Annotated in this window: 51 protein-coding genes and 8 pseudogenes (1 of these 59 only partly in view); 25 read left to right on the top strand and 34 right to left on the bottom strand. The window is 67.9% G+C overall.

The window, feature by feature from the left end; translation table 11 throughout:
- Positions 1 to 679, bottom strand: the 5' portion of a protein-coding gene (locus KUM49_RS40230; protein ID WP_217241865.1) for a glycosyl hydrolase 53 family protein. 368 nt of this gene lie to the left of the window's left edge; only the first 679 of its 1047 coding nucleotides appear in the window; its start codon is at positions 677 to 679; its stop codon lies beyond the left edge, outside the window.
- A gap of 888 nt (positions 680 to 1567) precedes the next feature.
- Positions 1568 to 2026, bottom strand: coding sequence for a carboxymuconolactone decarboxylase family protein (locus KUM49_RS40225; protein WP_217241864.1), 459 nt, complete (start codon positions 2024 to 2026; stop codon positions 1568 to 1570).
- Between the two features lie 97 nt (positions 2027 to 2123).
- On the opposite strand from KUM49_RS40225, the gene KUM49_RS40220 reads away from it, so the two are divergent.
- The 3 genes from KUM49_RS40220 (at position 2124) to KUM49_RS40210 (ending at position 4290) form a co-directional block, all read left to right on the top strand.
- The gene (locus KUM49_RS40220; RefSeq protein WP_217241863.1) at positions 2124 to 3113 is read left to right on the top strand and encodes a pirin family protein; all 990 of its coding nucleotides are present in this window, start codon (positions 2124 to 2126) and stop codon (positions 3111 to 3113) included.
- A gap of 23 nt (positions 3114 to 3136) precedes the next feature.
- Complete coding sequence (locus tag KUM49_RS40215; protein ID WP_217241862.1) at positions 3137 to 3475, top strand: GNAT family N-acetyltransferase; 339 nt, start codon at positions 3137 to 3139, stop codon at positions 3473 to 3475.
- A 191-nt stretch (positions 3476 to 3666) separates the two neighbouring features.
- Positions 3667 to 4290: a DinB family protein gene (locus tag KUM49_RS40210; RefSeq protein WP_217241861.1), complete on the top strand. Its 624-nt coding sequence runs from the start codon at positions 3667 to 3669 to the stop codon at positions 4288 to 4290.
- 85 nt (positions 4291 to 4375) lie between these two features.
- Here the strand turns inward: KUM49_RS40210 and KUM49_RS40205 are convergent, their stop codons facing one another.
- The 4 genes from KUM49_RS40205 to KUM49_RS49355 all read right to left on the bottom strand — a co-directional run bounded on the left by KUM49_RS40205 (position 4376) and on the right by KUM49_RS49355 (position 7106).
- Positions 4376 to 5272 (bottom strand): LLM class flavin-dependent oxidoreductase, encoded by an 897-nt coding sequence (locus tag KUM49_RS40205; RefSeq protein WP_217241860.1) that lies wholly within the window; start codon positions 5270 to 5272, stop codon positions 4376 to 4378.
- 137 nt (positions 5273 to 5409) lie between these two features.
- Positions 5410 to 6381 carry a pirin family protein gene (locus KUM49_RS40200; protein WP_217241859.1) on the bottom strand — a complete coding sequence of 324 codons (972 nt, stop codon included), beginning with the start codon at positions 6379 to 6381 and terminating at the stop codon, positions 5410 to 5412.
- 29 nt (positions 6382 to 6410) lie between these two features.
- Positions 6411 to 6788, bottom strand: a complete 378-nt coding sequence (locus KUM49_RS40195) for a DoxX family protein (RefSeq protein ID WP_217241858.1) — start codon at positions 6786 to 6788, stop codon at positions 6411 to 6413.
- 237 nt (positions 6789 to 7025) lie between these two features.
- Positions 7026 to 7106: a hypothetical protein gene (locus KUM49_RS49355; protein ID WP_254402532.1), complete on the bottom strand. Its 81-nt coding sequence runs from the start codon at positions 7104 to 7106 to the stop codon at positions 7026 to 7028.
- 497 nt (positions 7107 to 7603) lie between these two features.
- On the opposite strand from KUM49_RS49355, the gene KUM49_RS40180 reads away from it, so the two are divergent.
- Positions 7604 to 8071: a MarR family winged helix-turn-helix transcriptional regulator gene (locus KUM49_RS40180; protein WP_217241857.1), complete on the top strand. Its 468-nt coding sequence runs from the start codon at positions 7604 to 7606 to the stop codon at positions 8069 to 8071.
- 76 nt (positions 8072 to 8147) lie between these two features.
- Here KUM49_RS40180 and KUM49_RS40175 read toward each other — a convergent pair whose 3' ends face one another.
- Positions 8148 to 8291, bottom strand: a complete 144-nt coding sequence (locus KUM49_RS40175) for a hypothetical protein (RefSeq protein WP_217241856.1) — start codon at positions 8289 to 8291, stop codon at positions 8148 to 8150.
- 677 nt (positions 8292 to 8968) lie between these two features.
- On the opposite strand from KUM49_RS40175, the gene KUM49_RS40170 reads away from it, so the two are divergent.
- Together KUM49_RS40170 and KUM49_RS49350 are read left to right on the top strand one after the other, a co-directional pair.
- Positions 8969 to 11320 (top strand): alpha-L-fucosidase, encoded by a 2352-nt coding sequence (locus tag KUM49_RS40170; protein WP_217241855.1) that lies wholly within the window; start codon positions 8969 to 8971, stop codon positions 11318 to 11320.
- Between the two features lie 107 nt (positions 11321 to 11427).
- A pseudogene (locus tag KUM49_RS49350) lies at positions 11428 to 11616 on the top strand (RNA-guided endonuclease TnpB family protein); the annotation flags it as partial.
- Here KUM49_RS49350 and KUM49_RS40165 read toward each other — a convergent pair.
- Positions 11614 to 12612 carry an AraC family transcriptional regulator gene (locus tag KUM49_RS40165; RefSeq protein ID WP_217241854.1) on the bottom strand — a complete coding sequence of 333 codons (999 nt, stop codon included), beginning with the start codon at positions 12610 to 12612 and terminating at the stop codon, positions 11614 to 11616. The pseudogene KUM49_RS49350 and the gene KUM49_RS40165 sit on opposite strands and share 3 nt — an antisense overlap.
- An 829-nt stretch (positions 12613 to 13441) precedes the next feature.
- Here KUM49_RS40165 and KUM49_RS40160 point away from each other — a divergent pair.
- The 4 genes and pseudogenes from KUM49_RS40160 to KUM49_RS50945 all read left to right on the top strand — a co-directional run.
- Positions 13442 to 13825, top strand: a complete 384-nt coding sequence (locus KUM49_RS40160) for an MmcQ/YjbR family DNA-binding protein (RefSeq protein ID WP_217241900.1) — start codon at positions 13442 to 13444, stop codon at positions 13823 to 13825.
- An 8-nt stretch (positions 13826 to 13833) separates the two neighbouring features.
- Complete coding sequence (locus KUM49_RS40155) at positions 13834 to 14196, top strand: MmcQ/YjbR family DNA-binding protein (RefSeq protein WP_217241853.1); 363 nt, start codon at positions 13834 to 13836, stop codon at positions 14194 to 14196.
- A gap of 38 nt (positions 14197 to 14234) precedes the next feature.
- Positions 14235 to 14660, top strand: a complete 426-nt coding sequence (locus KUM49_RS40150) for a PPOX class F420-dependent oxidoreductase (RefSeq protein WP_254402507.1) — start codon at positions 14235 to 14237, stop codon at positions 14658 to 14660.
- A 72-nt stretch (positions 14661 to 14732) separates the two neighbouring features.
- Positions 14733 to 15269, top strand: a pseudogene (locus KUM49_RS50945) (zinc-binding dehydrogenase); the annotation flags it as partial.
- On the opposite strand, the gene KUM49_RS49340 reads toward KUM49_RS50945, so the two are convergent.
- Positions 15269 to 15562: a hypothetical protein gene (locus tag KUM49_RS49340; RefSeq protein WP_254402505.1), complete on the bottom strand. Its 294-nt coding sequence runs from the start codon at positions 15560 to 15562 to the stop codon at positions 15269 to 15271. The pseudogene KUM49_RS50945 and the gene KUM49_RS49340 overlap by 1 nt on opposite strands.
- Positions 15563 to 15946: 384 nt before the next feature.
- Entirely contained in the window at positions 15947 to 17086 is a 1140-nt protein-coding gene (locus KUM49_RS40140; RefSeq protein WP_217241851.1) for a glutathione-independent formaldehyde dehydrogenase, read from the bottom strand.
- 141 nt (positions 17087 to 17227) lie between these two features.
- On the opposite strand from KUM49_RS40140, the gene KUM49_RS40135 reads away from it, so the two are divergent.
- The 3 genes from KUM49_RS40135 (at position 17228) to glpK (ending at position 19882) form a co-directional block, all read left to right on the top strand.
- Positions 17228 to 17419, top strand: a complete 192-nt coding sequence (locus KUM49_RS40135; protein ID WP_217241850.1) for a hypothetical protein — start codon at positions 17228 to 17230, stop codon at positions 17417 to 17419.
- Positions 17420 to 17519: 100 nt separating this feature from the next.
- A complete protein-coding gene (locus tag KUM49_RS40130; protein ID WP_217241849.1) occupies positions 17520 to 18356 on the top strand; it encodes an MIP/aquaporin family protein in 837 nt (278 codons plus the stop codon).
- Positions 18357 to 18367: 11 nt separating this feature from the next.
- A complete protein-coding gene (gene glpK / locus KUM49_RS40125) occupies positions 18368 to 19882 on the top strand; it encodes a glycerol kinase GlpK (RefSeq protein WP_217241848.1) in 1515 nt (504 codons plus the stop codon).
- 633 nt (positions 19883 to 20515) lie between these two features.
- On the opposite strand, the gene KUM49_RS40120 is transcribed toward glpK, so the two are convergent.
- Positions 20516 to 21391: an NAD(P)-dependent oxidoreductase gene (locus KUM49_RS40120; RefSeq protein ID WP_217241847.1), complete on the bottom strand. Its 876-nt coding sequence runs from the start codon at positions 21389 to 21391 to the stop codon at positions 20516 to 20518.
- Positions 21392 to 21545: 154 nt separating this feature from the next.
- On the opposite strand from KUM49_RS40120, the gene KUM49_RS40115 reads away from it, so the two are divergent.
- The 3 genes and pseudogenes from KUM49_RS40115 to KUM49_RS40105 all read left to right on the top strand — a co-directional run bounded on the left by KUM49_RS40115 (position 21546) and on the right by KUM49_RS40105 (position 23781).
- The gene (locus KUM49_RS40115) at positions 21546 to 22130 is read left to right on the top strand and encodes a TetR/AcrR family transcriptional regulator (protein WP_217241846.1); all 585 of its coding nucleotides are present in this window, start codon (positions 21546 to 21548) and stop codon (positions 22128 to 22130) included.
- Positions 22131 to 22139: 9 nt separating this feature from the next.
- Positions 22140 to 22937: pseudogene (locus tag KUM49_RS50465) on the top strand (helix-turn-helix transcriptional regulator).
- A gap of 466 nt (positions 22938 to 23403) precedes the next feature.
- A complete protein-coding gene (locus tag KUM49_RS40105) occupies positions 23404 to 23781 on the top strand; it encodes a DUF6188 family protein (protein WP_254402504.1) in 378 nt (125 codons plus the stop codon).
- Positions 23782 to 24050: 269 nt separating this feature from the next.
- Here KUM49_RS40105 and KUM49_RS40100 read toward each other — a convergent pair whose 3' ends face one another.
- The 6 genes and pseudogenes from KUM49_RS40100 to KUM49_RS40075 all read right to left on the bottom strand — a co-directional run.
- The gene (locus tag KUM49_RS40100; protein ID WP_217241844.1) at positions 24051 to 25055 is read right to left on the bottom strand and encodes a substrate-binding domain-containing protein; all 1005 of its coding nucleotides are present in this window, start codon (positions 25053 to 25055) and stop codon (positions 24051 to 24053) included.
- A gap of 390 nt (positions 25056 to 25445) precedes the next feature.
- Positions 25446 to 26315 carry a sugar phosphate isomerase/epimerase family protein gene (locus KUM49_RS40095; protein ID WP_217241843.1) on the bottom strand — a complete coding sequence of 290 codons (870 nt, stop codon included), beginning with the start codon at positions 26313 to 26315 and terminating at the stop codon, positions 25446 to 25448.
- Complete coding sequence (locus KUM49_RS40090; protein WP_217241842.1) at positions 26312 to 27328, bottom strand: Gfo/Idh/MocA family protein; 1017 nt, start codon at positions 27326 to 27328, stop codon at positions 26312 to 26314. Before KUM49_RS40090 ends, KUM49_RS40095 begins: the two co-directional genes overlap by 4 nt.
- Positions 27329 to 27385: 57 nt before the next feature.
- Positions 27386 to 28816: a sugar porter family MFS transporter gene (locus KUM49_RS40085; protein ID WP_217241841.1), complete on the bottom strand. Its 1431-nt coding sequence runs from the start codon at positions 28814 to 28816 to the stop codon at positions 27386 to 27388.
- A 9-nt stretch (positions 28817 to 28825) separates the two neighbouring features.
- Positions 28826 to 29776 carry a TIM barrel protein gene (locus KUM49_RS40080; protein ID WP_217241840.1) on the bottom strand — a complete coding sequence of 317 codons (951 nt, stop codon included), beginning with the start codon at positions 29774 to 29776 and terminating at the stop codon, positions 28826 to 28828.
- Between the two features lie 79 nt (positions 29777 to 29855).
- Positions 29856 to 30119, bottom strand: a pseudogene (locus tag KUM49_RS40075) (PfkB family carbohydrate kinase); the annotation flags it as partial.
- A 218-nt stretch (positions 30120 to 30337) separates the two neighbouring features.
- Between KUM49_RS40075 and KUM49_RS40070 the strand changes: the two are divergent.
- A complete protein-coding gene (locus KUM49_RS40070; protein WP_217241898.1) occupies positions 30338 to 31339 on the top strand; it encodes a LacI family DNA-binding transcriptional regulator in 1002 nt (333 codons plus the stop codon).
- Positions 31340 to 31735: 396 nt separating this feature from the next.
- On the opposite strand, the gene KUM49_RS40065 is transcribed toward KUM49_RS40070, so the two are convergent.
- On the bottom strand, positions 31736 to 31954 hold the full coding sequence (locus tag KUM49_RS40065) for a hypothetical protein (protein WP_217241839.1): 219 nt from the start codon (positions 31952 to 31954) through the stop codon (positions 31736 to 31738).
- A 198-nt stretch (positions 31955 to 32152) separates the two neighbouring features.
- Here KUM49_RS40065 and katG point away from each other — a divergent pair, with 198 nt between their 5' ends.
- A complete protein-coding gene (gene katG / locus KUM49_RS40060) occupies positions 32153 to 34342 on the top strand; it encodes a catalase/peroxidase HPI (RefSeq protein ID WP_217241897.1) in 2190 nt (729 codons plus the stop codon).
- A 136-nt stretch (positions 34343 to 34478) separates the two neighbouring features.
- Here the strand turns inward: katG and KUM49_RS40055 are convergent, their stop codons facing one another.
- Positions 34479 to 34871, bottom strand: a complete 393-nt coding sequence (locus KUM49_RS40055; protein WP_217241838.1) for a VOC family protein — start codon at positions 34869 to 34871, stop codon at positions 34479 to 34481.
- A gap of 501 nt (positions 34872 to 35372) precedes the next feature.
- Between KUM49_RS40055 and KUM49_RS49335 the strand changes: the two genes are divergently transcribed.
- Both KUM49_RS49335 and KUM49_RS40050 read left to right on the top strand, forming a co-directional pair.
- Positions 35373 to 35897 carry a hypothetical protein gene (locus tag KUM49_RS49335; RefSeq protein ID WP_308406967.1) on the top strand — a complete coding sequence of 175 codons (525 nt, stop codon included), beginning with the start codon at positions 35373 to 35375 and terminating at the stop codon, positions 35895 to 35897.
- A gap of 563 nt (positions 35898 to 36460) precedes the next feature.
- The gene (locus tag KUM49_RS40050; protein ID WP_217241837.1) at positions 36461 to 40420 is read left to right on the top strand and encodes a WD40 repeat domain-containing protein; all 3960 of its coding nucleotides are present in this window, start codon (positions 36461 to 36463) and stop codon (positions 40418 to 40420) included.
- Between the two features lie 109 nt (positions 40421 to 40529).
- On the opposite strand, the gene KUM49_RS40045 is transcribed toward KUM49_RS40050, so the two are convergent.
- Positions 40530 to 41195: a nitroreductase gene (locus tag KUM49_RS40045; protein ID WP_217241836.1), complete on the bottom strand. Its 666-nt coding sequence runs from the start codon at positions 41193 to 41195 to the stop codon at positions 40530 to 40532.
- Positions 41196 to 41339: 144 nt separating this feature from the next.
- Here KUM49_RS40045 and KUM49_RS50940 point away from each other — a divergent pair, with 144 nt between their 5' ends.
- Positions 41340 to 41750, top strand: a complete 411-nt coding sequence (locus tag KUM49_RS50940) for a transposase (RefSeq protein ID WP_374200262.1) — start codon at positions 41340 to 41342, stop codon at positions 41748 to 41750.
- A gap of 664 nt (positions 41751 to 42414) precedes the next feature.
- Here KUM49_RS50940 and KUM49_RS40035 read toward each other — a convergent pair.
- Positions 42415 to 42999, bottom strand: a complete 585-nt coding sequence (locus KUM49_RS40035; protein ID WP_308406966.1) for a DUF2461 family protein — start codon at positions 42997 to 42999, stop codon at positions 42415 to 42417.
- Positions 43000 to 43001: 2 nt separating this feature from the next.
- On the opposite strand from KUM49_RS40035, the pseudogene KUM49_RS49325 reads away from it, so the two are divergent.
- Positions 43002 to 43166 (top strand): annotated as a pseudogene (locus tag KUM49_RS49325) (transcriptional regulator); the annotation flags it as partial.
- 289 nt (positions 43167 to 43455) lie between these two features.
- Here the strand turns inward: KUM49_RS49325 and KUM49_RS50935 are convergent.
- The 7 genes and pseudogenes from KUM49_RS50935 to KUM49_RS40000 form a co-directional block, all read right to left on the bottom strand.
- The gene (locus KUM49_RS50935) at positions 43456 to 43698 is read right to left on the bottom strand and encodes a hypothetical protein (RefSeq protein WP_374200261.1); all 243 of its coding nucleotides are present in this window, start codon (positions 43696 to 43698) and stop codon (positions 43456 to 43458) included.
- A 304-nt stretch (positions 43699 to 44002) separates the two neighbouring features.
- Entirely contained in the window at positions 44003 to 44167 is a 165-nt protein-coding gene (locus KUM49_RS49315; protein ID WP_254402500.1) for a hypothetical protein, read from the bottom strand.
- 97 nt (positions 44168 to 44264) lie between these two features.
- A pseudogene (locus tag KUM49_RS40020) lies at positions 44265 to 45121 on the bottom strand (IS5 family transposase).
- Between the two features lie 102 nt (positions 45122 to 45223).
- On the bottom strand, positions 45224 to 46186 hold the full coding sequence (locus KUM49_RS40015) for a sugar phosphate isomerase/epimerase (RefSeq protein ID WP_217241834.1): 963 nt from the start codon (positions 46184 to 46186) through the stop codon (positions 45224 to 45226).
- 74 nt (positions 46187 to 46260) lie between these two features.
- Positions 46261 to 47280, bottom strand: a complete 1020-nt coding sequence (locus KUM49_RS40010) for a Gfo/Idh/MocA family protein (protein WP_217241833.1) — start codon at positions 47278 to 47280, stop codon at positions 46261 to 46263.
- 94 nt (positions 47281 to 47374) lie between these two features.
- Positions 47375 to 48394, bottom strand: coding sequence for a sugar ABC transporter substrate-binding protein (locus tag KUM49_RS40005; protein ID WP_217241832.1), 1020 nt, complete (start codon positions 48392 to 48394; stop codon positions 47375 to 47377).
- Positions 48395 to 48508: 114 nt separating this feature from the next.
- Complete coding sequence (locus KUM49_RS40000) at positions 48509 to 49291, bottom strand: TIM barrel protein (protein ID WP_217241831.1); 783 nt, start codon at positions 49289 to 49291, stop codon at positions 48509 to 48511.
- 181 nt (positions 49292 to 49472) lie between these two features.
- Here KUM49_RS40000 and KUM49_RS39995 point away from each other — a divergent pair, with 181 nt between their 5' ends.
- Positions 49473 to 50507, top strand: coding sequence for a LacI family DNA-binding transcriptional regulator (locus KUM49_RS39995; RefSeq protein WP_217241830.1), 1035 nt, complete (start codon positions 49473 to 49475; stop codon positions 50505 to 50507).
- Positions 50508 to 50892: 385 nt separating this feature from the next.
- Here the strand turns inward: KUM49_RS39995 and KUM49_RS50930 are convergent.
- From KUM49_RS50930 to KUM49_RS50925, 5 genes and pseudogenes are all read right to left on the bottom strand, one after another.
- Positions 50893 to 51019 (bottom strand): annotated as a pseudogene (locus KUM49_RS50930) (transposase); the annotation flags it as partial.
- A 293-nt stretch (positions 51020 to 51312) separates the two neighbouring features.
- Positions 51313 to 51887, bottom strand: a pseudogene (gene lexA, locus KUM49_RS39990) (transcriptional repressor LexA); the annotation flags it as partial.
- 277 nt (positions 51888 to 52164) lie between these two features.
- A complete protein-coding gene (locus KUM49_RS39985) occupies positions 52165 to 52539 on the bottom strand; it encodes a VOC family protein (protein WP_217241895.1) in 375 nt (124 codons plus the stop codon).
- Between the two features lie 229 nt (positions 52540 to 52768).
- Positions 52769 to 52957, bottom strand: a complete 189-nt coding sequence (locus KUM49_RS39980) for a hypothetical protein (RefSeq protein ID WP_217241829.1) — start codon at positions 52955 to 52957, stop codon at positions 52769 to 52771.
- A complete protein-coding gene (locus KUM49_RS50925; RefSeq protein ID WP_374200264.1) occupies positions 52954 to 53235 on the bottom strand; it encodes a methionine adenosyltransferase in 282 nt (93 codons plus the stop codon). The genes KUM49_RS39980 and KUM49_RS50925 overlap by 4 nt, the downstream gene beginning before the upstream one ends.
- 234 nt (positions 53236 to 53469) lie before the next feature.
- On the opposite strand from KUM49_RS50925, the gene KUM49_RS39970 reads away from it, so the two are divergent.
- Together KUM49_RS39970 and KUM49_RS39965 are read left to right on the top strand one after the other, a co-directional pair.
- Positions 53470 to 54051, top strand: coding sequence for a hypothetical protein (locus tag KUM49_RS39970; RefSeq protein ID WP_217241828.1), 582 nt, complete (start codon positions 53470 to 53472; stop codon positions 54049 to 54051).
- 99 nt (positions 54052 to 54150) lie between these two features.
- Positions 54151 to 55482 (top strand): phosphoribosyltransferase family protein, encoded by a 1332-nt coding sequence (locus KUM49_RS39965; protein WP_217241827.1) that lies wholly within the window; start codon positions 54151 to 54153, stop codon positions 55480 to 55482.
- 100 nt (positions 55483 to 55582) lie between these two features.
- Here the strand turns inward: KUM49_RS39965 and KUM49_RS39960 are convergent, their stop codons facing one another.
- The gene (locus KUM49_RS39960; RefSeq protein ID WP_217241893.1) at positions 55583 to 55858 is read right to left on the bottom strand and encodes a hypothetical protein; all 276 of its coding nucleotides are present in this window, start codon (positions 55856 to 55858) and stop codon (positions 55583 to 55585) included.
- Positions 55859 to 56231 lie beyond the last annotated feature (373 nt).

Genomic DNA, 56231 nt, shown 5'->3' with positions numbered 1-56231 from the left:
GCGGCTGGGCCAGGTGCACCATCACCGGGGTGTTCGGGAAGACGTGCTTGGACATGTTGTACGCGGCGTTCAGCAGGCCCGTCATCTGAGCCGGGCGCGTGACGCTGCCGATCGGCTTGCAGATGCCGGAGTTGGTCTCGTTGCCGATCTTCACCCAGGCCGGCGTCACTCCGTAGTACTTGATGATGTTGCACGAGTGGTACACGTAGTCGTACATGGCGTCGAGCATCTCGCTGTAGTTCATGGCGGCCCAGGCCGCCGGCGGGTTCTGCACGCCGACCGAGTTCCAGGTGTCGCCGAAGTGGAAGCCGATGAGGACCTGCATGCCGGCGTCCTTGGCCCGCTTGGCGAGCTGTGCGGTCTCCTCGATGCTGCAGTGCCCGTTGGCCGGATCGCTGGACGGGTTGACCCAGGTCCGCAGCCCGATCGCGGTGATGCCGTACTCCTTGAGGATGGTGAACAGGTCCTGCCGCACGCCGGCGCTGTTGTTCCAGTAGTAGCCGGTCGCCTCCATCTGCGGCAGCCAGCTGACATCCGCGCCCTTGACGAAGCTCGCCGCTTCCGCCGGAGTGGCCAGCGGGCCCGCGCCCAGGGCGAGCGCACCGGCGCCGGCGGCCGCGCCGAGCAGCACGCTGCGTCGCCGTAAGCTTTGAGGCTCGGTTCGTTCGTTGTCGGTCATTGCGGGTTCCCTTCGTCGGAGGTTGTCCGTCCCGGTCCGTCACAGCTCGGGACGTAAAGCGTCTGCTGTGCGAAATTCCTTTGAGGGACCGGCTCACCCCTTCATCCCCGAGGTCGCGACGCTGCGCACGAAGTACCGCTGGGAGAACAGGAAGACGAGCTGATCGGGACCACGTGGAGCACCGTGGCCGCGGCTTGCACGGTAGGCAAATGGTCCCTGTTCTTGCCGTCCTTCTTCACGGCCGGCTTGCGGGCGTTGACGAGGAGTTCGCCCCGTCGCGTTGATGTCGCTCCGCCCCTGCCGAGTACTCCGCTTCCGCAATTGTCGAGCTCATGACAGCGACACGCTGGCCCCTTTGAAGTGTCTCTGTCAATCCACCTACAGAGCTTTATGAAGTTTCGAGAATTCTCGGCAGCCACTCCGCTCGGCGACCAGGAGCACCTCAGAGTGCGCGGACCTGATCGCCCTCGGCGGCCCTCGACGCCGCCCGAGCGCTCGGGCTGTCCGGCTGTCCGTACCTGACGACCTGAGCGGGCACCACCCGAACCTTGATGTCCCTCATCGCGCCCCAACCCTTCCCACCGACGGCATCCGCCTGGCCACCAAGTTCGTCCTCCGGGCCACGACGGCGCCCCCGTCCCGCGGGTGAGGGTGTGGACGGGGTGCGGCACCTCGCGGCACCAGGCTCCGACGCTCTTCGATGACCGGCGCCGTAGCGCGGTAGGCGAGGGCCGCGTCCCAGGAGGCCGGCAGGGAGGTGGTGCTGGGTAGGTTCAGGGAGGGCTCGGGTTCGCCTGGACCGGTCCGCGTGCGCCGGAGGGACCGGCGGACACGGCGGACACGGCGGACACGGCGGAGACGGTACTGCCCTTCTCGCTCGTGAAAGTCTCACGTACTCCGATTCGCCCGTACCGGATGCTTGCTCATGATCGAGACCCGGTTGAAGGCGCTGATGGTGATCGCCACCCAGATGGCAGCGGAGATCTGGTCATCGGTCAGCACGTGTCGAGCGGCCTCGTAGGCGGATTCCTGTGCCACGGCATCGGTGGGGTCGTTCGTGGCCTCGGCCAGTGCGAGGGCCGCGCGCTCCGTGGGGGAGAACACCTCGGCGTCCCGCCAGGCGGCCAGCACTCCCAGCCGCTGCGCCGACTCACCCGCGCGTACGGCCGCCTTGGTGTGGGTGTCGAGGCAGAAGGCGCAGCCGTTGATCTGCGATACGCGGAGGTTGATCAGCTCCACGACGGTGCGGTCGAGCCCCGCCTCGGCGGCAACGGCGCGTACCGCTTCCGATGTCTGCACCAGGGCGTGGAAGGCCTTGGGGCTCTGTTTGTCGATGAAGATCCGCATGTCTCCCGCTCGTTGTCTGCTGCTGTGGCCCTCACTCTATGATCATGACATTATAGTTGATGCAGCAACTAACTAGACTCCATGGGAGGTGGCTCCGGTGAGCAATGTCGAAGCCGAGCCGGCAGTGCTGAGATGTGGGGTGTCGGGCGACGACGTACGTCCGACCGGTGTGCCACGGGTCGACGTGCTCCCCGCGCGGGACGTGCCTCTGGGCGGTCCGCGCTCGATGACGGTGCGGCGGACGCTGCCGCAGCGGGACCGGCCGCTGATCGGCGCCTGGTGCTTCGCCGACCACTATGGTCCCGACGAGGTCACCGACAGGGGCGGCATGGCGCTGCCCCCGCACCCGCACACCGGCCTTCAGACGGTGACCTGGCTGTTCAGCGGAGAGGTCGAGCACCGCGACACGCTCGGCACGCACGCCTTGGTGCGACCCGGGGAAATCAACCTCATGACGGGCGGGTACGGCATCGCCCACTCGGAGCTCTCCACCCCGCGCACGACCGTCGTCCACGGAGTCCAGCTGTGGGTGGCGCTGCCGGACGAGCAGCGGAACGCCGAACGGGACTTCCAGCACCATGTGCCCAAGCCCGTGAGAATGAAGGGGGCCGAGATCAGGGTCTTCCTCGGCTCGCTCGCCGGTGACGTCTCTCCGGTGCGGACGTTCACACCGCTGCTCGGCGCCGAGATCACCCTCGAACCGGGTATGACGCTCACCCTCTCCGTGGACACCGACTTCGAGCACGGCGTTCTCGTGGACACCGGGGACGTCCGTGTGGCCGACACTCTGCTGCACCGGGCGGAGCTCGGCTATGTCCCGCCAGGTGCCGACGCGTTGACGCTGACGAACGAGTCGGACAGTCCGGCGCGGGTGATTCTGCTCGGCGGCACCCCGTTCGACGAGGAGATCGTCATGTGGTGGAACTTCATCGGCCGCACCCACGAGGACATCGTCAAGGCCCGCGAGGACTGGGAGGCATCCTCCGACCGCTTCGGCACGACAGAAGGATTTCACGGAGGCCGGCTTCCCGCGCCCGCCCTGCCCAACGCCACCATCAGGCCGCGCCGCAACCCTCCGCGCCGCTGACCTCTCTCAGAAAGGCACCCCCCATGACCCAGCCTTCTGCCGCCCCGGTCGTCGAGCGGGTGGACGCACACCATCGGTACGAGATCGTGGTCGACGGCAAGCGCGCCGGCGTGACCGAGTACCGCGATCGCGGTGAGCAGCGCGTGTTCTTCCATACGGAGGTCGGTGACGCCTATGCCGGACAAGGCCTGGCCGCGGAACTGGTGCGGCAGGCGCTCACCGACACCCGCGCCTCCGGGAAGCGGATCGTGCCTGCCTGCCCGTACGTGGCCAAGTTCCTGAAGAGGCATGACGAGTTCGCCGACATCACCGACCCCGTGACCCCTGAGGTCCTGCGGTGGCTGGAGGCGAACCTGGGCTGACTGGTCGTCCACTGGCGCCTACGGATCTCCGCATGGTTCGCGGCCACGCGCACAAACCAGCCAGGCCGCAGGGAGAGACCAAACCTGCCCGTCAGGGCACTGTGATCCGCCCTGGCGGCGAATCTGCCAGCCGTTGCGGACCACATACGGGATCTTGAGACCACGAGCAGCCCATGGCAGGCTCACGACGCATGATCGATGCATTCGCGAAAGACAACCTGCACGGGAGACTGCGGCGGGACCGCAAGGCGCTGCTCTGGAAACTCGACGGCTTGTCCGAATACGACGCCCGCCGACCTCTGACAGCGACCGGCACCAACCTCCTCGGCCTGGTCAAACACGTGGCCACCGTCGAGGCCAGATACTTAGGCGAGGTCTTCGACCGCCCTTCCCCGGAACCGCTGCCCCGGTGGCAGGACCACAACGGCAGCGATCTGTGGGCGACCGAGGACGAGACCCGCGATCAGATCATCGGGTTCTACCGGCGCACGTGGGAACACTCGGACGCGACGATCAACGAGCTTCCCCTCGACGCCCCCGGCCACGTGCCGTGGTGGCCGGAGCCCCATCCCAACACGAACCTGTTCGCCATCATGGTCCATGTCCTCGGCGAGTCCATCCGGCATGCCGGGCACGCCGATATCCTGCGCGAGGGTCTCGACGGCCGAACCGGGGTGCGCGCCGAAAACGAGCAGCAGATCGACGAGGAAGCCCGTGCAGCCTACTGCGCGAAGATCGAGCAGGCCGCCAGGTCGGCCGCACCAATCAAGGCTCAGAGGATCTCCCATCCCGCCACGGCGAGGCAGGAGCCGTAGACCAGACGATCGTCGGCACGGCCCTGCCGACGATAGTCGCGGACCTGGGCGGCGGTTCTCCCATCCGGTGTCAGGGACGTGCCGGTCAGGTTGTGGCCCTTCCGACCAGTTCCCGTACTTGGGGCGCGACTTCTTCGCCGAACTGCTGGATGGCGGTGGGATCGTCGCCAGCCAGGATGTAGCCGGTGATGCCGTGTTCGAGGGTGATCGCGGCGAGTTGTTCGGCCCACTGGGTGACTGGTCCGCTGAGGGCTGGGGAGCTGCCGCCTGCGGAAGGGGCGCCGATGTTGAGTAGTCGGCGCACCGATGCGGGGTCACGCCCTGCGGCCTCGGCGCCCTCGTCGATGTGACGGCCGGCCTGGGCGAGCCCGGTCAGTCCGCCCTCGATGTAGGGCAGGCTGGGCAGCCATCCGTCGGCGATGCGGCCGACCATTCTCAGGATCCGCGGCCGGTAGGCGCCGACCCAGATGCCGACGTTGTGGGCGGGAGCGGGGCCTCGCTTGGCGCCCGCGAGGCCGTAGTGGGTGCCGTCCATCCGCACCGCGCCGCGCGTCCCGGTGTCCCAGATCTCACGGATGATCGTGATGGCTTCTTCGAGGGCGTCGACGGACTCGCCGGGTGTCAGTCGACGGCCGCCGATCGCTTCGATGGCATCCCAGAACCCGCCCGCTCCCAGCGCCAGTTCGACGCGTCCGCCGCTGAGCAGGTCCAGCGTCGCGGCACTGCGGGCGACCACCACGGGCTGGCGCATGGGCAGGTTCATCACGTTGGGTGCCAGCTTGATACGGCTCGTCGCCGCGGCGAGGTACGAGATCAGTGTCCAGGAGTCGAGCAACCGCGGTTGGTAGGGGTGGTCCTGGAACGTGGCGATGTCGAGTCCGGCCCGCTCGGAGAGCCGGGTGAGCGCCACGACCTGTTCGACGTGATCGGCACTCGGCGTGATGAAACTTCCGAAGACCAACTCGTGCCGCTGCTTGGGCATATCTCAGCGCTCCCTCAGGCTGGCCGTGGACTGGTTCCGAAGCTGGAGATGGATACCGGGCGTCCCCGTCGACGTGGAGGACTTGGTAGGCCGTGCGTACTTGGCCTGTGTTGGGTCGGGCTTCCTTGCACGGAGGTTCAGGACGTGTGGGGGAGGCGTTGGGCGGGGATGACGCCGAGGCGCCCCGCCTGGTAGTCCTCGAAGGCCTGCTGCACTTCTTCGCGTGTGTTCATCACGAACGGGCCGTAGTGGAATACGGGTTCGCGGATCGGGAGGCCGCCCAGAACGAAGAGCTCCAGCTTGGAAGAGCGGAACTCCTGGGCGCGGTCGGCCGTCAGGCGCAGCGCGTCACCGGAGCCGAGGATGGCGAGCCGGCCCTCCTGGATGGAGCGGGATTCGACGCCCACCGTGCCGTGCCCCGCCAGCGCGTAGACCAGTGCGCTGTAAGTCGGGTCCCACGGCAGGTCGACCTGGGCGCCGGGCTCGATCGTGAGATGCGCGACGGTGATCGGGGTGTGGGTGACGCCGGGGCCGGTGAACCCGGCGATGTTCCCGGCGATCACGCGGATGAGCGCACCGCCGTCCGGCGTGGTGACCAGCCCGGTGTGCTTGCCCTTGATGTCCTGGTAGCGAGGCGGGCTCATCTTCTTGGCGCGGGGCAGGTTGACCCACAACTGCACGCCGTGGAGGACCCCGCCGCTCTGGACCAGCCGCTCCGGCGGCTGCTCGATGTGCAGGATGCCGGATCCGGCGGTCATCCACTGGGTGTCGCCGTCGCTGATCTCCCCGCCGCCGCCGTTGGAGTCCTGGTGTTCCACGGCGCCGTCGATGAGGTAGGTGACGGTCTCGAAGCCGCGGTGCGGATGCCAGGGGGTGCCCATGGGCTCGCCCGGTGCCGTCTCGGTCTCGCCGATGTGGTCCATGTGGATGAACGGGTCGAGCTCGGTCGGCAGCACTCCGGCGAAGGCGCGGCGGACCTGAAAGCCCTCGCCCTCGACGCCGTACTGGGCGGTCGTCAGGCGGCGGACAGGCCGGAAGGCGGTGCCGGCCGGGTCCAGCTCCGGCAGGCGCGGCAGGACCAGCACGTCGTCCACGGTGATCGCGGGCATGTGGGCTTCCCCTTTTCTCTGTCTTGCTGTCAGAAGGCGTGCGGGCCGAAGCGGCCCCAGGCCACGAAGACGGTCAGGGCCAGAAGGACGATGTTCACGACGACCGACTGGAGCTCCCCGCGCCGGCTGTGTGTGATGCCGGCGCCGAACATGGTCAGTGCCAGGCCGGAGGCGGCCAGTGGAACGAGGCCCGGAGCGATGTCCACCGCAGCGGGGAGAATCAGCCCGAGTGCGGCGAGAACCTCCAAGAGGCCGATTGTCTTGATCATCGCCGGGGAGAAGTCCTCGGCCCAGCCCATGGAGGGGGATGCGGTGAGCTTCTCCTTGGGCTGGGCGAGCTTGGCAGCGCCGGCCCCCAGGAAGACAAGAGCGAGCAGGGCCGCGACAGCCCACAGAGCGACGTTCACAGGTACCTCTTGTGATCGGTGGTGGTCCCGCATGAATTGATTGACGTATCATCTAAACTAAAGGGAAGTAGGTGACGTGTCAATCGGGTGGGTCGAGGTGACTATCCCGACGGGGAAGATCCCTGTAACGACGAGACGGCCCCGTGTGCGACCTGATTGATGTATCAGGTAACGGGTTGCGAACTGATTTCTCACGCCCCTCCAGCTTCAGCAGCGGGAAAGGGGAGCCGGCGGTGATCAGCGCCCTGCCGACGGTCCAGTGGGGGAGGTCGGGTTGGACAGCGGAAGGATCACCGGCCGGTCGCACGCGGCGGCCATCTCACTCACGACCCCGCGAGATCGAGCGCACCGCACCCCACCTCCGTGTCGTCGCGCGCGTACACATGCTGCTCGGGCGTGAGGTCGGTTCGAAAGCGCACCAGCAGCACGTCGATGTCGACGAACCCGAAGCGGTCGTCAGCCTGCTGAGGGAAGCGACCTTCTCACGGCCGTCGGGCTAGCGGTTTTGCCGCCTGCCAAGCCTCTCGGGTGACAGACCGCATGATCGTGGCCGCGGCGCGGGCGGTGGGGGAGTGCGCCGTGCGGGCGGGCGCGGGCGCGCCCGTTGCTGCCGCCGCTGGTGGGCATGCGGGACGGTGCCTCCGAGTTCGCGCTGGCCGTGGCCAAGGCCGCGGGGAGAGCGGCGTCGCCCGCGAGTGAGGCCAGGGAGGGCGGCGGGGTGGACGCCGCGTACGCCTGACCGCGCAAGATGCAGTGGCCGAGGGACAGGGCTTCGTACAACTTGGTGACCCATCAACCCCACTACACTCGCTTGTATGGATGAAGAAGTGCGGTGGTTGACGGCGGAGGAGCAACACGCCTGGCGGAGCTTTGTTCGGTTGCATGAGCGGCTGGTGGGTCGGCTGTCGCGCATGTTGCAGAGTGAGTCGAAGCTCTCGGCGGCGGATTTCGGCGTGCTGGTCAATCTGACGGATGTGCCGGAGGGCCGGCAGCGTTATCAGGATCTGTCCCGCGCGCTCGAGTGGGAGAAGAGCCGGATGTCCCACCACATCGCGCGGATGGCCGGACGAGGGCTGGTGATCCGCGAGGAGTGCCCCGATGACGCGCGGGGAGCGTTCGTGGTGATCACGGACGCCGGGCGGGCGGCGATCGAGAGGGCGGCCCCGCTACATGTGGAAGCGGTACGGGAGCTGTTCCTGGACCATGTCACCCCGGCAGAGCTGCGGACTCTGGCGGACATCTCCGTTCGAGTGGTCGCGAAGCTGGACGAGGACCCCGCCTGATTATCGGCCGACGGCACTACTACCCGGCAAGCGACACCGTTTCCGGTGTCGCCCTTCTGCGCAGCGTGGCGAGGGCTCAGAGGACGAAGTTCTCACCGGCCGTGCGCAGGGTGATCTCGCTGATCGGCACGGCGAGTGCGTTCGCCAGGTTGGGCCCCGCGGTTTCCAGCGGAGGGACTCCCAGCGCAGTACGGGTCGGGATCAGGCCGGTGTATGGCAAAGGCGATGGCCATCTCAAGGGCCCAGGGTGGGGGATCCGAGCCGATCGCCGGTGTCGCGCTGACGCTGAGGGGCGATGGAGTGGGCGGCACTGTCCTGCGGCCTGGCGCCAAGCCGCGCAAGCCCATCCGTTCTTCGGACCGCTGCGGACCGCCCGCGAGTTGGCCGACGACAGCTGTCAGCTCACGCGGTGACCACCAGCTTGCCGATGTGCGGGGGCAGGCAGCTTTGCCTGGCCCCGAGCGAGTTTCTGCTGATCGAGTTGCGCAGGTCGATCCCCGTGACGGGACCGGGATCGCGCCGGCGGTGGTGTATCGAACGCCGCGTCCAAGCGCCTCCAACAGCACGTCGATCACTGGTTTGCCGACGGCGTCCGCGGCTACGTGGCCGCCAGTTCACCGATGACGCCTCGATCTCCCGCCGCACGTCCTCCCTTTCGCGAGCGACGAACTCGTCCGCCCCGAGCGCGCGAAGCCGCCTTTCCGTGGGGTACCGGCGATGGCTCCGACCCGCCGGCCTTTGGGGCCTGCCTGCCGTGCGACTGAGGCCTGGCAGTACAGGTGTCCAGGCCACTCAGCTTGTCATCCTACCTATGCTTCAACTTCCCCCTCTGTCGGCACCGTTGACAGCATGATGAGTCCATTCCATCATCAGACATCCGATGAATTGGAGCCGCTCATGGGTATGTATCCGAGACGTCAGGTCCTGGGCACCGCGGCCGGAGTGGCCGCCGCGGCGACCCTCCTTCCCCTCGCCTCAGGCACCGCCGCACACGCCGCCGAACCACTCGCCGAGGACGCCGGGCCGTGGGCTGCCGTACCCGACCCCGTCCCTGTTCCGCTCGACTCCCTCTACGACAACGATGGCGTCGACACCGCCTCCGCACGGGGCGGCGACTTCGACGGCTCGGGCTACACGTTCCCGGGCGAGGAACTTCCCACGGGCCGTGTGGAAGTCGACGGCGTGCCCTTTGTCTTCCCTGCCTCGGATGCAGGCGCGAAGAACAATGTCGTCGCACTCGGCCAACGCGTAGAACTGCCCAAAGGCCGCTACCTCTCCGCCGTGTTCCTCACCGCGGGCAGCTACGGCAACGCCTCCGGCAAGGCCACGGTCCACTACGCGGACGGCTCGACCACGACCGCCACCCTCGGCGGAGCCGACTGGTACGCAGCGGGTGGATCTCTGTCGGCCCCGTACCGCTACGGACCGGACGGCACCAGGGACGAACACCGCGTGGGAATCGGTACATCCGAGCTGTGGCTCGACCCACAGCGCGACGCCGTAGCCATCACGCTCCCGGTGACCAACCCGGCGCAGGCGAACAAGACGTCGCTCCACGTGTTCGCACTGTCCCTGCAACCTGCCGCTCAGGGACGCGCGCTGGCCCTGCGCGGGGCCCGGTCCACGAACTCGCTGCTGGAGTCGTCCGGCGCACAGAGCATCGAAGCCACCGTCGTCAACGCGGGGACGGTCTCCGTCCTGGCCGCGGACGGCGTGTCGGTGGGCGTCGAGGTTCCGGGAGCCCGCACTGTCGAGGCCGCCCGTGTCCGCCGCCTGGACCCCGGTGAGCAGGCCCGCATCCGCGTGGGCATCCGCAACCGTGCGGGCACCGCCCCCGGCACGGTCCGCGACGGTTCGGTGACCGTCACCGGACGCGGAACCGAGGCCGCCGCGCAAAAGAGCCGGTTGACCCTCGGCGTCGCCGACTACCAGCCCACCGCGTCCTCTCTCTCCGGCCACCAGGCGCCGTACTGGTTCCAGGGCGCCAAGTTCGGCATCTTCATCCACTGGGGCGTCTACTCCGTGCCGGCCTGGTCGCCGGTCGGAAAGCAGTACGCCGAGTGGTACTGGAACCACATGCAGGACCCCGCGAACGCCGTCTACGGGTACCACCGCGAGAAGTACGGCGAGAACTTCGCCTACGACGACTTCATCCCGATGTTCACGGCGGAGAAGTTCGATCCGCGTGCCTGGGTCGAACTGTTCCGGGACGCGGGCGCGCAGTACCACGTGCTGACCTCGAAGCACCACGAGGGCTTCGCGCTGTGGGACACGAAGGTCTCCGACCGCAACTCCGTGAAGATGGGCCCGAAGCGGGACCTCGTCAAGGAACTCTTCGCGGCGTCCCGCCGGTACACCCCCGAACTCCACCGCGGGCTCTACTTCTCCATGCCCGAGTGGTTCAACCCGGACAACCCCTGGATGGGTCACGCCCCGCGCAATCCGTACACCCTGGAGCCGGAGCCCTACACGGGTTACACCGCGGGCAAGGACTTCGTGAAGGACTACCAGGCCCCGCAGATGCTGGAGCTGATCCAGGACCACGACCCGGAGCTCATCTGGTGCGACATCGGCGGCGCCAACGACAGCCTCCATGTCCTGGCCGAGTACTTCAACCACGCCAAGAACCGCGCCCGGCCCATCGAGGTCACCGTCAACGACCGTTCGGGCATCGGCTTCCACGACTTCACCACCCCCGAGTACACGACGTACGACAACACGGTCGTCGCCAAGTGGGAGTCCAGCCGCGGCCTGGACCCGTTCAGCTACGGGTACAACCAGGCGACCCCGGACGACGCCTACATGACGACCGAAGCGGTGGTGCGCAGCCTCGTCGACATCGTCTCCAAGAACGGAAACTTCCTCCTCGACATCGGCCCGCGAGCCGACGGCACCATCCCCGAGATCATGCAGACCCGGCTGCGCGAGACAGGCCGCTGGCTGCGCACCAACGGAGAGGCGATCTACGACACCACGTACTGGTCCCGGATGGCCGAACTGGGCGAGGACCTGCGGTTCACGGTCCGCCCGGACGAGGCCTTCTACATCCACTCCCTGGCCAAGCCGGGCGCCAAGCTCACCGTCGAAGCACCGGTCCCGATCCGGAGCGGCGACAAGGTGACGATGCTCGGCCACGGCCGACCCCTGACATGGACCCGCAGCAACGGGGCGCTGGTGATCGACGTTCCGGAAGCCGCACGCAAGGCGGGGCAGCACGTGTGGGTCTTCAAAGTGCACTGGCGTGCCTGAGACCCCAAGGCCACCCGTATCGCCGAAGTGATGCGAGGGCGTGTGCCTGTGGTCGCTGTCGCGGTGGGACGCGCAGTGTCCTGGCCGGGGAATTGTGAGGGGGCGAGATGGCGCAGGTGGGGGTGGCTGCGGGGGGCGAGTATGCCCGGTACACCAACCGTCTGCGCCTGTCGTCCACCGCCCGCAGCGCCCTGGCGGCGGAGTGGGGCCGGTGCCGCTGGGTGTGGAACGAATGCGTCGCGAAGTCCAGGGCCGTGTACCAGAACACGCGAATGTCCATCGGCGAGGGAGTCTCAGGACTCCGGCGTGGCCTGATTGGCCGCGTAGGCGGCGGGTGTGAGGCCGGTGTGGTGCCGGAAGAAGCGGCCGAAGTTGGCCGTGTCGGTGAAGCCGAGGTGATCGGCGACCGCGCGGGCGGTCCACCGGGAGCGGCCGAGGAGGCGGCGCGCTTCGAGGAGGCGGCGCTGGTCGATGACCTGCCGTGCCCCGGTGCCGGCGGCGGCCTGGGTGGCGCGGCTGAGGGTTCGAAGGGAACAGCCGAGCAGCCGGGCGTAGTCGTCGACGCGGTGCAGCTCGCGGAAGTGCACCTCCAGGGCGTCCAGGAATTGTTGGTGGACCGGCCGTCGTGCCGAGGCGCCGCCTGGGGAAGTGGTTGCGGCGGCGACCGGAGCTTCTGTGACGTCCGGTGAGTTGGCGAGGCGGAGCAGCAGGGCTTCGAGGAGGCTGCACCGCAGGGCGTGGTGGGCCGCGAGCGGGCGGCGCCCCAGCGCGCGGTGTTCGTCGAGGAGCTGGAGCGCGGTCTGCTCGAGCCAGGTGGCGTCGTCGGGATGCGGTGTCAGTATGGCGGGGGCGTCGTGCGAGGTACCGGGAGCCAGCTGGCGGGCGATGTCGGGCCGGAACGCCTCGGGTTCGAACAGGATGAAGGGGCCGCGGGCGGTGCCGGGGTCGTGCCAGCACTGCACGTGTCCGGGGCGTACCCACAGCCACTGGCCGGGAGCGACGGTGAGCGTGACGTGATCGACGTCGTGCTGCAGCGCGCCCTCCGTGACGAGGATCAGGTCGTGGAAGGTGGCACGGCCCGGACGGGGCGGGTTCCACGGCCAGTCGTCGTGGTCGGCGTGGAAGTCCTCGACGGTGGTCACCTCCAGCCCGTACGGGGTGCCGACCGGGGGCTGGAAGCCGTACAGCGGGACGGATTCGGGCTCTGCGCGTGCAGCGGAGCCGGGCCGCGAGACGAAGAGGGCGGAGGAACCCGGCTCCGACCGCGACGGGTGTCGCCTGTCGACCATCATGTGTCCGCAGTTTACCGGTCGAGTTGTCGTCCGCAGGGACAGGATGGTGACCGCGGCCCGCGTGTGTGCGTGCCGTCGGCGTGGTGAGTGCCGGGGCACTCACCCTCGACCCTCTGTGAACGAGAGAAAGGTCCCCGCAAACGTGACACTCGCCGCCGACGAGCTTCCCGGCAGGCTCAAAGATGCCGACATGGTCCTTCGCTCAGACCCGCACCGTGACCCTGAGACGATCAAGATCATCGCTCCGCTGGGGCTCACTCGCAACGTGCCGCCAGAGGGTGTTTCGCGGCAGTCGTCCCGCGAGGAGCAGCTCGCCAGGGCGAAGAGAAGACCTGCGGCATCCGAGGGCACGACGGCTACGCGATCTGCTGTATGTCGCCCGGCCCCTTTCCACGGAGGGCCCCCTGCCCGAGGTCGCGCACCTGAACGGGGGCGGACGGATGTCGTTGTCCACCGCCATCCCAAGCTACGTCCAGCTGCGCAAGTCCCTCGCGCACCGGGGTCTTTGGTGATGGGATTCCCCAACTGCGCGGCCAAGTTCGGTCCCTGCCCTCATCCGGCCGGCCTGAACGACTGCTATGACGCCGTCGTGCGGAGCTCGGCCTGTCGCACCTCGTGGTGGGCGGGGACTCCGATGGCGGGAACCTGCTCCGGACATCATGGCAGCGGTCATGGATCCCACTGGCTTTCCCTGAGGTTCTGCGCGTCCTGCGTGCTTACCGTCGCGGTCGTGTTGCCGACGCTGCTGTCCGTACTGATCATGCCGGAAACGGCACTGGTGCCCCGTACTGCTGGTCGGGGCGTTAAAACGATGAAGGAGCTGATGACCATGGACACAGAGACGCTGCAGAAGACCGCGGCCGACTGCGCCGAGGAACTTCCCGGAGCTGGGCTGGAGCACCCGTTCGGGCCGGAGTGGGAGGTGTACAAGGTGCGCGGCAAGGTCTTCATGCTCATGACGCAGGTGACGGGCGAGCCCATGGTGATACTCAAATCGGCGCCCGACGAGGCGGCCGCCCTGCGTCGCGAGCACGCGGAGATCACCCCTGGCTACCACATGAACAAGAAGCACTGGATCACGCTGGAGAGCGGAGACACGATCGACGAGACGCTGGTGAAGGAACTCGTGACCGACTCCTACCGACTCGTCGTCAGCGGGCTCGCCAAGTCACAGCAGCCCGTCGACCCGCACACCTACGGCCTCCGCACCTGACCTCCGGCATGTCCTTCACCGGCACGAAGCTCCAGGACACCGCGCGCCACGCCGCACTCGCGCTCCCGGGCGTCAGCCACGGGCGCCCGTTCACCGAGCAGTTGGACGTCTACAAGGTGGCGGGCAAGGTCTTCCTGATCGTCACCGACGACCCGGAAGAACTCGTCATCACCCTCAAAGCGGAACCGGAGTACGGGCGCCTGCTGCAAGGCCAGTACCCGTCGTTCACTCCTGGCCGCTACCTCGACAAGCGGCACTGGATCTCCGTAGGAGCCGGCCGGGGCGTCACGGCGGCCCTGGTCGCCGAACTCGTCGACCGCTCCTACCACCTCGTCGTGGAGACGGTTCCGCGCAACCACCGCCCCGGATGACTACGGACCGACCGACCGACCACGGACAAGGACCGCCCATGCACAGCATGTCGACCGAGCAATGGCACGCCTTCGTCACCCGCGGCGCGCCCACCGGACGGTTCGCCACTGTCGGGGCCGACGGCACGCCGAACATCACCCCCGTCTGGTACGTCTTCGACGGCGAGGACTTCCTGTTCACGACGGGTGGCGCGACGGCCAAGGCCCGCAACCTGCGGCGCAACCCCCGCGCATCCCTATGCGTCGCCGACGACGCGCCGCCCTTCGCCTACGTCGAAGCGCGCGGCGAGGTGACGTTCAGCGAGGACCTCGACGAACTCCTCGATGTCGCCACCCGGGCCGGTGCCCGGTACATGGGCGCGGACAAGGCCGAGGAGTTCGGCAAGCGCAACGCCGTTCCCGGCGAACTTGTCGTCCACCTCCACCCCACCAAGGTCATCGCCTACGGCGGCGTCACCGACTGATGCCCGGTCGCCGGCTCCCTGCGCGGGGAGTACCAGACGCGCCCCGAACTGCCGTTCGTCCTCGGCTGGGAGGTGTCCGGAACGGTCCGCACGGACGGTGCCGGATTCCGTGCGGGTGACCGCGTGGCGGCCCTGCCGGTCACCGGTGGCTACGCCCAGACGGTCGCTGTCGAGGCGTCAATGGTCTTTCCTCTCCCGGACAACGTCGACACCCGCAGTGGGGCGGCGCTGCCACTGAACTACCTGACCGCACATTTCGCGCTCATCCGCCGGGGTGCTCTCCGCCCCGACGAGGTCGTCCTCGTCCACGGAGCCGCAGGCGGAGTGGGGAGCGCGGCCTGCCAGATGGCCGCGTCGTACGGCGCGCGCGTCATCGCCGTCGTGTCCACCGACGAGAAGGCAGAACTGGCCAGGACCGTAGGAGCACAGGAGGTGGTGAGAGTCGACGGGTTCCTCGACGCCGTCAGGAGACTCACCGACGGCCAAGGGGTGGATCTTGTGGTCGATCCCGTCGGCGGGGATCGCTTCCCGGACTCGCTTCGTGCGCTGCGGCACGGCGAGGGGCTGCCTCCTTGTACTGGGATTCGCGGGCCGGGGCATCCCCACACTCAAAGTGAATCGGTGATGACCTGCCGACGTTCCTCGGCGCTGAGTTCGACCAGAGGCCGGAACTCCTCCCGCCCGTCTTCCGCGGCCGCTTCGATCAACTCCAGCAGATGCCGCCACCCAGCGGCCGAGGTGTCCTGTCGTTCGGCGTGGAAACCGACACGGGCTCGCGGACGCGGCTTGGCCTGGTCGAAGCACACGCACTCGTCCCGGTAGGACGCGCGTCCTACAGATGCCGGATCCGATGTGTCGCCCCACCGATTCACAAAGAGTCTCGGCTCTCCCTCATGCACCATGTGGTCAAGATACGGATCTTCATCTGGCCGGCCCAGGCCTTAACGGCCAGAGGAACCCGCTTCCCGCGCCGCGTCCAAGGGCGGGCGACCGGGTTCCTCGGCAAAGTCCGCCTCCTGCTGGCGTTCAACGGAGCCGTGCTCGCCGGACGTGCGTCCGTGGCCGACAAGGACCTGCGGCTGCTCACGAAGGCGGTTCGGCGGAGCCGCCGTGCACGCTCTGGCTGCGGCCGACGAGCGTGCCGGGCCCGAGCAGCGCGCAGGCCACGACGCGGGGCACGGGCCAGTGCTCGCCCCGCCGCCGCCCGCAGCACGCTCAGCCGTGCAGCACGCAGGGCAGGGCGATCAGCGGCAGCGACGGCCCACCCATGGATGTGGCGCGTCAGGTCATCGGTTCGGGTGCAGGACGACCTTGGTGTAGCCCTCGACGCGCTTGTCGAACTTCTCGTACGCCTGCGGCGCCTCGTCCAGCGACAGCTCGTGCGAGACGACGAAGCCGGGCCGTGCGCGGCCATCGATGATCATGTCGCGCAGTTGCCGGTTGTAACGCTTCACGTTGCACTGGCCGGTGCCCAGGCGCAGTCCCTTTTCGAAGAGCCTTCCGATGGCCACCAGGAGCATGCCCTTCTTGGACTGATCGTCCGGCCCGCCGGGGTCGGAGGGAACGTACAGGCCCGGAATGCCCAGCGCTCCTGTCGGCCGCACCGTCTCGACCAGCGAGTTCAGGACGGTTGCCGGCTCCTCACGGTCCTCGCCGCGTGCCTGAGCCTGGTAGCCCACCGCGTCGATGCCCTTGTCGGTGCCTTGCCCCTCCGTCTGGTCCTTGATCTGCTCCACCGGATTGGCCTCGGAGAAGTTGACGGGGATCGCGCCGATCTCCTCGGCCTTCTGCAGCCGCTCGGCCACCCGGTCTACGACGAACACCTTCCTGGCACCGCGCAGAAGGGCGGAGTAGGCGGCCATCAGGCCGACCGGACCGCCGCCGTACACCGCGACGCTCTCGCCCGGACGGACGTCAGCCAGCTCGTTCCCGTGGTAGCCCGTCGGGAAGATGTCGGCGAGCAGGACGAAGTCGCTCTCGTTGGCATCGCCCTCGGGGAGCTTCAGACAGTTGAAGTCGGCGTACGGCACCCGTACGTACTCGGCCTGACCTCCGCTGAACGGTCCCATCGCGACGTAGCCGTACGCGCCGCCCGCGAACCCGGGGTTGACAGTCACGCAAAAGCCCGTGAAGCCGGCCGTGCAGTTCTTGCAGAAGCCGCAGGCGACGTTGAAGGGCATGACCACCCGGTCGCCCCGCTTGAGGGACGAGACTCCGTCCCCGGTCTCCTCGATGATCCCGAGGTTCTCGTGGCCGAAGACGATGCCCGGCTCGGCCGCGGTGCGGCCCTCGTACATGTGCAGGTCGGAGCCGCAGATCGCCGTGGACGTCACGCGGACGATCACGTCGTTCGGGTGCTGGAGTCCAGGGTTCTCCACTTGCTCGACGGCAACTTCGAACGGTCCCTTGTAGACGACGGCCTTCATGCTCAAGCACCTCCACGCGGTAGTGCTGCTGTCGTGCCTTCGTATTTTTGTGCCCTATCTCATAGTCCGTCCGTTGTGCCCCATAGGACAAGATGGCTACTGTCGTCACACATTTATCTTTGAAACGAGAGAGCGCGAACAGTGATACGACGCTTCGGCACCCTGCTCGTCTCCGTGTCCGGACTGTCCGGCACCACCTATCCGCCCGGCACCACCGTGTCGATCAGCGGTCAGGGGTCGGCGGTCGACGGTTTCGTCAACGGAGACTGGCTGCCCCTTGCCTGGTGGGAGTTCTCCGAGGGCCGCACCGAGGGTGCCGTCCCCGAAGCCTGAGCGGCGAGTTCCGCCTCCTTGGCCCGGTCGCCAAGCGCCGGTTCACCCGAGCAGACCGCCTGCGGATGCCGCCCGCGGCCGCTCCGCCGACGATCAAAAAATGCCGGAACTCACATCTAGGAAACGTCTGGTCGGTGAACTCACAGCCGAGTTCGTCGGAACCATGATCCTCATTCTGTTCGGCTGCGGTGTCGTCGCGCAGGTCGTCGCCGGTGGCGCACTGACCGACGGTGGCCTGGGCGACCACGACAGCATCGCGTGGGCCTGGGGCCTCGGCGTCGTCCTCGCCGTCTACGTGGCGGCGCGGATCAGCGGCGCCCACATCAACCCCGCAGTCACCCTCGCGCTCGCGGCCTTCAAGGGCTTCCCGTGGAGCAAGGTCCTGCCGTATGCGCTGGCCCAGACGGCGGGCGCGTTCGTCGCCGCCCTGCTGGTGCGCTGGAACTACAGCGAGGTCCTGGCTAGGGCCGACCCCGGGCACACCGACAAGACGGAGATCGTCTTCTCCACCCTGCCGGGCAACGGCGGGCTCCCGATCAGCCAGCTCGGGGCCTTCCGTGACCAGATCATCGGTACGGCCCTGCTGGTGCTGCTGGTCTTCGCTGTCACCGACCTGCTGAACACGCCGCCGGGCGCGAACATGGCCCCGTTCATCATCGGCCTGATCGTCGTCGCCATCGGCATGGCCTGGGGAACCAACGCGGGCTACGCGATCAACCCGGCCCGTGACCTGGGACCGCGGCTGGCGGCGTTCCTCACGGGCTACGGAGGCGCTTGGCGTGATCAGAACGGCGACCTGTACTTCTGGGTGCCGATCGTCGGCCCTCTGGTCGGCGGCCTGGTCGGTGCGCTGCTCTACCGCCTGCTGATCACCCCCTTCCTGCCGATTACCGATGCCGAGCAGGAACCCGGCCGGGTGCCCACGCCCGACAAGTGAGAGGGACGACCATGCCCGAATTCGTCGGGGCGGTGGACCAAGGCACCACCAGCACCCGCTTCATGATCTTCGACCACGACGGCAACGAGGTCGCACGCCACCAGCTCGAGCACGAGCAGATCTTCCCCCGCTCCGGCTGGGTGGAGCACGACCCCGTGGAGATCTGGGAACGCACGAACTCCACGATGCAGAACGCCGTCCGCCAAAGCGACCTGTCCGCCGCCGATCTGGCGGCCATCGGAATCACCAACCAGCGGGAGACCACGGTCATCTGGGATCCCCGCACCGGTCAGCCCTACTACAACGCGATCGTCTGGCAGGACACCCGCACCGACTCGATCGCAGCGGCGCTGGAGCGGGAGCACGGCGATCTCATCCGGCGCAAGACGGGGCTGCCGCCGGCAACCTACTTCTCCGGCGGCAAGATCAAGTGGATCCTGGAGAACGTCGACGGCGTCCGAGAGGCGGCCGAGGACGGCCGGGCCGTCTTCGGGAACACGGACGCCTGGGTGCTGTGGAACCTCACCGGCGGCCCGAACGGCGGCATCCACGCCACGGACGTCACCAACGCCAGCCGCACCATGCTCATGAACCTGGAGACCCTCGACTGGGACGAAGAGCTTCTCGACATCTTCGGCATCCCGCGGGCCATGCTCCCGGCCATCAACCCGTCCTCGCACCCGGAGGCGTTCGGGTCCACCCGCACCACCCGGCCGCTGCGGACCGCCGTACCCATCACCGGCGTCCTCGGGGACCAGCAGGCGGCCACCGTCGGCCAGGTCTGCTTCCGCCCGGGCGAGGCGAAGAACACCTACGGCACCGGCAACTTCCTGGTCCTCAACACGGGCACGGAGATCGTCCGGTCCAGCAAGGGTCTGCTGACCACACTGGCGTACCAGTTCGGGGACGCGCCGGCGGTGTACGCGCTGGAGGGGTCCATGGCGGTCACCGGGTCCGCCGTGCAGTGGCTCCGCGACCAGATGCGGATCATCTCCTCGTCCGCGGAGGTCGAGACACTGGCCCGGCAGGTGGAGGACAGCGGCGGCATCTACTTCGTACCGGCCTTCTCCGGCCTGTTCGCGCCCTACTGGCGCTCCGACGCCCGGGGAGCGATCGTCGGTCTCGCGAGGTTCCACACCAACGGACACCTCGCCAGGGCGACGCTGGAGGCCATCTGCTATCAGAGCCGCGACGTGGCCGAGGCGATGGAGCAGGACTCCGGGGTGGCGCTCGACGTACTGCGGGTCGACGGCGGCGTCACCGCCAACGACCTGTGCATGCAACTCCAGGCCGACATCCTCGGCGTACCCGTCAGCCGCCCTGTCGTCGCCGAGACCACCGCGCTCGGAGCCGCCTACGCTGCGGGGCTCGCCACCGGCTTCTGGGAGAGCACCGACGAGCTCCGTCTGCACTGGCACGAGTCGAAGCGGTGGGAGCCGCAGTGGAACGACGAGCAGCGGGAAAAGGGCTACGCAGGCTGGAAGAAGGCCGTGGAACGCAGCCTCGACTGGGTCGAGGTTGAATAGCCGGGACTCGGGCGCGCATGGGCCAGAAGTCCGCAGCGACCATCCGCAAGATCACTTGGGTGCTCGGATGGAAGCTGCACGGCCTGTGCAGGCACAGCGTGTCACTGCCTCAATCAGAGCGCAGGCCCGGACGCGGACCGTGCGAGTGCCGTGACGGTGAGGCGGCCTGACCAGAGAACTGCCTGAGCTGTCTGGAGCTTGGGCGTCATCGGCCAGGACCAGGCAGACGTGGGTGCCCCCGCCCAGGACGCCCGCGTCGGCTCCGCGAACTGGTCTTCGCGGAGCCCTCTTTCCTGAAGAATCTGGCGGTGCGGGCAGTGCCGCCTTGGGTGCCCCAGCGGCGTGGTGGTGGGCGCGGACAGAGGTGGAGTCGACGATGATGTCCCCATCGATGTCCCCATCGATGCCGCCCGCGGCGTCCGCCTGAGCCTGGACTGCGTCCGGGCAACTCTCTCCACTGGGCCCCGGTGCTGAGCCGGTGGAGAAGCTCGTTGATCACCTGGTGGTGTCCCGCCACCGGCCGCACCGGTTGTTGGCCGACGGCAGCAGCGGCTCCAGCATGGCCCACTCAGCGTTGGTCGAGTCACCCCTGCTGATCATGTCCAGACCTGCGGGTATCGCCTCGGGCCGCTGCTACGCCTTGGCCGTCTTCATCAGCTCCACCAGGCAGGAGAAGCTGTCCGCCGCGTGCCCGGCGTCCATGCCGCGCCGGAACAGAGCGGCCACGGCGGCCGGCAGAGTGGTGTCGACGCCCGCGTCGGCGTTGGTGTGCAGAACGTGTTCGACGCTGGCCATGCCCATGGCGAGGCGGTCCACGTCGCCGGGATGCTCGCCGGCGTCGATGCGCTCGGCGTAGAAGGAGAGGAAGTCCGGCATCCCGGTCATGGTCTCGATGGCGTGCGGGAGGACGTCCATTGCCGTGAGCCCGTTGGCGTCGGCGAGTGCGACGACCTGCCAGTAACTGAGCGTGGAGGTCCAGAACATGACCATGCCGATCTGGTACAGGAGCGCGGCGAGGCCGGGATCCTCGCCCCGGTAGTCCGTGCCGGTCAGGACCTCGAGGGTGGACCGGTGCGCTTCGAAAACCTCGCGCGGCCCGCTGTAGAAGGTGGAGGACCCGGGCTGTCCGATGCCGGTAGGCGAGGCGTTGACGCCACCGGTGAGGTGGACCCCGCCGTGGTCGGACACCCACCGGGCTCCGGCGCGGGTCTTCTCCGGGGTGTCAGAGCTGAGGTTGACGAGGACACGGCCGGTCAGGGCGTGGGACGCCGGTTCCAGCACGGTGTACATCGCGCCGTAGTCGGTGAGGCTCAGGACGACCAGCTCGTTGGCGGCGACGGCGTCTTCGACGCTCTTTGCGAGTACGGCGCCGCGCGCTACGAGGGCATCTGCGCGGGACGCAGTGCGGTTCCAGACGGTGACGTGGTGTCCCTGCCCGAGTAAGGCGTGGACCATTGCCTGCCCCATTGGGCCGAGTCCGATGACGGTCACAGGCTGCTTGGCGCTCATGGGGAAGACCTCCGGGGGATGTGTTCACGACCAGCCGCCGCCCGGGCACGAGCCGGTGCCGCAGCGAGGACGAGACTAAAACGAGCGTTCTATCCAGGGCGGGAGCAATGTAGCACAGCTCTAAAACGAACGTTCTAACCAGTAAGGTGTGCACATGGGACAGGCCAGCACCCGGGACCGGATCGTCATCGCCGCAGCGAGCCTGCTGCAGCGCCAGGGCTATGTCGGCACGGGCATCAAGCAGATCGCCAAGGAGGCGGAGGCCACACTGGGCTCCGTCTACCACTTCTTCCCGGGCGGCAAAGAGGCCGTCGCGGTCGCCGCCATCAAGTACAGCGACCGGGAGTTCGCGGCGGTCCTCCGCGACGCTCTGAACAGCGAGGAGGACCCGGACGCGGCCGTAGAGGCCTGCGCCGGACAGCTCGCCGAAGGGCTGCGCGCATCGGGTTGGACCGACGGCTGCCCGGTCACGGCAGCGGCACTGGAGACCTTGGGAACCGACTCCGAAATCCAGCAGGCATGCGCCGACGCGCTTCGCAACTGGGAGCAGATCGTCACTGACAAGCTCCGGAGCTCCGGCTTCCAGGCCCGCGACGCCCGGGAGCTGGCGACCACCATCATCAGCGCCCTGGAAGGCGCCGAAGTGACGGCCCAGGTCAACCGCAGCGAGGAACCACTACGCGTGACGGGCCGACAACTGGCCCGCCTGGTGGGTTCGTACGGAGTGTCCCGCTCGTAAGGACCACGTGTGACGGTCGCCGCGTCGGGGGGTTCCAGGTGGCCGGGTCGCCGAAGACGAACTCGCCGCCGTGGCGGGGCGGGGCTGAAGGCCGTGGCCCAGCTCGCCGGCGTGAGCGCCGGCTACTACACGCGGCTGGAACAGGGCCAGGCAAGTACAGCCTCCCCATAGGTCCTGGACGCGCTCGCAGGCGTGCTCCAGCTCGATTCGGCCGGGACCGCCCACCTGCACAACCTCGCCCGTCAGCCCGCCACTTCACGCCTGGTCCGCCCCCGCCCGGAAAGGCCGCACCCACGAGTACTGGCACTCCTGGCCTCCCTCGGGGAGACCACACCGGCCGTCGTGCTCGGCCGCCGTGGCGACGTACTGGTCTGGAACCGCACCGGACATGCCCTCGTCGCAGAACACGTCGACTTCGACGCGCCTCACGATCTCGCGCGACGGCCGTCCATCTCTCGGATGTTCTTTCTCGACTCTCTCACCCGCGACCTGCACCGAAACTGGGATGAACTGGCTCGAGCTCATGTCGCCTACCTGCGGCTCACCGCGGGCAGGTATCGCACCGACGCCCGGTTGGCTGAACTGATCGGCGAACTTTCCATGCACAGCGGCGACTTCGCCAGGCTCTGGGCCAAAGGCGACGTCGCCGACTGCACCGTGGGCACCATGCGTCTGCAACACCCAACCGTCGGAGGGGTCGAGGTCGACTACCAGGTGTGGCTCCAGCCAGAGAGCCCCGACCACCGGCTTGAGGTCCATGCCCCCAAAGAGCAATGGGGGTATACGCCCTGGAGGCGGCGTCAATAACGTCCTGTCCCGCAACAACCAGTGAGCTGGTCCCTCGCTCAGCGAGTCGAGGAACACATCGGCCGCCGCCCGGACGCGGAACGCCTTCCCGCTCGGCAGCTGTAGGAAGGTGGCACTGTCGCAGGAGACGGACCTTGCCAATGTCGCCGGTCGGTTGAGCACGGCTGCGGAGGCCCCCAGCCGGGTCCAGCTCTCAGAGGTGGCATGGGACAGGTGTTCTTCGGGGCGCACTCCCGGTGGCAGATCCGTCGCGGTCAGGATGACCCGTGGGGACCTGGCTCAGGCCTCTGGCTTTCGACATCGCTTCGCTCAGGAGGTCCAGGCGGCGCGCCAGGTCACTATGGTGTCCACACGCCCAAGTAGTGGATGCCGGCCCGAGGCGACTCCACCGTGGATGGTCACCGTCGTCGAGTCATATGCTGGCAGCGTGCCGAGGATTTGAGGGGCAGGGAAGGTTCCTACCGCGTTGATCGGTGCTCGGGTGGAGAGCACAGATTTTGATCTGCAGGTCGGGCTGAGTTTCGGTGCCCCGGACCCGGACGAGGGGTACCGACTGGGTGCCGAGTTGATATTGCATGCGCCGTTTCTGCTCCGGGACGCTGCTGGCGAGTGGCACGAGCTGGACCCCGGCACAGGTGTGAGCCTCGCCCCCGTGCTTGCGCTGTTCGGGCAGACAGTGGTTACGGTCGATGTCCGCGACCGCGGTGTGCTGGTCATCGACTTTGAAGACGGCGCGGGGCTATGGGTGGGCCCAGACCCGCAGTTCGTGTCCTGGCGTCTGATCGGGCACGGAATCGAGCCGATCACGGTCGGGCCTGGGGGCGAGGAAAACTGGGAGCGCTGACCACCACGAAGCGCGGGTTACCCACGCGGTCGGCGGAGTCAACGGAGTCCCTTCCGTGAATACCCCGGTTTTAGAACTCCTAGCGGAACGCGCTCGGAACTCGGTGCGCGGCATGTGTCCAGAACCTCGTGAGTGCCGTCAGAGACAATCGATGAATTGACCGTGGCTGCACTCGCGTTGGCGTGCCGGTTCGGGAGTTCGGCTCAGCTGCTTCGGGCCGAGGGCCGGCGGTGTGGTCACCGCCGGCTCGGCGTGCGGGGGCATGCTCATCACCGGGTGCCCTTTGCGGCGAACTCGGCGACTCCGGCGGCGTTGTCCTTGGTGATGAAGGCCGGGCCGGTGAGGACGGGCGCGGTGCCGCCGCCGCTGACGTTGCCGTTGGTCTTGTAGAGCCAGAGGGCGTCGACGGCGAGATAGCCCTGGAGGTACGGCTGCTGGTCGACGGCGAACTCGATCGTGCCGTCCTGGACAGCCTTGACCAGTTGCTTGTTCAGGTCGAAGGTCGCGATCTTGGCTGTGGTGCCGGCGTCGGACAGTGACTGCACGGCGGTGAGTGCGATCGGGGCGCCGAGGGTGACCACCTGGTCGATGGAGGAGTCCTGCTTGAGCTTGGCGGTGATCGTCGACTTCACGGACGGCATGTCGGTGCCGTTGACGTAGAGGATGTCGGTCTTGCCGTTGAAGCCCTTCTTCAGGCCGGCGCAGCGGGCCTCCAGGGCGACCTGGCCCTGCTCCTGGATGACGCACAGGGAGTGCTTGGCGCCGAGCCCGTTGAGGCGTTCGCCGAAGGCCTGGCCCGCAATGTTCTCATCCTGGCCGAAGTACTCGAGCATGCCGAGCTTCTTCCAGTCGGCCACGCCGGAGTTGAAGCCGACGACCGGGATGCCGGCCGCCTTGGCCTTGGCGACCACGTCCTTCATGGCGTCGGGCTTGGCGGCGGTGAGCGCGATGCCGTCGACCTTCTGGTCGATCGCGTTCTGTACGAGATTGGCCTGGTTGCCGGCGCTGGGGTCGCTGGAGTAGACGAGCTTGATGTTGTCCTTCGCGGCGGCTGCCTGGGCACCCTTGCGGATGAGGTCCCAGAAGGTGTCGCCGGGGGCGGCGTGGGTGATCATGGCTACGGTCATACGGGGAGTGGTGGCCTTGCCCGCGGAGGCGGCGACTCCGCCTTCCTCGGCCTTCTTCCCGCCGGAACTGCTGGAGCATCCGGTGGCGAGCAGGGCGCCGGTGAGAACTACTGCGGAAAGGGTGGCGGCTCGGTGATGTCTGTGCATGTCCCTCGCACCTCACTGTGCTGGTCGGGATGGTCTGTGCCGGATGGTGTGGAACGGCTTCGGGTGTGGGTGGGCCGGTCGCTGCGGAATATTTGCTGGTGGGTCCGTCACCGTGACCCAGGGATGTGCCTTCGGTCGATGGGGCCGGCGGGGCGGCGCGCACACCCTGTCTGGTGGCGGACGCGGTTACTTGGCGGTCTTGTGCGGACCGTCCGATACCTGACTAGAGCGCTTCACTAGCGCGCTCTAGTGACGGTGACTCGTACTATGGATCGAGCCATCGATGGTGTCAATATCCTTGTCAGGACGTATCGACATAGTTCGCAGGTTGTTGCGTGGGGCCGTTGACTCGTCGCGCCGATGGCGGCCATGGAGACCCGCAGGTCGCGGTCAGGCGGCCAGTTCCTTGGTGATGCGGTCGAGCATGAACGCGGAGGACTCGCGGGCCCGTTCCTCCCAGGCGAAGACGCAGGCGGTGGCGACGCCGTCGAAATCCAGCTCGCGCAGGGTGCCGAAGAAGGCGTTCCAGTCGACCTCGCCCTGGTCGATGTCGAGGTGCTGGTGGATACGGGCGGCCGTCCCCGGCGGGTTGAGGATGTAGCGCAGGCCTGAGGAGCCCTTGTGGTTGAAGGAGTCGGCGATGTGCACGTGCTTCAGCTTGTCGCCGGCGTAGCGCATCATCGCCGCGATGTCCGCGCCGACTTGTGAGGCGCCCGAGAGGTGGAAGGAATGGGGCGCGCAGTAGAGGTAGTTCACCCACGACTCGTTGATCGCGCGGACGAGGTCGACCGCGGGGGTGTTCTCCTCGCAGAAGTCGTCCGGATGGGCCTCCAGGTTGAGTGCGATGCCTTCCCGCTCGAAGATCGGCAGCAGTTCCTCCAGCGAGCGCCAGAACGCGGCCTCGCTCTCCGCTGCGTGTTCGGGTCGGCCGTTGAACTCCGAGTTCATCAGGGTGCATTCGAGCTCGGCGGTGATCTGGACCATCCGCTTCCAGTAGCGCACGGCGGCCTGCCGCTCGCTCTCGTCGGGTGAGGACCACTTGTAGAGGGGCAGGACCGAGGACAGTTGCACGCCGTGGGTGCGCAGCGATTTCTTGAGGGTGGCGATCCGCCCGTCGTCCGCCCGCGGGTGCAGGAAGAACGGCATGAAGTCGTCACGTGGTGACAACTCGATGTACTGATAGCCGAGTTCGGCGACCGTGCGCACCATGTCGTCGATGGGCAGGGCGCGGAACATGTACGGGTCGAGAGCTATCTTCATGCGGCACCTCCGTAGAGTGTGGGGCGGGGCTTGAGGTCCGTGGCGACGACGCGGCCCGACTCCAGGGCCTCGACGGTCGCGCTGGTGATGACGGTGGCGGCATAGCCGTCCCACGCGGAGGGGCCGGTGGGCTCATGGCCGGCGGCGAGGCCCGCGATCCATTCGCGGAACTCCGTGTCGAAGGCGTCCGCGAAGCGGCCCACCCAGTCCGTGAGCACCTCCGTGCTCTGCTGTCCCGCGCTGCGCAGGCCGACCGCGGCCGGGTCGGGCAGTCGGACCAGGCCTTCCTCGCCGACCGCCTCGCACTGGATGTCGTAGCCGTACTGGCAGTTGACGAAGACCTCCAGATCGATGCGGACACCCTTGGCGGTCTCGAAGAGCATGATCTGCGGGTCCTTGAGGTGGGCGAACCGCCTGCTCGTGGGGCGCGGGGTCACCACCTGGGTGGAGATGATCTCGTCGTCGAGCAGCCAGCGCAGCACGTCCACCTCGTGCACCGCCGTGTCCAGGGCGGCCATGGCGGAGGTGTACGACTGCGGAACGGTCGGGTTGCGGTGGGCGCAGTGCACGATCAGCGGCTCACCGATGCGGCCGGAGTCGATGACCTGCTTCATCTGCCGGTACCCGGCGTCGTAGCGGCGCATGAAGCCGACCTGGACCAGGCGGCGGCCGTGGGCCGTCTCGGCATCGATGATCTTCAGACAGTCCTCGGCGGTCGTGGCCAGCGGCTTCTCGCAGAACACCGGTTTCCCGGCGGCTATCGCGCTCAGCACGTGCTCGGAGTGGGTCGGGCCCGAGGACGTCACGAGGACGGCGTCGACGTCGTCCGCCGCGATCAGGGCCGCGCCGTCGGACAGCACTCGGGCGCCGACCGGCGCTGCTGCCTGCTCGGCGCGGGCGGCGTCGATGTCGGTGACCGCGGTGACGCGGGAGCCGGTGACGGTGTCGGTGAGGCGCCGGATGTGTTCCTTGCCGATCCAGCCGGCGCCGATGACGCCTACACGCACAGTCATGGGTGGTGGTCCTTTCTGCGGCCTCCCGGGCCGATGGCGGCCCGGGGACTGGGGGAGTCAGGAGAAGCGCGTACGGAGTTCGGCTTCGAGGGCTTCCAGGGAGCGCCCCCTGGTTTCGGGGACGTAGCGCTGGACGAAGGTGAGGGCGAGAACGCCCGCCGCCACGAAGAGGAAGAACGTGTTGGAGATCCCGATTCCGTCGACCAGGGACGGGAAGACCAGTCCGATCGCGAAGTTGGTCAGCCACAGCACCACCGCCGCCACGCCCATCCCAAAGCCGCGCATCCGCATCGGGAAGATCTCCGAGAGCATCAGCCAGGTGACCGGCGAGATGGCGCCCTGCTGGAAGGCGAGGAAGGTGACGGTCATGGCGAGCACGGCGTAGGCGCGGCCGTCGCCGGAGGGGAGCACCAGGGAGAACACACCGATCAGCAACAGAGCGGCCGTGGTCCCCATCTGACCGGCCATCAGCATCGGACGGCGATTGACCCGGCCCAGCAGCCAGATGCCGACGAAGGTCGCCAGCACCGAGATCACTCCGTTGGCGATGTTCGCGGTCAGAGCGCTGTCGGCGGCGAAGCCGGCGTCGGTGAGGATCTGGGTGCCGTAGTACATGATCGTGTTGACGCCGGTGATCTGCTGCACGATCGCGATGCCGAAGCCGACGAACATGAGCCTGCGTACCCAGGGTGTGGCCCTCATGTCCTGCCAGCCGCCGATCTTCTCCCGCTCCTCCTTGACGGCGAGGGCGGACACCTCGGCGAGTTCGGCCTCGGCCCGCTGCCGGGACCGCACCTGCTTGAGGACTTCCAGGGCTTCCCCGAAGCGGGTCTGCGAGGCCAGCCAGCGCGGGCTCTCCGGCATCACCAGCATGCCGAACCAGAGCACCACGGCCGGGACGGTGGCGAGGACGAGCATCCAGCGCCATACGCCGCCGGACTCACCGCCGACCCGGGCGATGATCGCGTTGGAGGTGAAGGCCAGCAACTGGCCGCTCACGATCATGAGTTCGTTGCGGGTGACGAGGGCACCGCGCCGCTCGGCGGGCGAGACCTCCGCGAGGTAGACGGGCACGGTCACCGAGGCACCGCCGACCGCGAGGCCGAGCACGAACCGGGCCACGACCATGACCGCGGTGTTCGGCGCGAGCGTGCAGCCGAGCGCCCCGACGAAGAACACCACGGCGAGGATCAGGATCGTACGACGCCGTCCGCGCGCGTCCGACAGCCTGCCACCGGTGACCGCGCCGAGTGCGGCACCGAGCAGCAGTGAGCTGGTGACCATGCCCTCGGTGAAGGGGGTCAGACCGAGGTCGTCGGTCATGTAGGGCAGGGCGCCGTTGATGACGCCGGTGTCGTAGCCGAAGAGGAGCCCGCCGAAGGTGGCGATGACGGTGATGAGCCGGAGCCGCCGGGAGACCGCCGGCGGCGTGTCGTCCCTGCCTGGGGTGGCCTGTTCGATGTCGTCCCTGTCGTCCCTGACGTCCATGGGCGCCTCCTACCGGTCAAGAGTCGGGCGCCGGGTACCCGCCAACCCGCAGCCGGCCAGGTGCTCTCGGGTGCTGACCGCGATCGGCAGCGGCACCTCGGGAGCGCACGGGTACAGGTCCTGCTCGACGATCACGAACAACTCGGCTGCAAGCCCGGCGAGTTCGGCCACCACGTCCGCCGGGTTCGGCACACCGGCCGGGGGCGACGCGCACACCCCGCGGTTGACGGCCTCGCCGAAGGAGAGGTCCTCGGCGACGACCTGGGCAAGAATCTCGGGGTCCATCTGCTTGATGTGGACGTAGCCCACCCGCTCGCCGAAGCGGCGGATCAGGTCGAGGTTGTCGCCGCCGCCGTAGGCCACATGGCCGGTGTCCAGGCAGAGGTTGGTGTAGCGGGAGTCGGACTCGTTGAGCAGCCGCTCGATCTCGGGCTGGGTCTGGATGTGGCTGTCTGCGTGCGGGTGGAGGACGAGCCGTACGTCGTACTCGTCCAGGAGCAGCCTGCCCAGCCGGTCGGCGTTCCGGCCGAAGCCCGCCCACTGCCCGGCGGTCAGCTCCGGCGACTCGGTGAACGCGCCGCTCTTCTCGTCCCGGTACATCGGCGGGATGAGGACCAGGTGGTGGGCGCCCGCGGCAGCGGTCAGAGCGGCGACCTGCCGGACGTGGGCGAGCATCTCGTCCCAGGCATCGGGCCGGTGCAGCGCGCCGAACGCGGTGCCGCCGGAGACCTGCAGCCCACGGGCGGCCAGCTCGTCCTTCAGCCGCTGCGGATCCGTCGGGAGGTAGCCGTAGGGCCCAAGTTCGAGCCACTGGTAGCCGGCTGCGGCCAGCTCGTCGAGGAAGCGGGTGTACGACACCTGGTGCTCGTCCTCGGGGAACCAGACGCCCCAGGAGTCGGGGGCGGAGCCCAGGCACAGGTTGCCCGCGATGGTGCGGAGGGAGGATGGCGCCGTTGCCATGGTGTGTCCTTTACGGGGAGGGGCGGGGACCTTCAGTCGGAGGTGGGGAGGTCGAACCCGGCGGCGACAGCTGGGCGGGGGGAGGCCAGCGGGTGGTGACGACTTTGCGGCTGTCGACGCCGTAGCCCTCCAGGGCCGCGCGGGCGATGTCCCCGAACGGGTCGTGGCCCGTCTTGGTGATCACGGCCGCGGCGTGGCCGTAGCGGGCGGCTGCCACCGCGACGTTCGTCGGACTGCTGCCCAGGTACTTCCCGAGCGAGGTGACCTCCGCAAGCCCGACGCCGGTCTGGAGCGGATACACGTCCACTCCCACACGGCCCATGGTCAGCACTTCGAACGGCATCACGCTGGTTTCCCTTCGCTCCGGAGACACCGGGGAGTTCTCGTGGGACGTTCTCGAACTGGCGCGCTCTACTAGCGCGCTCTAGGCAAGTACGATGAGCCCTGTCCAAATGTCATGTCAATAGCTTGTTGCTGGGAGATTTCGCGGCCGACCGTAAGGTGGGGCGCGTCGAAGGGGGAGGTTCACAGGTGGATGCGTCGGCCAAGCAACGGCCCACGATGGCGGACGTCGCCGCGAAGGCGGGCGTGTCCAGGGCACTCGTATCAATCATTTTCCGCGGCCAGCCGGGGGCCAGCCAGGAGACCCGCGAGCGCGTCCTGCGCGTCGCCGACGAGATCGGCTACCGCCCCGACAACGCCGCCCGGCTGCTCGCCCGGGGGCGCAGTCGCACGCTCGGCGTGATGTTCACCGTGCACCAGACGTTCCACTCGGACCTCATCGCGGGCATCTACCCCGAGGCCGAACGGCTCGGCTACGACGTCCTGCTCTCCGCGGCCACGCACAGCCGTGCGGAGGCCAAGGCGATCGAGGCGCTCCTCGGTCACCGTTGCGAGGCAGTGATCCTGCTCGGCTCCGACGCGGAGGCTGCCTACCTCGACGAGCTCGGGCGTCGCACGGTCACCGTGTCGGTCAGTCGCCGAGTGCCCCACGCCCACGTCGACTTCGTGCACTCGGCCGAGGGTAAGGGGGTGCGACAGGCCATGGACCACCTGGTCGAGCTGGGGCACCGTCGGATCGTGCACATCGACGGCGGCCGTGGCCCCGGGTCGGCCGAGCGGCGGCGTGCCTACCGGGCCGCTATGCGCCGTCACGGGCTGGAGTCACAGGCGCGGGTCATTCCCGGTGACCACACCGAGCTGTCGGGCATCGAGACGGGGACGTTGCTTCTCGCGGAGCGCGACCGCGGGCAGCCCCTGCCGACCGCGGTCCTGGCGGGCAACGACCGTTGCGCGTGGGGTCTGTTGATGTCGCTGACGCGGGCGGGGGTCGACGTCCCCCGTGACATGTCGGTCGTCGGCTACGACGACAGCCATCTGTCCCACCTGATGCCGATCGGCCTGACCACGGTGCGCCAGGACGCGGTCCTCATGGCGGAGCACGCGGTGCGCTTCGCCGTGGAGCGGTTGGAAGGCGCGGACGTGGCACCGCGGGAGGCCGTGCTGGACCCGAAGCTCGTGGTGAGGGGGACCAGCGGACAGGCTTCGGAGTCACAGGTCTGAGGTGCGTGATCCACCGCTGGTCGGGTTCGCACCAGCCAGGATGAGGCGGCCGACGCGTGACCTCCACCCCGACGTACCCGCTGCCTGTGCTGCAGTGGGAAGTCCTACATCAGCCCAGTTGCCCAGGCGATGACTCACCCGGCCGTTCCTGTGGCGGCATCCGCGTGTTCTCCTCGGGTCGCGCCGGGCGATCGCCCGCCACCTGGGCTGGGGCCGGCCTCAAAGCCGTGCTGCGCCACGCGCGCGCCGTGCACTGGCAGACGCCTTCCGTCGGACTCGGCCTCCGCCCAGTCGGCTGGACCCCTACAAGCCCTGTCTGATGAAGCGGTTCACCGCAGGATGCAGCCCTGTCACCCTCCTGCACCGCGAATGCCTCACAGAGAACGCCCCTGTCACCTACCGGATGGTCCGCGCGTACATCGCCACCCTGCGCACCGCCTCGCCGCAGGCACGGCCTCCGCCGTCGGTGCGGCAGGTGACCGGCACGCTCACCTGGCATTCCACGGCCCTGAGCGAGGAAGACCGTGCCGCGCTGAAGGGACGTCCCGGCTCTGCCCCGACCTGGACACCGCTGCCGAACATGTCCGTACCGGTGTGCCGCGCCGTCCGCTTCACGGGACTCAGGGCAGTCACCCGGCCCGTCGCTTGGAGATCGACTTCCAAGCAGAAGAGAAATCCTTTGCTCGCGCTTTGTCGTGCGGGGTGCTCTGCGTGTTTCGTAGCGGTGCCGTCTGCGGTACGCGACTATACGGACGGCGACACCACATTCATCGGCATGGTGCGTGGAATCACCGAGACAGAAAGAAGGATGACGTGTCCGGTAGCGAAAGCGAGAACCCGGCAATTGCCTCTCCGACCCCTGCGCCGACTCGGCCCAGGACGAACCGGGACTGGTGGCCGAATCAGCTGGACCTTCAAATTCTCCACCAGCACTCGTCCCGCTCCAATCCGATGGACGAGGACTTCGGCTACGCGAGAGAGTTCGCGACCCTCGACCTCGACGCACTGAAGCAGGACGTCTTCGACGCGATGACGACGTCACAGGAATGGTGGCCTGCCGATTACGGCCACTACGGGCCGCTCTTCATCCGGATGAGCTGGCACGCCGCGGGCACGTACCGCGTCGCCGACGGCCGGGGCGGTGGCGGCAGCGGCGCTCAGCGCTTCGCCCCCCTGAACAGTTGGCCGGACAACGCGAGCCTCGACAAGGCGCGCCGTTTGCTGTGGCCGGTCAAGCAGAAGTACGGACAGAAAATCTCCTGGGCCGACCTTCTGGTTTTCGCCGGTAACTGTGCCATGGAATCGATGGGGTTCAAGACGTTCGGGTTCGGATTCGGGCGAGAGGACATCTGGGAACCCGAGGAGATCTTCTGGGGACCCGAGGACATCTGGCTCGGAGATGAGCGCTACAGCGGCGACAGGGAACTCGCCGCTCCCTTCGGTGCCGTGCAGATGGGACTGATCTACGTCAATCCGGAGGGACCCAGCGGAAACCCGGATCCGATGGCCGCCGCCCGGGACATTCGCGAGACATTCGGGCGCATGGCAATGAACGACGAGGAGACGGTCGCACTCATCGTCGGCGGCCACACCTTCGGCAAGTGTCATGGTGCGGTCGATCCCGCGTACATCGGCCCGGAACCCGAGGCCGCCCCCGTCGAGCAACAGGGTCTCGGCTGGCGGAACACGTACGGCAGCGGCAAGGGCACCGACGCGCTCACCAGCGGGCTCGAGGGCGCATGGACCTCCGAGCCGACCCGGTGGGACAACGGGTACCTGGACAACCTGTTCAGGTACGAATGGGAGCTGACGACGAGCCCCGCCGGTGCCAAGCAGTGGACTCCCACGGATCCTTCGGCCAAGGGCACGGTGCCCGATGCTCATGATCCGTCGAGGAGACACGCTCCGATGATGCTGACGACGGACCTCGCGCTGAAGCTGGATCCGGTCTACGGCCCGATCTCGAAGAGCTTCCACGAGAACCCGGACAAGCTCGCGGAAGCCTTCGCCAAGGCGTGGTACAAGCTGTTGCACCGCGACATGGGACCCGCCACGCGCTACCTCGGCCCGTGGGTTCCCGAGCCGCAACTGTGGCAGGACCCCGTCCCCGAGGTCGATCACGAACTCGTCGCGGCCGATGACATCGCTGCTCTCAAGAGCAGGATCGTCGGCTCGGGGCTGTCCATCTCCCAGCTGGTCACCACCGCTTGGGCGTCGGCGGCGAGCTTCCGCGGCACCGACAAGCGGGGCGGGGCCAACGGGGCACGGATTCGCCTCGCGCCGCAACGGGACTGGGAGGTCAACCACCTGCCCGAGGTGGCCGAGGTGCTGCAGAAGCTGGAGCTGATCCAGCAGGACTTCAACCGCTCACAGGCCGGCGGCACGAGGGTTTCGCTCGCTGACCTGATCGTCCTGGGCGGTTGCGCGGCCGTCGAGCAAGCAGCGAAGAACGCCGGATACGACATCACCGTCCCGTTCGCGCCGGGGCGCACGGACGCCTCGCAGGAACAGACCGACGTGGAGTCGTTCGCCGTGCTGGAACCCAGGGCCGACGGATTCCGGAACTACGTCCGCGCGGGCGAGAAGCTGTCGCCGGAGACACTCCTGCTGGACCGCGCCAACCTGTTGACGCTGACCGCCCCCGAGATGACGGTACTGATCGGCGGCATGCGGATCCTGAAAACCGGCTACAAGCGATCCTCACACGGCGTCTTCACTCACCGGCCGGAGACGCTGACCAACGACTTCTTCGTCAACCTGCTCGACATGCGCACGGAGTGGAAGGCGTCGACTTCGGACGAGAACGTGTTCGAAGGCCGGGATCGCGCCACAGGCGAGCTCAAGTGGACCGCCACCGCAGTCGACCTCATCTTCGGATCACACTCCCAGCTCCGAGCCGTCTCGGAGGTCTACGCGTCCCAGGACGCGGGACACAAGTTCGTGCGTGACTTCGTGGCCGCGTGGGACAAGGTGATGAACCTCGATCGGTTCGACCTGGCCTGAACCCGTTGTCCGGGCGGGGGCAGGGACGCTGGTCCCGCAGAGCTCCCACGGCGCTTCCATGGCGGGCACGCGCACCCCACACGGCACGCGGGCCCGCCGAGCCCAGAGGGCCACTCATACCAAGCGGCCCCGCTCGTCAATTCTCCTGGAGCACGGAGAGAACGTTCCCGGCCGGGTCGGTGAACCACGCGATCGCCGCAGGACCGCCGTCACCGACACGGACGATGCCCTTCTCGTCGTGGTCGAATCCGGGATAGCGCTCCAGGTTCACGCCGCGCCGCTCCAGTTCACCGACGGCGGCCTCGATGTCGTCCACGGGGAAGTTGAGAAGCGTGAACGTCGCGGGGGTGTGCGTCTCCTTCGGGTAGACGAAGACACGCGCGCCGCTGCCGAGCGTGAGGGTCAGCATCCGCATGTCCCCCTCCCCGGTCTCCTCCACCCGGAGACCGAGAGTCTCACCATAGAACCGGCGGGCCTCGCCGAGGTCGTCGACCGCGAAGCCGCTGAACGCCTGCGACTGTCCAAACATGCCGTGTGTCTCCTTCACGGGTGAGCCAACACAAGATCTCAGGGCACACCACACGGACTACGGTCGACGGCACGCCACGCGGTCGACGCCCGGATGGTCGTGCGCCCTTCACCCTCACGAAGCGATGGCCGGCCGCCGCCCTGTGCTCCGTCGACGGACAGTCACCGGAGCCGATCACCATCGACCTCGCACAGACCGACACTGAAATCGCAAACCGCTCCGAGCCGGGCCTGTACCCCACCGCCGCGGGCTCGATGAGGGACCGCCACTGAGGGTGTCCTACAGACTCACGGTCGCAGGCATGGCGCAGCGGCCCGTGCACGCGGCTTCGGTCCGCATGGTCTGCGGGGCAGCCTGAGGACAGAGGCGTACGACTGCCAGTCAACTGGTCCTTCAGCCTGACGGCTCGTCGAACTGCCGCGATCGGAATGTTGGTGCTGGACTCCGGGTTCACGTTCGGTTGCCAGGGATGTCGGTTTGAGGTTCGACATGTAGGTCCGGATGAAGTGTTATGCAATGGATAGACAATTATCCGCTGTATACACCTGCTTGAGGATTACGTCCCGTTCAGCTGGTCAAGTATCCCGCTGTACGGGCACGGCAACTCGCATCCGGGGGACCTTGATGAGTGGGACAGTCCGAATCCAGATCGACAGCAGGATGCCAGGTGACCTGTTGCGGTCACTTCATGGCTCGCTGTCCGGGGAACCTGAGTGGCGCGGCCGGGTGGGCTTGGTGGAGGGGCCTTCGCGTAAGGACGCGTTAGGGGGTGGCCTTGAGGCTCTGACCGTGGCGTTGGCACCGGGTGGGTTGGCTGTGGGGCTGGTGAGCGCTGTGGTGGCCTGGGCTCGGAGCCAGTCAGTTGGCGAAATGGTGTGCAAGCTGAGCCGGTCGGACGGGTCGTCGGTGGAGGTGTCGGCTCCGCTGGCGCGCAGTCTGCACGGGGCGGATGAAGTGCGCGCTCTGGTGGAGGAGTTGTCGCAGAGGCTTGGGGACGGTTCTCCAGGAGTCCCGTCCGGGGAGTGATGGGGGTGGAGGCACTCAGGACGGATGGCACCCAGGTTCTGCTCGCAGGGTGCGGCACCTACGGTGCGGATTCAGGACTCGAGGATGTCGCAGCGGTGTCTGCAAGTGTTCGGGACCTAGGCGAGGCACTGGTGGAGCGCTGTGGGCTGGGCAGAGAGAGCCTGACTGTGCTGCTGGATCCGGCGGAGCCCGCGGAGCTGGGCTTGGTATTGGAGAAGGCGATCGAGCAGGCCGCAGCCGGAGGGGTGCTCTGGTTTCACTACGTGGGGCATGGTCTGGTCAGCCCAAATGGGGCTCTGCATCTGGCGACCCAGGCTACTCGAGCCCGCCGTCCCCGGTCGCTGGCGTTCACAGCGCTGCCGTATACCTCAGTGCGGGATGCTCTGCTGCAGAGCGACGCGAGTGCCCTGGTGGTCACACTGGACTGCTGCTTTTCCGGACGGGCTGTCGGGACCCTAGGGACAGACGCTGAGGGGATGGGGACTGGGCTCATACGGATCGAGGGCGGATTCGTACTGACGGCTGCGGCACGGGAGGAGCACGCTCTGGCTCCGGTAGGGGCGGTGCACACCGCCTTTACCGGCGAGCTGATCCGCCTGCTGCGGCAGGGGGATCCTCAGGCTGGCCCGCAGCTGACGCTGCTGAGAGCGTCCAGGTACCTGCAGCAGTCGCTGGGCTCGCGAGGATTGCCTGTCCCTCTTCAGCATGCCAGCGGGCGGGCCGGCGAACTGGTGCTGGGCGCCAATCCTGCCTATCGGCCACCGACGGCCGCAGAGACGGCCGACGAAGTATGGGAAGCGGACAAGAGCGCCGCTGCTGCGGTGTGCCCGTATCCGGGCCTGGTGTCCTTCGGACCCGAGCAGGCCCAGTGGTTCTTCGGCAGGACTGCGCTGCTCGAACAACTGACCGCGCGGCTGGCTCAGCAGATGGACGTGCACGAGCCGCTGCTGGTGATCGGCTCGTCGGGTGCGGGCAAGTCGTCCTTGCTCGGTGCTGGTCTCCTGCCGGCTTTGGACCGCGGCGAGGTTGCTCTGCCGGGCTGCGCCAGCTGGCCCCATGCACGGCTGACGCCCACCGGACGGCCGGTGGCTGCGCTGGCCAGTGCCTTGGCTCGGCTGGGGGCCGGCGATGTCGAGCAGATGGCCGCAGCTGTGGCAGCGCGGCCTGATCATGTGCGTGGCTTCGTCAACAACGTGCTGGAGGCTAGGGCGGCCGGAGAGCAGATAGGCCAGGCGCGCCTGGTGCTGGTGGTCGATCAGTTCGAGGAAATCTTCGCGCTGTGCAAGGACGCGCGTGAACGGTGGGCTTTCGTACAAGCCCTGGGGGCGGCAGCGGGTGGTTCGGGTGGTGCGCCGTGTGCGCTTGTGGTCATCGGAGTGCGGGCTGACTTCTACGCCGACTGCCTGGCCCAGCCGGGTCTGCAGCGAGCGCTGGACAAGGCTGTGGTCGTCGGTCCGCTGACTGCCGCCGGTATGGCCAAGGCCATCATCGAGCCTGCGCAGATGTGCCATCTTGAGCTGCAGCCAGGACTGGTTGAGCTGATGCTGCGCGATCTGGGAATGGAGGCGGGGGACGAAAGGACTGAAGAGTTTGCTGATGCGGGGGCGCTCCCCTTGCTGGCGCATGCGTTGCGTGCAGTGTGGGAACGGCGTGAGGGTCGCACGCTGACGGTGGCCGGATACAGCCAGGCAGGAGGTGTCCATGGGGCCATCGCTGCCACGGCGGATGCCTGTTACGACGGCCTGGAAACTCAAGCGCAGCAGGAGCTGACGCGGACGCTGTTGCTGCGGCTGATCCAGGTGGGAGAGACCGTCGAGACGCGTCGCCGCCTCCACGCTGCCGACCTGCTCGAGAATCTGTCCGAGCCTGATGCCTCGCTCGTGCTGGAGGCTCTGACCCGGGTGCGGCTCGTGACCCGGGATATCGGCACGGTCGAAATCGCACACGAGGTTCTCATCCGGGCGTGGCCACGGCTGCGGGCCTGGGTGGAGGAAGACCGGTCGGGGCTCCTGATCCGCCAGCGCATCGCAGCTTCCGCCGCGCAGTGGGAGGCCGCTGGTCGGCAAAATACTGACCTGCGACAACAGCCGGTGCTGCTTGGCGAGGAGATCGCCTGGGCGGCGACCGCCCCTGCGCATCTGCGGCTCACCGCCGGCGAGCGGGACTTCCTTGATGCCTCGGGGGCGCTCGGACAGCGCCGTACCCGAAGGCGGCGGGTATTGCGGGCCGTGATCAGTGGGCTGACTGTGCTGGCGCTGCTGGCGGGGGCGCTGGCCTGGCAGCGCTCTCAGGCTCTGGCAGCGGACAGGTTGCAGGCAACGGCTCGCAATATCGCTGCTCGCGCCGACACCCTGCGGCAGTTCGATCCTCAGACGGCGATGCTGTTGAACGTCGCCGCGTGGAAGACCTCACGTGTCCCCGAGGCGCGCTCTGGGCTGATCACTGCCACTGCCCAGCAGGATCAGGACACCTTCTCTCTGCCGGACTTGCCGACTGCCGAACAGCACCTGTCCCAGAACGGGAGCACAGTCGTCAGCGTCGACAGCCGCGGTTCGGGACGGGTGCGGGTCTGGGATGTCCGGGCTAAGAAGCAAACCAAAGATTTCAACGTGCCTGCCCGGCCCGCAGCCCCGACAGGACAGACTTCGGCGCTCAGCACCGACGGATCAGCCATCGCTGTCCAGTCAGCGGACGGCGTACGGCTGTGGAAGACCTCTACGGGACGACCCTCTTCCGCTGCGGTGGGAGACAGCGACAGCCGGCCGCTGGCATTGCGCGGCACCACGCTCGTACTCGCCATGCAGAGTCACGTCGAAGTGTGGGACATGCGCGCCTCCCGCCAGGTGGCCCGCATCAACCAGACCGCGAGTGAGGCGGAACTCGACGGGACGGACCGAGTGGCTCTGTGTGACAGCGGGCTGATGGAGGGCAGCCGCGGGGGCCGACTGGCGCTGTGGAATTTGCGAACCGGGGACAAAGTAGGGAGGGACTTGACTTCCAGGCCGGGCGAGGCGGTCTGCGACGAGGGCTCGATGCGTTTCAGCCCGGACGGGAAGCTGCTGGCTGTGCCGGTTTTCAGCAGTCAGAGCACCGGGGCGATCAATTTGTGGAACGCACGGACCGCGAGGCCCCCTCATGACGAAGACACGCAGGCTCCGTTCGCTGTCCTGGGGCCCGGGTTCCCCTTCGCCATATCAGTGGCCTTCAGCCCTGACGGGACAGTACTGGCGGTCGCCGATGACCGTGCCATCGTCCTTTACAGGGTAAGTCCGAAGTCTCCCACTACCTTGATCAGCTACTCCTTACAGAGTGAGGGGGCGGACTATCTCGGGTTCACTTCGGACGGACAGACGCTGGCATTCCTGCGCGGCAGCGATGCTGGCACTGCTGTGCGGTCGCTGCGGCCGTTTGCCGGCTCGCCTCGCACCTATGCGAGCCCCAATGCGCTGGGGGTCATCAGCGGAGACGGAACCGTTGTGGCGGTACAAAGCCCTGATGCCGAGCGCAACGAGATACGGACCGTGGACGGGGACACAGGGAAGGCGACCGGGTTCGTCGTCAAGACGCTTCCCCGGACTGACTCCGCTGATACCGACGGCACCACGCGCGTCAGTCCGATGGTGCTGAGCCTGGACGGCCAGGTCTTGGCTGTCGGAGACCCCGGGGCACGCACAGTAACGGTCTGGAACACGCGTTCGCGTCACCTGGTAAGAGAACTAGCCTTCTCCGCACCGATCAATCAGCTGTCCTTCCAACTGGGCGGTGGCCTGCTGATGAGCAGCGACGGCACCGTCGCGGTGGCAAGAATCGGTAACGGCAAAACCGTCGAGGCACTCAACGTCGACACTGGCGCCGTCATCCGCACCGTTTCCGGCGTTTCGGGACAGCTCATGGCCATAAGCGCCGATGGGCAGCTCCTGGTGACCGACAATGGAGAGATCATCAACCTGGACACGGGCGGTCATCGGCGTGTTGTGCTGGCCCGCTACGCCACGGCCACCCAAGCGGTTTTCAGCCCGGACGGACGGTTCCTCGCGGCCACTGACTACGCGGGCGGCCTGGCCTTGTGGGACAGCAAAGCCACTAGGCGGCTCACATACCTCGACGGTGGCAGCGCTTACGCCTACGGGCACGGAACCCGCCCACGTGGGGGCATTCTCGCCTTCTCCGTCGATGGCAGCATGCTGGCCGTTCAGCACCCGCTCGAACCCAAGGTCCAGCTGTGGGATACCCAAACTCTGCGTCACGTGGGCGCACCGATGCCTCTGTCCGTGGATGGCGAGGAGTTCCTGCCTGCTTCCCTTGCTTTTGGCCCGCAGGAGAAGACGCTCCGGGCAGTGGGAGGTGCTCTCGATTTCCTCAGTGAGCAGGCCACAGTGGGCCACTCGGTCTTCTACACGAAGGCGCCTTTAGACCCTGCCACGCTGGTGACGGGGCTGTGCACACGGGTAGGACGAGATCTCACCAAAGCCGAGTGGGCGCTATACATCCCCGAGATCTCCTACCGGCATGTGTGTGCCTGAACGGGCGTTGGGCGTTCTGGCAACGCGCGCATACCGTCAAGGTGATCATGGATCTGGATCCAGGACAGGCCCTCAAGAGCCCTGTCCTGTCGATCTCCGCCGTCAGCGGTCACACGCCGATGAAGCTCACCGTTTCCGTCATGTCCGCCCGCCCGGTACGCAGCCTTGGCACGTCCTCCTTCTCAAAGCCCACTGAAATGCCGCAGAACAGTACGAGATCGTCGTCGGCTCCGACTGTTCGGCTGACGGTGTTGCGGTACATGGTCCACATCACCTGGGGGCAGCTGTGCAGCCCTTCCGCTCGCAGCAGCAGCATGACCGTCTGCACGTACATCCCCGCATCCGCCCACTGGCCGGGCCCCATCATCCGGTCGAGGTAGCAGAACAGGACGACCGGCGCCCCGAACGCCTGGGAGTTCAGGGCGGCGATCTTCTTGGGCCGGTCGGGGTCGTCGCGCTCGATCCCCAGCGCTTCGTACCGTTGGGTGGCGGCGGCGGAAAAGCGGTCCAGATACGGCGAGGCCAGTTCGTCCGGGTACATCGGATACTCCCGCTCATCACCCGGGTCGCCTGCCAGTGCCCTGGCGGTCGTGTGCTTCTTCAGGTCGGCCAGGGGCTCGCCGGTCACGACGTACACATGCCACGGCTGGAGGTTCCCACTGGACGGAGCCCGCGTCGCTGCCGTCAGCACGCGTTCGAGTACCTCTTTGGGCACCGGCTCATCGTTGAACGCCCGCACGGCCCGGCGACTGTCCACGGCCTCATACACGTCCACGTCTTCGCGCCCTCTCAGTCAACCGGCCCCTCCACCGGATTCAGCGGTCAGCACCGAGCATGGCTGGGGCTGGACGACGTTCCGGCGATCAAATCCGGTCGTTGATAGGACTGTGGGAGACAGAGGTGACTTGACGGATGCTCAGTGGGAGTGGCTGGAACCGCGTCTACCGGTGAGCAAGGGACGTTGCGGCAGATAACGGGCCACTGCCAGGCCGTTTATGGGGTGCTCTACCGGATACGCACGGGCGTGCAGTGGAGCGTGATCTGCCTGAGTGTACGGACATGGAAGACGGTGCACGAGCGGCATCGCCGCTGGTCGGCGGACGGAACGTGGGAGATGCTCATCCAGGGGGCCCAGGCCGAGGCGGGCGCGGTCGGCGAGATCGACTGGGAGATCTCTGTCGACTCGACATCGATGCTTGCGCACGACCACGCCGCTGCCGCTCGGCAGGCCCCGCCGCCCGCCGTCCCAAGAGCTTCGCCCGCCCGGTCAAAGCTGCTCGGATCCGGGCGAAACTGGTCGACCGGCTGGCGGAGGTGGCGCGGGACGTGAGGCGCTCGGCCGCTCACTCGGCGGGTTCACCATCAAGATTCACCTGAGTGCGGACGGCCGCTGCCGGGTGTTCTCGCTGGTCGTCACGGCCGGGCAGTGCCGACTGCACCCGGTTCGAGCTGGTGGACCCGTCCCTCACTCTTGCCAGACATCACTGACCATTGCCGTCACCAGTTCCGTACTACCTACCTGCGCGAGTACGGCCACCCAAACCAGCATTCCTGGCCCCCTGCTGTCTGCCGATGACCAGGGATCGTTGCCTCTCCGTCTGGGCAGGATCGCTCCAACTCCAAGCGAACAGGAATTAAGGTACCGCCGATAACGGTCCTCACTCCTCGCCACCAAGCGGTGCGGCCCCGACCTGTGCACGGGGCGACAGCAACGGCCGTAGCCCCGGGCGTCGCCCCACCTCCGTGGTCGAAGGCCCGAGTGAGCCGAGGGGAGCGGCCGGCGCCGAAAGTCGGCCCGCCCGGGAGTCTGTCGGCGTCGGCCTGCACGTCGATGACGGGTCATCAGGGCGATAAGCGTCCGGGACACTGCAACGTTCCGCGACGCCCGGTGCTCTTGTCGGGCGATGGACGTCGGTCGGCGCTGAAGGTGCATATCACCTTCTGAGAGCGGGGGTCGGCGGCACGGGTGTGGGGCTTCCCGTCACCCCCTGATGTCAGGCAGCGCGCTTCACGTGGCGGACCAGCCACATCAGCAGGGCATCCAGGTCGGCGACGGCCGAGAGCACCCGGTCGACCGCCTCGGGCGCGTGCAGCCATTCCTCGCAACCGAGGGGCCGGGCGGCGATCAGCGAACGGTGGCGCAGCAGCTGCGTACGGGAATGGTCCGTCGGATAGCCGCGCGGAGGGCGTTTCATCATGTCCCCCGAGATCTCGTAGCCCTTCTTCCGCACCTCCTCGACGATGCCGGACAGTTCGCGACCGCTCCCCTCGCAGGCCACGGCCTTGCGGAACATGTCCACCTGGCCGGGATCGGGGTGCCACCAGGCGCCCTGGATCCGCAGGCCGTCCAGGTCGAACCGGAGACCGATCTCGATCTTGCGGGCGAGCCGGATCACCGCGCTCTGGTGCTGCCACCACCAGGAGTCGGTGCGGTAGTGCCACACGGAGAAGTCCTCGTACCGGGGGTCGGTGTCGGCCACCTCGTTCAGCAGGGCGATCATCGGCTGCCGGACCAGGCGCTCGCGGTCGCGCGGTGGCGCTCGCGGGTCGCGTGGGTCGGTTCGCCCTGCAGCTGCCACAACTCCGCCTCGAGTCGTTCCACCAAGCCGACGCCCACGAGCAGATGTTGGTGACCTATCACGCCGAACCGAACTCCCCGTCGGCGGAGGCTCTGCGACTGCTGGCCAGCTGGGGCGCGGATGCGACCCGGGCGGGAACGGACACGTCGTCGGCACGCACGGCTTGATCAACTCCCCTTGATCACCGGTAGTCGGCTGGGCGCCACACCCCGCGTCCTGTCGCACGCCAGACGCCTCCGGGAGGTGTCGGATCCAGGACGGCCCGGGTGGCGCGGGCGTGCCTGGGGCCGCGGTGGCTCAGCCTGGCGGTACATGTGCCGCCGCGCGAGCCGGGGGGCGCTCAGGAACCGTCGGGCCCGTCAGCGTCCGCCGTCCCCTCCACCGATCGCCAAGACGGATAGTGGGTCTCGACCGGTCGGCCGTCCGGATGCTGGCCGCACAGATAGTCCAGAAGCTTCACGTACTTGGCGCGGCCGCGGCGAGAAACACGTTCATCTGGGCCACCGCGTCGCCCACCTCGACCGTCACCGTTCCGGTCCGGTGAGCACGCAGGCGATGCTGAACTCCGCGGGGCTCTCCCAGGCATCGGTCAGCGCCTCCATCGACCGACGAGGTGCTCAAGAGTTTCACTGCCTGCCCGATCTCGCGCATCGACGGCGGATGGCCACGCTGCTCGACCGAGTCGGTGATGCAGGTCAAAGCTTTCCGCTGCCGGTCGGTGAGGCCGTCGGCACAGGCCGGATGCCGGGCGGCCGGCAGATGGGGCGGTAGTTGTTGGTGATGGCCTCCATACGGCCTCCTTGATCATGATTTATCTTGAAATTGTATCTCGCGCCGCAAACAACGCGCTGGCATTCGATCTGGGAGGGCGTTAAGTCCGTTTCTGGTAGCGGCCTCGTCCGGGCTGGGTGAGGAAGCCTTGGCGAGTGAGGCGTCCGAGGCGAGCGCGGGTGACGTTGGCCGATGCCTCGTCGGTGGGCATGTCGAGGAGTTCGTGCAGCTCTCAGGCTCGGAACTCCCGGTCGGGGTGCTGGTTGAAGGCGCTCACGATGGCCTGGTAGACGTTGTTGGTCTCGGGCGGTTCGGGGTCGCCTTGGGCTGGTGCGATCTCGGCGATGACTTTCCGGGTGGTGGCCAGCTCCGCAAGTCGCGCTTCGGTCTCGGTCAAGGCCGCGGTCAAGTGCTCGATCTGTCCGCGGAGTTCGCTGGCCCGGGCCGTGGTCTGGTCGTGCTGGCCTGGAGACCCGCCAGGAGTTCGGTGATGTTCACGCGGCCAGCTCGAGTGTGTCGCGCCAGGACGGACTCGGCGTGGTGAGGCGGCGGGTCATGTTCGCAATCGACGCCCAGTAGACGCGTGAGGCGGAGGTGTCGGGGCGGTGGTCGTACTCCCGGGCCAGACGGCGGTGCAGCATCAACGTGCCGTTGACCTGCTCCGCGATCCACCCTTTTCGGCTGCGGGACGAAGCCTTTGCCCTGGTCATCGGCGTTGCGGCGGACGACCTCGACGTCGATGTCCAACAACGCGCCATGGATGAGGACTTCGTCCTTGAAGCCCTGGTCCACCAGGGCCTTTCTCCAGACGCATCCCGCACCGCTCGGCGGCCTGGTCGAGCAGGGCGGTGCCGGCCGCGTTGTCGTGGGCGGATGCGGCCAGCACCACGACGCCGATGATCAGTCCCAGAACGTCGACGGCCAGTCCCCGCTTGCGGCCCGACACCTTCTTGTTGGCGTCCAGCCCCGTCGTGTTCTTCGGGACACCGGCTGCCGCGCGGACGGACTGGGTGTCGATGATCACGAGAGACGGGTCCTCTAATCGCTTCGCTCTCTCCCGCACCTGGCAGCGCAGGAGTTCGGAGATCTGCTGGTCGAGCCCGTCCTGGCGCCACAGGCCGAAGTAGTAGAACACCGCCGACCAGGACGGCAGATCATGCGGGAGATAACGCCACTGGCAGCCCGTCCGGTTCTGGTAGAAGATCGCGTTCACGATCTCCCGCAGATCGCAGGATCCGGGATCTCCGGTCGCTGACCGTGCCACCCGGTCCTGTTTCCAGGCCGTGATCATCGGCTCGATCAACGCCCACTGCTCGTCCGCTAAGTCGCTGGGGTACGGCTCTCGCTCCATGGCCGCATCTCGGCATGCACATGCCCAGGCAGACGGCCTGCCCGACGATCAGTACCTCGATCGAGCGATCACGAACCGAGGAAGATCGGACTTGACGTCCGCTCAGATCTCCTGGGGCTTGTAGGAGCTGGGTTCGCGCAGGGCGACGCGGCGCAGGAGGTCGACGGTTTTGGTGACGCCCTCGACGGGGGCCACAAGAACGTCCTCGTGCTCGATGCTCAGGACGTCGTCGTAGCCGGCTCGACGCAGGGCGAGGCAGAAAGCGCGCCAGAACGCGTCGTCGTGGCCGTAGCCGAGGGTGACGTAGTTCCAGGAGCGTTCCTTGGCGGCCATGACCGGCAGCGTCTCCAGCCTGCTGGTCAGGGCCTGGCGGGAGGGTTCCAGCCGGGTGTCCTTGGCGTGTACGTGGTAGATCGCCTCGCCCAGGGTCTCGATGGCGGCGAGCGGGTCGGCGCCCATCCACATCAGGTGGCTGGGGTCGAAGTTGGCACCGACCACGGGCCCGACCTCCTCGCGCAGGCGCAGGAGGGTGGGGACGTTGTAGACCACCTGGTGGGCGTGCATCTCCAGAGCGAGCTTGGGCACGCCCCGGTCACGGGAGTGGGCGACGAGGTCTCGCCAGTACGGGAGTACGACCTCGGTCCATTGCCAGTCGAGGATCTGTGTGGTCTCCGGCGGCCAGGAGACCGTGATCCAGTTGGGGTTGGCGTCGCCCGGCCCGCCCGGCAGCCCGGACATCATCACCACGCGGTCGACGCCGAGGAGCGGGGCGAGAGCGATCGTCCTGCGCGCGACCTGGTCGTGCTCGCGGCCGCTGGGCCCGGGGTGCAGGGGGTTGCCTGAGCAGGTGAGGGCGCTGATCGTGAGCCCTCGGTCGGCGACCTTGGCCAGCAGTTCGCGGCGCGCGCCGTCGCTGTCGAGAAGCCGGTCGATGTCGATGTGCGGGGCGGTGGACCAGGCGCCGGTGGCGAACTCCACGTGGTCCAGGCCGAGTTCAGCGGCCAGGTCCAGGGTCTCGTCGAGCGTGAGGTGCCCGACGCTGTCGGTGTTCAGACCGATCTTCATGATGCGTCCCGTCTGCGGTGTGGTCGGGCGGGGAGCGGTCGTTCCCCGCTGGTTCGGTGTGCCGGCGGTGGGGGTCAGATGTAGAGGGCCGGGCGGTCGGCGAGTTCCACCTCGACGCGGCGGCCCTCGGTCTGGGCGCGGATGCCCGCCTCGCAGACCGCGGCCACGGCGTAGCCGTCCCAGGCGCTGGGGCCGGTGACCTCGCCGCGCCAAGTGGCGTCGATCCATGCCTGGACCTCGCGGTCGTACGCTTCCTCGAACCGCTCGACGAAGCCGGGGGTGACCGTGCCGCCCCAGCGTCCGCCGGCGCTGACGAGCATGTCGTGCCGGTCGCCGACGCGGGCGGTGCCGTGCTCGCACACCGCCTCGGCCTGGACCTGGTAGCCGTAGCGGGCGTTGACGTAGATCTCGACGTCGACCAGGGCGCCGCCGTCGGTTTCGAAGACGACGAACTGCGGATCGGCCAGCCCTTCGGGCGCGTTGCCGGAGGGCCGCGGCCGCATGACGGTGACGGATGTGATCTCCTGGCCGAGCAGCCAGCGGGTGATGTCCATCTCGTGGGTCACGGAGTCGTTGATGAGCATGGCGCTGGTGAAGTCCGGCGGGCAGGACGGGTTGCGGTGCCGGTTGTGCAGCATCAGCGGCCGGCCCAGTTCCCCGCTGTCCAGCAGCGCTTTGAGCCTGATGTACTCGTGGTCGTAGCGGCGCATGAAGCCCACCTGCACCCGGCGGTGCCCGAGCCGCTGCTCGGCCTCCAACACGCGCAGGGCGGAGGCGGCGTCGGGGGTGAGGGGCTTCTCGCACAGGACGGGCAGGTCGTATTCGAACGCGGTGAGCAGTGCCGCCTCGTGGGCGACGCCCGGGGAGGCGAGCAACACCGCGTCGACGTCGGGTGAGGCCATCGCTTCGGCGACGTCGCCATAGGCCGCGCATCCTTCGACGTCGGCGGCAACCGTCTTGGCGCGATCGATGTCGACGTCGACGACGGCGGCCACATGGGCGCCGCTGGTCACCTCGCTGATCCGGCGTACGTGGTCGGCTCCCATGCGGCCGGCGCCGATCACGGCGACTCCAAGGGAGGTGCGGTAGGTCATGTGGTTCCTTGACTTGAGGGGGGCGATGGCGGTGACGGTCAGCAGAGGGCCGGCCGAACCCACACGGGTCCGGCCGTGACCCGGGTCGTACGCGTCACCGTGTTCCCTTGGCGGCGAACGTGGCGACGGTTGCGACGTTGGACTTGTCGACGAAGGCCGGGCCAGTCAGCACGGGCGCCACGCCACCGCCGCTGTAGTTGCCGTTGTTCTTGTAGAGCCAGAGGGAGTCGACCGCCAGGTAGCCCTGCAGATAAGGCTGCTGGTCGACGGCGAACTCGATGCTGCCGCCCTGGATCGCCTTCACGAGTTGCTTGTTGAGGTCGAAGGTGGCGACCTTGGCCTCGCTGCCGCCGTCGGACACCGCCTGCGTGGCGGTCAGCGCGACCGGGGCGGCGAGGGTGACGACGTAGTCGATGGAGGGGTCCTGCTTGAGCTTGGCGGTGACGGTCGACTTCACGGACGGCATGTCGGCGCCGTTGACGAACAGGTTTTCCGTCGTGCCCGAGAAGCCCTTCTTGACGCCAGCGCAGCGTGCCTCGAGGGCGACCTGGCCCTGTTCCTGGATGACACAGGCGACCTTCTTGGCGCCGAGGGAACTCAGCTTCTTGCCGACCGCCTCGCCCGCGACGGTCTCGTCCTGTCCGAAGTACTGGAGCAGGCCCTGCTTCTTCCAGTCGTCCACACCGGAGTTGAAGCCGACCACGGGGATACCGGCCTGCACCGCCTTGGCCACGGTGCCCTTCATGGCATCGGGCTTGGCGAGGGTGACTGCGATGCCGTCGACCTTCTGGTCGATCGCGTTCTGCACCAGGTTGGCCTGGTTGCCCCCGTTCGGGTCGGAGGAGTAGAGCAGCTTGATGTTGTCCTTCGCGGCTGCGGCCTGGGCGCCCTTGCGGATGGTGTCCCAGAACGTGTCACCGGGGACCGCGTGGGTGATCATCGCGACCGTCATGCGAGGCGTGGTGGCCTTGCCTGCGGAGACGCCACCGGCGCTCTCCTCCGACTTCTTGCCGCCCGAGCTGCTGGTGCAGCCGGCGACCGTGAGGACTGCGCTGGCGGCCATGGCCACCAGGATGGTGAATCTGCGGGAGCGGGAGGGGAGCGAGCGGTTCATTTCGGCACCTCACTGTGCTGACTTGCGGGAAGGGTGATCCAACGGCGGGACGCCACACATCCCGTTGTGGGTCGGGCGGGAGCTATTGGGTGGCCGGCTCTGCGGGGGTCGGGATCAGAGGGCGAACGCGGCACGGAACCGCTCCATGGCGGTGTGACTGTCGCCGGAGGGCCATGCCTCCAGGGCGACCGTGCCGTCGTAACCGAGGTCGGTAAGAGCGCGGGCGACGGCCGGATAATTGATCTCTCCGGTGCCGGGTTCACGGCGGCCGGGCACGTCGGCGACCTGGATCTCTCCGATCAGCCCCGCGCCATGCGCGCGGCGGACGAGCTCGATGAGGTTTCCCTCGCCGATCTGGGCGTGGTACAGGTCCAGATTCATCCGCAGACCGGGCCGATCAACTGCCGCAACCAGGGAGAAGGCGTCGGCGGCCGTGGCGAACGGGACACCGGGGTGGTCGACGGCGGTGTTGAGGTTCTCCAAGGTGAAGGTGACGCCCGCGCTCTCACCCAGTTCGGCCAGACGGGTGAGCGTGCGGTGGGCGGTGATCCACATCTCGCCGGTGGCCTCGCCGGTCACCGGCACCACGGGCAGGCCCTCGCCGTCCAGGCCGGTGCCATGCAGGTTGAGCCGGGGGCAGCCGAGATGCTCGGCCGCCTTGATCGACTCCTCGGCTGTGCGCAGGAGTTCGGCTGCGCCGTCCGGGTCGGTCAAAGTGCCGCGAATGTAGCCGGTCATCGAGGAGAACTCGGCGGGGGTCTGGGCCAGTGCGTTCAGGTCGTGCCGGGTCCAGTCCCAGATCTCCACCTGGAAGCCGGCCTCGTGGATGCGCCGGGCCCGCTCCTCGATCGGCAGGTCGCGGTAGACCATCTCGGCACAGACCGCCAACGTGTACATCGCAGCTCCAGACTTATAACGTTCTAAGAGAACAGGAGCAGTACGCCAGGCGCCGGGCAGCCTGTCAAGGGTTTGTGCGGACATTCGACTTATAACGTTGTAACAACCGTGACCAGTGTGTGTCCTGCTGGGCTCGGTCTACGATCACCTCGGAGAAGACCCTCGATCAGGAAGGCCGACGGTGCCATCGCGCTCTGCCGTCCCGGACGGAAAGCGGCCGACACTCAGCGACCTCGCGGCGCGGGCAGGTGTCTCCGTGCCGCTTGCTTCCATGGTCATGCGCGGTGCCAAGGGGCCCAGCGCGGCAAGTCGCGAGCGGGTGCTGCGGGCCGCGCAGGAGATCGGCTACCGGCCGGACAGCAGGGCCCGCCTCCTGCGCAGCAGCCGCTCGCACCTGGTGGGAGTGCAGTTCGACCTGCGACAGCCCTTCCACGCCGACATGGTTGAGGCGCTCTACGCCGCGGCGGGGGCGGCCGGCTATCAGATCGCGCTCAGCGCCGTTGCCGCGAGCCGCAGCGAACAGGATGCGGTGGAGACGCTGCTCGACGACCGCTGCGAGGCGTTGATCCTGCTCAGCCCCCATGCCCCGGCGGCCCGGCTGGCAGAACTCGCGGCGCAGCTACCCGTCGTCTCCGTGGCCCGCCGGCTGCGTCCGCTCGCCGAGGGCGTCGACGTCGTCCGCGCGGCCGACGACGAGGGCGCCCGCCAGGCGGTGGACCACCTTGTGGCACTGGGCCATCGCGACATCGTCCACATCGACGGGGGCAGGGCGCCGGGCGCGGCCGACCGGCGCCGCGGCTACAAGTCGGCCATGAAGCACCACGGCCTCACCGACCGCGTCCGCCTCGTGCCGGGCGGGCTGACCGAGGACCACGGCGCGGCAGCCGCACGAACACTCCTCGCCGAGGCTGCCCGCCCCACCGCTGTCCTCGCCTTCAACGACCACTGCGCAATCGGCGTCCTCGACACCTTCCTGCGCGCCCGTATCCCTGTGCCCGACGAGATCTCGGTCGTCGGCTTCGACGACAGCCACCTCGCCCGCCTCGCCCACGTCCAACTCACCACGGTCGGGCAAGAAGCCCGCCAGCTGGCGCGCCGGGCCGTGAGCCGGGCCGTCGCCCGGCTGGAGGGTGGGGCGGCGGACGACGAACGAGAAGTCGTCGTCACACCACACCTCGTCATACGAAGCACCACGAGGGCACCTTGCCGCTCCTGACCCGCGCTGCTCCAGTCCCGGCTCGTTCTGGTCGAAGTTCCACCGCGACCCCATGGACCACCCACAGCTGTCCGCCGAGGGAACGTTCGGACACCGCACTACCTGGGGCATGGAACGGATTGGCATGAAGCGGATCGGTCGGCCGCCTGAGGCCAGTGAGCGGTGAGCGCATGACGGCGCCGTGAGCCGCAAGCCAAAAATGCGCACTCCTGTGCCGCGGAATCGGGTCCGGTTCGCCTGCCGGTCGTGGGCGGCGCTCCGGAGGACGTCACGCACCCGGATCACATCGGGGTTGGCATGGGCGCCCGGCCGCTGCACGAGGAAAACAGGGTGTTGAGCGGCGGTCTCCTGCTTCGTGGAGGAGCGTGAGACGGCCGCCGTCGAGGCAACCCGTCCGGTTCTGGTAGAAGATCGCGTTCACGATCTCCCGCAGATCGCAGGATCCGGGATCTCCGGTCGCTGACCGTGCCACCCGGGCCTGTTTCCCAGGCCGTGATCATCGGCTCGATCAACGCCCACTACTCGTCCGCTAAGTCGCTGGGGTACGGCTCTCGCTCCATGGCCGCATCTCGGCATGCACATGCCCAGCAGGTGGTCTGCCCGACGATCAGTACCTCGATCGAGCGATCACGAACCGAGGAAGATCGGACTTGACGTCCACTGAGATGCGGCCCCTATGGGGCAGTGCATCCCTTACCTAATCGAGTGATAGCGCCACACCTGTTGCACGCGGTAACGTCCTTCGCACTGCTGCTGAACTGCACCGATTCTCATCGGATCACGCTGCACGACGGTTGCCCCCGCTAGAAGCGACGATGCCGCCGTGGTCGGCGCTGTCCTGCCGCCTGACGGTCACGATGTCACCGTCGCAGATCGCCGCGTCGACCATGCTGTCGCCGGAGACCGTCAGGGCGAACAGGTCGCCATCGCCCACGACTTGGCGAGGCAGGGAGAAAACGTCCTCGATCATCTCCTCGGCGAGCAGGGGCGCGCCGGCAGCGATTCGCCCGACGAGCGGCACGTCGACCGGCGCCTCGCTCCTGCCACCGACGTCGGGCGCCCACGAGGGCCGCACCCGATAGGCGCGGGGACGGTGCGGGTCGCGGTAGAGCACACCTTTGCTCTCCAGGGCCATCGGTTGGTAGGCCACCGAGAAGATGTACTGGCGAGGTCCACGGCTCTTCCGATCTCCCGCATCGAGGGCGGGTAGCCCTGCCGGTCGACCGTCTGCGTGATGTAGCGGACGATGTCCGACTGGCGGCTCGTCAGCTGCCCCTCAGCGGTCTGGGGGCCTGGGGGGCCTCGGCGGGCGGGCGCGTTGTTCTCCATCCCGGGCACCTCCGTGCAAGATCTTCGCGGAATGTGACCTTCACCCGCCATCCGGCGTAAATGGAACCCTCTTTCGACTGACGATCGGTGCCTTGCTGTGCGCGACGCGTGGCGCCAGAGCCGCGACCTCGCCCTGACCGGCCACAAATGAGCCAATGGTCAGACTCGCACCGTTGACCGGGTAAACGGAGCGCTGTCTCATGTCGGCGGCATGGATGGCGGGGGCGACTTGCACGATCGCCGTAGTGCTCCGGGGCAGCAGGGGGTTTCGGCGATTGGTTGCCTGGTCGGGCCCGCGTTTTGGGTGCCCGACCAGGCACTGCCTCGGTTACAGGTACGGGCGGGTGATCAGCTCAATCGCGTGACCGGCGGGGTCCTTGAAGTACACGCCGCGACCGCCGTGCTCGGTGTTGATCTCGCCCGAGCGCTGCATCTGCGGATCGGCCCAGTGCTCGATGCCGCGATCGCACAGTCGCTGGTATGCCCGATCGAACAGCTCGTCGTCGAGCAGGAACGCGTAGTGCTGCATCTGGATCTCCACCGGCGGCTCGGCGAACTGAAGAAGCACGCCGTCGGTGAGCTGAATGTTGGTGAACGGGCCCCAGGACGGCGCTTCCGAAAGCTCCAAGAGCTCGCGGAAGAACTGAGCCGACTCGCTGCGGTCTTTGGCGGCGATAATGGTGTGGTTGAAGGTGGCCGGCATTCGGTTGACCTCGCTATTGTTCGACACGAAAAAACGGACTCGTAGTGCAAGAGCACTGGGGGTCCACGTGCCGAACTGGGGTGCCTTCGCCGCACCCGCTGTGCGATCAGCCCTCCACCGGGTTGCCAATCTGTGCGTGGCGTAGCGCCGGTCCGGTGTTCACGTCGGGGACTCTACTTGATCTTGCTGGCTGCGACAACAGGTGAGCGATCGGCTGCTTGTTGGCTCGTCACGCAGCTTTGGTCGGGTTGCGGTCCGCTGACGGACGGGTGAGTAGGCGCGAAGTTGGTCTGGGCCGAGGCGCGTGCGTGGGGAATCCGGCGCCCGCGGCCAGGGCGAGGAACTGCTCCAGCGGGAGGCCGGAGACGGTGGCCGGGTTGAGGCAGGGCGCGAACCGCCCGGTGACGTCGCCGGTCATGCGGTGGCCAGCCTTCCGTTCAGCAGCTGCTCGCGCAGCATGCCCAAGTCCTCCACCACGGCGGCGATCACTCGCCGGACGCCTCCGGCGTCGGTTGGGTTGGGGCCGGAGGTCTGCACGATCGCCTGCCACGGGTCGGTCAGGCCCTGGCCGGACTGGGAGACCAGTGCGACGGCGCAGTCCAGCCCGGTCTCCTCGTGGAGCCGGCGCGCGGCCTCGGCGGCCGCCAGGTTGCAGAGCTTGCCGACGTGGTAGACGGGTTCTTGCCCGTGCTGCAGGATCGCGCGGAGCTCATCCAGGCAGTAGCGGCTGTAGGCGCCGGAGATTGCCTCGCCACGCCATCGGCGAGGGTATCGGGTGACCGGCGCCCTTGCGCTCGACGAGCGCCGGGCCGACCGCGATCACCTGTGGTTGGGGCCGGTCGGCCCCCGTACGCCGCCTCATCAGCCCTTGTCCTGGGTCCCCTGATGCTGCGACCGTCGAAGGGGCACGAGGTCGAGGAGGTGTCGACCATGCCCGATGGCAGCAGGGGTACGAAGAGTCGGTTGTGGCGATGGCGCAGCAATCCGGTGCGCCGGCACGACGACGTGGTCGAAGCCTGGATCGTGCTGGTGATGTGGACGGTCGTCGTGGTGGGCGGGGCGATCGCCGGGCTGGTGACGGCGCACGCCGCCCACGAGGTGCTCGCACGGGAGCGCGCAGATCGGCACTCTGTCGCAGCTGTGCTGCTCACCGATGTTCCGCAGACCCGGTCGGCGGCCAGGGGCACCGACCGGGCCCTGGCGAAGGTCAGCTGGACGGCTGACGACGGCGCCACCCGCACCGGACGGACCTTGGTGGGCACCGGTCTCCACTCCGGATCGACGGTCACCGTCTGGCTGGACCCCCGCGGTGCGCTCACCACCGAGCCGACTGGGCCGACGGAGGCCGCCGTGGAGTCGGCGCTCTTCGGCTTCGCGGCAGCCGCAGCCCTGTCCGGCCTCGCCTTCGGCGCCGGCGCCCTCTTCCGGTGGGAACTCGACCGGCGTCGCCTCGCCCGGTGGGCCAAGGAGTGGGAGCAGGTCGGCCCGCGGTGGAACCAGACGACCGGCTGACGCGACGGGCCGCCCGGCCCTTCGCGAGCGAGCGGGCTGCGGGCGCGGTGCAATGAACAGTGAGGCGGCTTGCTGCCGCCGCGCATGAGGAGGTGGCGCATGCGCTACGAAGACCGCACGGACGCCGGGCGTCATCTGGCCCGTCGCCTGCAGCACCTGCGGGGCACGGATGCCGTGGTGCTCGGACTGCCCCGAGGCGGGGTCCCGGTCGCGTACGAAGTGGCCCGCGTGCTCGGCGCGCCCATGGACGTGCTCGTGGTGCGCAAGCTGGGCGTGCCGTGGCAGCCGGAGCTTGGATTCGGTGCGATCGGCGAGGAGGGCCTCCGCGTGATCAACCAGGACGTCCTCCGCGAGAGCGGGCTCAGCCCCATCGAGCAGGAAGACGTCGAGCGCTCCGAACGTGCCGAGCTGGAGCGGAGAGTGCGCCGGTATCGCGCCGACCGCCCACCCCTGCCCCTGGCCGGCCGCACCGCTGTGGTGGTGGACGACGGGCTGGCCACCGGTGCCACGGCCGAGGCCGCCTGCCGGGTGGCCCGCGCTCGTGGGGCGGGCGAGGTCGTCCTCGCCGTCCCCGTCGGGGCGGAAACGACCGTGCCGCGCCTGCGCGAAACAGCGGACCAGGTCTTCTGTCTGCAGGCATCGCGTCATCTGGGGTCCGTCGGGGCCTGGTACCGCGACTTCTCACAGACCAGTGACACGGAGGTGGCCGCGCTGCTGGCCGAGGCCGGCCATTCCGGCTCGTCGCCCGACAGCCCACGACGACCGGAGCGCCCGTTGACCGTCGACGAGGTGGAGGTCCCCGCCGGGCCGGTACGGCTGGCCGCACGACTCGTGGTACCCGCCACGGCACAAGCGGTGGTGGCGTTCGCCCACGGCAGCGGGAGCAGCCGGCACAGCCCGCGCAACCAGCATGTCGCCGCAGTCCTCAACCGCAGGAGTCTGGGCACGCTGCTGCTGGATCTGCTCACCGAGGACGAGGCACGCGACCGCCACAACGTCTTCGACATCATCCTGCTGGCCCGACGACTGCAGGCCGTCGCCCAATGGCTGCGCCGGGAAACCGCCCTGCCCGTGGGCTACTTCGGAGCCAGCACGGGTGCGGGCGCCGCCCTGGAGGCAGCCGCGGGAGACGACATCCGCGCCATCGTCTCCCGCGGGGGCCGTCCGGACCTGGCCCGTCCGGCCGCACTCGCACACGTCCGGGCTCCGACGTTGCTGATCGTCGGCGGACTCGACACGCGGGTGCTCAGCCTCAACCGGCTCGCGGCCGACTGGATGCACTGCGAGCACCGAATCGCCGTGGTCCCCGGCGCCACCCACCTCTTCACCGAGCCGGGTGCTCTGGACACCGTCGCGGAGCTCGCCTGTGAATGGTTCACCGCCCACCTCGCACGACCGGACGCGGCGGCCCGGCCGATCAGGTCGGCCTGAGCGCGGCACCCCGAGCCCTCAATGGCGTCTCCACACAGCCATGGGCAGCTCGGTCATCAGTGCTCGTCCTTCTCCCTGCCTTCTACTCGTAAAGCACAGGTCAGATCCCATCTTCAATGAGCCCGAAGCCTTCTGGGAACCCTTCCAAGAACTCGCGCCGTGCCGGGTCGGACTCGGCTTCGGCCATGGTTCCAAGCAGTTCGATCAACTCGTTCCGCTGGTCGCCCGACAGCTTGCTGACCAGGTGGGCGACACCCTCCAAGACCTTGACGGCGTCGTCCGGATCCATCTGCTCCTCTTCACTGCCCTCGACGAACCACAGGACATCGACCAAAGCCTCGGCCAGGGCGTGAGTCAGAGACGAGTACACGGGCATCAAGATGGACTCCCAGCAGGTCATGGCAGCAAAGTCCGGCCATCCCACCACACACCATCCCACCACACACCACTGACATCACACTCAGTCAGCCTCCACGGAAAGTGAGCCAGAACTCGAGAACCGAAAGCATCTGTACACGAGTTCGGGAGGGGTCGGCGGTGTGTCGTGTTCGATGTTCATGTGTAGCGACAGCGCCAGTGCGCCGTTGCTCAGAACCTCAGCGGTTCTCAGCGTTCCGGGCTTTTCTGCCCGGAAGGTCCGTCTCGTCACCAAAGCGTGAGGGCTTCGGCTTGAGGACGGTCTCTCGTTTCTGTCTGCCGCTGCTGCGGCAGGGTTGCGCCACCTGCCCGCCCCGCCTCCGCCTTGCGGC

Source organism: Streptomyces sp. AC555_RSS877 (genome assembly GCF_019049245.1).
Lineage (GTDB): Bacteria > Actinomycetota > Actinomycetes > Streptomycetales > Streptomycetaceae > Streptomyces.
This window is presented reverse-complemented; position numbering and strand designations above follow the sequence as displayed.

Coding starts and splice junctions, on each gene's coding strand:
- KUM49_RS49355 (WP_254402532.1), bottom strand. CDS start 7,106: ATGGCCGCCGCGTGCGACCGGCCGGTGATCCTTCCGCTGTCCAACCCG.
- KUM49_RS40205 (WP_217241860.1), bottom strand. CDS start 5,272: ATGCCCAAGCAGCGGCACGAGTTGGTCTTCGGAAGTTTCATCACGCCG.
- KUM49_RS40055 (WP_217241838.1), bottom strand. CDS start 34,871: ATGTTTGGACAGTCGCAGGCGTTCAGCGGCTTCGCGGTCGACGACCTC.
- KUM49_RS40200 (WP_217241859.1), bottom strand. CDS start 6,381: ATGCCCGCGATCACCGTGGACGACGTGCTGGTCCTGCCGCGCCTGCCG.
- KUM49_RS40015 (WP_217241834.1), bottom strand. CDS start 46,186: ATGAAGATCGGTCTGAACACCGACAGCGTCGGGCACCTCACGCTCGAC.
- KUM49_RS40170 (WP_217241855.1), top strand. CDS start 8,969: ATGGGTATGTATCCGAGACGTCAGGTCCTGGGCACCGCGGCCGGAGTG.
- KUM49_RS40080 (WP_217241840.1), bottom strand. CDS start 29,776: ATGGCAACGGCGCCATCCTCCCTCCGCACCATCGCGGGCAACCTGTGC.
- KUM49_RS40090 (WP_217241842.1), bottom strand. CDS start 27,328: ATGACTGTGCGTGTAGGCGTCATCGGCGCCGGCTGGATCGGCAAGGAA.
- KUM49_RS40215 (WP_217241862.1), top strand. CDS start 3,137: ATGACCCAGCCTTCTGCCGCCCCGGTCGTCGAGCGGGTGGACGCACAC.
- KUM49_RS40155 (WP_217241853.1), top strand. CDS start 13,834: ATGTCCTTCACCGGCACGAAGCTCCAGGACACCGCGCGCCACGCCGCA.
- KUM49_RS40165 (WP_217241854.1), bottom strand. CDS start 12,612: ATGATGGTCGACAGGCGACACCCGTCGCGGTCGGAGCCGGGTTCCTCC.
- KUM49_RS40160 (WP_217241900.1), top strand. CDS start 13,442: ATGGACACAGAGACGCTGCAGAAGACCGCGGCCGACTGCGCCGAGGAA.
- KUM49_RS40180 (WP_217241857.1), top strand. CDS start 7,604: ATGGATGAAGAAGTGCGGTGGTTGACGGCGGAGGAGCAACACGCCTGG.
- KUM49_RS49335 (WP_308406967.1), top strand. CDS start 35,373: ATGAAGTGTTATGCAATGGATAGACAATTATCCGCTGTATACACCTGC.
- KUM49_RS49340 (WP_254402505.1), bottom strand. CDS start 15,562: ATGGTGCATGAGGGAGAGCCGAGACTCTTTGTGAATCGGTGGGGCGAC.
- KUM49_RS39985 (WP_217241895.1), bottom strand. CDS start 52,539: ATGCCGGCCACCTTCAACCACACCATTATCGCCGCCAAAGACCGCAGC.
- KUM49_RS39965 (WP_217241827.1), top strand. CDS start 54,151: ATGCGCTACGAAGACCGCACGGACGCCGGGCGTCATCTGGCCCGTCGC.
- KUM49_RS40115 (WP_217241846.1), top strand. CDS start 21,546: ATGGGACAGGCCAGCACCCGGGACCGGATCGTCATCGCCGCAGCGAGC.
- KUM49_RS40100 (WP_217241844.1), bottom strand. CDS start 25,055: ATGCACAGACATCACCGAGCCGCCACCCTTTCCGCAGTAGTTCTCACC.
- KUM49_RS39960 (WP_217241893.1), bottom strand. CDS start 55,858: ATGCCCGTGTACTCGTCTCTGACTCACGCCCTGGCCGAGGCTTTGGTC.
- KUM49_RS40005 (WP_217241832.1), bottom strand. CDS start 48,394: ATGAACCGCTCGCTCCCCTCCCGCTCCCGCAGATTCACCATCCTGGTG.
- KUM49_RS40070 (WP_217241898.1), top strand. CDS start 30,338: ATGGCGGACGTCGCCGCGAAGGCGGGCGTGTCCAGGGCACTCGTATCA.
- KUM49_RS40130 (WP_217241849.1), top strand. CDS start 17,520: ATGCCGGAACTCACATCTAGGAAACGTCTGGTCGGTGAACTCACAGCC.
- glpK (WP_217241848.1), top strand. CDS start 18,368: ATGCCCGAATTCGTCGGGGCGGTGGACCAAGGCACCACCAGCACCCGC.
- KUM49_RS40140 (WP_217241851.1), bottom strand. CDS start 17,086: ATGAAGGCCGTCGTCTACAAGGGACCGTTCGAAGTTGCCGTCGAGCAA.
- KUM49_RS40085 (WP_217241841.1), bottom strand. CDS start 28,816: ATGGACGTCAGGGACGACAGGGACGACATCGAACAGGCCACCCCAGGC.
- KUM49_RS39970 (WP_217241828.1), top strand. CDS start 53,470: ATGCCCGATGGCAGCAGGGGTACGAAGAGTCGGTTGTGGCGATGGCGC.
- KUM49_RS40120 (WP_217241847.1), bottom strand. CDS start 21,391: ATGAGCGCCAAGCAGCCTGTGACCGTCATCGGACTCGGCCCAATGGGG.
- KUM49_RS40095 (WP_217241843.1), bottom strand. CDS start 26,315: ATGAAGATAGCTCTCGACCCGTACATGTTCCGCGCCCTGCCCATCGAC.
- KUM49_RS40225 (WP_217241864.1), bottom strand. CDS start 2,026: ATGCGGATCTTCATCGACAAACAGAGCCCCAAGGCCTTCCACGCCCTG.
- KUM49_RS39980 (WP_217241829.1), bottom strand. CDS start 52,957: ATGACCGGCGACGTCACCGGGCGGTTCGCGCCCTGCCTCAACCCGGCC.
- KUM49_RS40150 (WP_254402507.1), top strand. CDS start 14,235: ATGCACAGCATGTCGACCGAGCAATGGCACGCCTTCGTCACCCGCGGC.
- KUM49_RS40210 (WP_217241861.1), top strand. CDS start 3,667: ATGATCGATGCATTCGCGAAAGACAACCTGCACGGGAGACTGCGGCGG.
- KUM49_RS40010 (WP_217241833.1), bottom strand. CDS start 47,280: ATGACCTACCGCACCTCCCTTGGAGTCGCCGTGATCGGCGCCGGCCGC.
- KUM49_RS40000 (WP_217241831.1), bottom strand. CDS start 49,291: ATGTACACGTTGGCGGTCTGTGCCGAGATGGTCTACCGCGACCTGCCG.